This window comes from Vibrio panuliri, assembly GCF_009938205.1.
GTDB classification, from domain to species: Bacteria; Pseudomonadota; Gammaproteobacteria; order Enterobacterales; family Vibrionaceae; genus Vibrio; species Vibrio panuliri.
Map to the genome: position 1 here is coordinate 1,037,932 of NZ_AP019654.1, position 57,671 is coordinate 1,095,602.

Here is a 57,671-nt window from a genome sequence, read left to right on the forward strand (position 1 = left end):
TGGTACGGCAATGCGCCCATTGGCGGCTGCGCTTTGTCTTGGTGAAGGAGAGTTCGTCCTCACTGGTGAACCGCGCATGAAAGAGCGTCCAATTGGTCACTTGGTTGATGCGCTGCGTCAAGCCGGTGCTCAAATTGAGTACCTCGAGAATGACAACTACCCACCGCTGAAGATTCTAGGAACAGGGTTAAATGGAGGTACGGTAGAAATTGATGGCTCTATCTCCAGCCAATTTTTAACCGCGTTCTTGATGTCTGCCCCATTAGCAAAAGACGATGTGACAATCAAAATTGTGGGTGACTTAGTGTCTAAACCATATATCGATATCACTTTGCATATTATGGCGCAGTTTGGCGTTGAGGTAGAGAATCGTGATTATCAAGAATTTGTGATTCGAGCTGGTCAACAGTATGTATCTCCAGGCGATTTTCTTGTTGAGGGTGATGCGTCTTCTGCCTCGTACTTTTTAGCTGCTGCCGCAATTAAAGGAGGCGCTATCAAGGTCACAGGGATTGGCAAAAATAGTATCCAAGGTGATATTCAATTTGCTGATGCACTTGAAAAAATGGGCGCTGAAATCGAATGGGGTGATGATTACGTCATCTCTCGTGTGGGTGAGCTCAAAGCGGTTGATTTGGATTTTAACCATATCCCCGATGCTGCCATGACGATTGCGACTACCGCCTTGTTTGCTAAGGGTACGACTGCGATTCGCAATGTGTATAACTGGCGCGTTAAAGAGACGGACCGTTTGGCTGCGATGGCGACAGAGTTGCGTAAAGTGGGGGCTCAAGTTGAAGAGGGTCACGACTACATTATTGTGACACCGCCAGCTCAATTAACCCACGCTGCGATAGACACTTATGACGACCATCGTATGGCGATGTGTTTCTCTCTGGTTGCGTTGAGCGACACGCCAGTCACCATCAACGATCCGAAATGTACTTCAAAAACTTTCCCGGATTACTTTGAGAAGTTGGCATCGCTTAGCTGCTAAGCTCGAGAGAGTCGGGAATCTCAAAAATAATAAAGGCTGACATAGTGTCAGCCTTTTCTTTTAAGCGAAACAAAGCTTGGCTTTGCGTTCCCTTAGAAAGCAATTAGTTTTCTAAGGTAAATTCTTTTGAAAGCTGATGCGCTAAGTACTTAAACATGTTAAATACCGCGGTAGTTTTGCTAGTCGGTAGACCATTGTCGTCAAGGAAGTAGTTTCCTTTAAAAACCAGAACGTCGTCTTTTTCTTCTACACTATCAGCACGCATACCATCGATATAATCGTCATGCTCTTGAATGATTTGGTTGGCGATCAGGAGTAGGTCGAATGTGGAAATTACTTTTTTATCGCTCATTGAATTTACCTTACGCTTTGATTTAGGGCGAGATGGGGTGCGATTTTAAAGCGAAAAAAACGGAAATGCCAATGACTTGCCGCAATTAATCGACAACTCATATCGCTATCTTTTTGTAATAAAAGAAGGAAAATGTTTGTGACGGGCTACATAAATCTGTTTAATCCATTGGCGGAGATATTAGCCACGCGTTTAGTATGTGGCACTTCGAACATGGCACGTCCATGCACGATAGCTAAATTGTTCAACTCTATTTGGCTATCAAACCATTGCTCGATATAGTCTGCGCATTGAAGTAAAACGGTCTAAACCTTGTAGGGGCGAGATCGATGATTTGTCGAGCAGTCAAGATTGATTTTCAAAAAAGATATTGATCTTCTAGCAATCTCGCTCAATAGTAAAAAAAGAAGCAATGTTTTAGGTATGTTGTGCGATAAAATCGCATCAGTCATTAAAGGACACTAGAGTCAGTTATGGGTAAGTCACTCGTTATTGTGGAGTCGCCAGCCAAAGCGAAAACCATCAATAAATATCTCGGTAAGGACTTCATCGTAAAGTCTAGTGTGGGTCACGTGCGTGATCTACCAACGGCGGGTCAAAGCACCGGCCAGAAAGCGGCAGCGGTATCGACGAAAGGTTTAAGTGTCGAAGAGAAAGCGCGCATCAAACAAGAAAAAGATCGTAAATCGCTGATCAAAAAGATGGGTATTGACCCATACAACGGCTGGGAAGCAAATTATCAAGTGCTTCCGGGCAAAGAGAAAGTGGTTGCCGAACTACAGAAACTCGCGAAAGACGCAGACAGCGTTTATCTCGCAACCGACTTGGACCGCGAGGGAGAAGCCATCGCTTGGCACCTTCGTGAGATCATCGGTGGCGATGAAGAGCGATACAAACGTGTAGTGTTTAACGAAATTACTAAGAACGCGATTCAGCAAGCTTTCCAGAGTCCTGGCGAGCTAAGTATGGATGGCGTTAATGCGCAACAAGCACGCCGTTTCATGGACCGTGTTGTGGGCTTTATGGTCTCACCACTGTTGTGGAAAAAAGTGGCGCGTGGCTTGTCAGCGGGCCGTGTACAGTCGGTGGCAGTAAAACTACTGGTTGAACGTGAACGTGAAATTAAAGCGTTTGTTCCTGAAGAATTTTGGGATATTCACGCTGACACTAAGACACAAGATAAAACGGACTTCCGTCTGCAAGTGTCACAAAAAGATGGTGTAGCGTTTAAGCCTGTTAATCAAGCAGAAACCCAAGCGGCGATATCTGTTCTTGAGAATGCAGCGTACGAAGTATGTAAGCGTGAAGACCGCCCAACGTCGAGCAAACCGTCAGCACCATTTATCACCTCGACACTGCAGCAAGCTGCGAGTACGCGTCTTGGCTATGGTGTTAAAAAGACAATGATGTTAGCTCAGCGTTTGTATGAAGCGGGTTACATCACTTATATGCGTACCGACTCGACAAACTTGAGTGCGGAAGCGGTAGAGACAGTTCGTGGTTATATCACTAGCGAGTTTGGTGATGCCTACCTGCCAGCAAAAGCCAATGTTTACGGCAGCAAAGAAGGTGCTCAAGAGGCGCACGAAGCGATTCGTCCTTCTGACGTAACAGTGAAGGCAGATGACTTACAAGGTATGGAAGCTGATGCGCATAAGCTTTACGCGCTGATCTGGAATCAATTTGTCGCGTGTCAAATGACACCAGCGCAATATGACTCAACCACAGTCAGTGTGAAAGCGGCAGAGTTCACGCTTAAAGCGAAAGGTCGTATTCTCAAGTTTGATGGTTGGACTCGCGTTCAGCGTCCATTGGGCAAAAACGAAGACCAAATTCTGCCTGCGGTGCAAGTTGGCGATAAAATTGAACTACAACAGCTTGATCCTAAACAGCACTTCACTAAGCCGCCAGCGCGCTTTACCGAAGCTGCACTAGTAAAAGAGCTTGAGAAGCGTGGTATTGGTCGTCCATCGACTTACGCATCGATCATCTCAACGATTCAAGACCGCGGCTACGTAAAAGTTGAGCAGCGTCGTTTCTACGCTGAGAAGATGGGTGAGATCGTGACTGACCGTCTCGATGGCAGTTTCCATGAGTTGATGAACTACGAGTTCACTTCACGTATGGAAGAGAAGCTTGACCAAATCGCTGAAGGTGATGCGAACTGGAAATCTGTGCTGGATAACTTCTTTAACGACTTCTCAGGCGATTTAGAGAAAGCGGAGCAAGATGAAGATCAAGGTGGTATGAAACCAAATCATATCGTCTACACGGATATTGAGTGTCCTACCTGTTCTCGTCCTATGGGTATTCGTACCGCGTCAACGGGCGTGTTCCTTGGGTGTTCAGGTTACGCACTGCCGCCAAAAGAGCGTTGTAAGACCACGATTAACCTCGGTGACGAGGAAGGCATCATCAATGTTCTAGAGGAAGACGTAGAAACCGCAGCATTGCGTGCTAAGAAACGTTGTCCTATCTGTGAAACAGCGATGGATGCATACCTGATCGACGATAAGCGCAAACTGCACGTATGTGGTAACAACCCGAACTGTGAAGGTTATGTGGTTGAGTTTGGTGAATACAAAGTCAAAGGTTATGACGGCCCAGTTGTTGAATGTGACAAGTGTGGCAGTGACATGGTGCTGAAAAACGGTCGTTTTGGTAAGTACATGGATTGCACCAGCGAAACATGTAAGAACACGCGTAAGATCTTAAAGAATGGCGAAGTTGCGCCACCGAAAGAAGATCCTGTGCACTTGCCAGAGTTGCCTTGTGAAAACTCAGACGCTTACTTTGTATTGCGTGACGGTGCATCAGGTCTATTCTTAGCGGCGAGTACCTTCCCTAAATCGCGTGAAACACGTGCACCGTTAGTGGAAGAACTAAAACGCTTTAAAGACCGTATTTCGGCTAAGTTCCATTACTTAACCGAAGCGCCAGAGAAAGATCCAGACGGTCTACCATTGGTGGTACGTTTTAGCCGTAAGTCGAAAGAGAACTATGTTCGCTCTGAAATCGACGGCAAACCATCGGGCTATACTGCACTATATATCGATGGAAAATGGGAAATTACCGACAAGCGTAAAAAGAAATAGCGCTTGAAGTCGTGAACAAAAGCAGCGAGTGATCGCTGCTTTTTTTATGCCTAAATTTTGCTTCAGCAAACGGTCTGATAATCAAGAGGGGCGTTTGTTAAAAAGTCACAAAACTGACATGCAGATTTGGTACGGTTTTAATGTCGTTTTTACGAGGAAAGTCATGCTTCGGTAATATGATTGTTATCGGTTTGTATATGGGTTTGGCTTTAATGTGAGCTAGATCGGGTGCTTGTGACGTAACTTGTGAGGATTCGACAGTATGCAATATTTAAAATTGTAATCTGTATTAGATCCGATAATTTATAACCAATGGCTTGCACATAATAATGGACGTAGTCCAAATAACAACGCGCTATGCCTACCTAGGGAAAAAGGTGCCAGCAATTGGCACCAATTGATAAAAATATAATATGGAGAATAACCAATGGCTGGTGTTTTAGGTATGATCCTTGCTGGTGGAGAGGGCTCGAGACTGCGTCCACTTACTGAGTCTCGTAGTAAACCTTCTGTTCCTTTCGGGGGGAGTTATCGCCTAATTGATTTTGCGCTTAACAACTTTGTCAACGCTGACTTGATGCGTATTTACGTTCTCACTCAGTTTAAGTCGCAATCTTTGTTCCATCACCTTAAGAAAGGTTGGAACATCAACGGCATTACTGATCGTTTTATTGATCCTATTCCAGCACAAATGCGCACTGGCAAGCGCTGGTATGAGGGGACCGCTGATGCTATCTATCAAAACTTACGTTTTATGGAGTTAGCAGAGCCTGATCAAGTATGTATCTTTGGTTCAGACCATATCTATAAAATGGATATTAAGCAGATGCTTGATTTCCACAAAGAACATGAAGCCGCATTAACGGTTTCGGCACTTCGCATGCCACTTTCTCAAGCCTCACAATTTGGGGTGATTGAAGTGGACAGTGAAGGGCGCATGATTGGTTTTGAAGAAAAACCACTTAACCCTAAATCTATCCCAGGTGATCCAGAGCATGCTCTTGTTTCAATGGGTAACTACGTTTTTGAAGCTCAGACGCTATTTGCTGAGTTGATCGAAGATGCCGATAACCCAGAATCCTCACATGATTTTGGCAAAGACATCATTCCTAAAATGTTCCCTCGTGGTGATGTCTTTGTTTATGACTTTAGCCGTAATCAAATCACGGGTGAAAAAGAAGAGGTTTATTGGCGTGATGTAGGCACCATTGGTGCTTATTGGGAAGCGCACATGGACCTGTTGCGAAAAGACGCACCATTCTCACTGTATAACCGCAAGTGGCCATTACACACCTACTATCCACCGCTACCACCAGCAACTTTTACTGACTCTGATAATGGACGAGTGCAGATTATTGATAGCTTAGTGTGTAACGGCAGCCTAGTTCGCGGTTCGAGAATTGAAAAATCGGTGCTTGGTTTCCGCAGCAATATCGCATCAACCTGCGACATCAGTGAAAGCATCTTATTAGGAGATGTGAAAGTCGGAGAAGGTTGTGTGTTACGCCGAGTGATCATCGATAAAGATGTAGAAATTGCAGCGGGCACTCAGATTGGTGTGAACCTAAAAGAAGATCGCAAACTGTTCCACGTTTCGGAAGAAGGCATTGTGGTGATTCCAAAAGGAGCACGCGTTGGGTACTGATCGTTTATCCATTCTGTTTGTCGCATCAGAAGTTGAAGGATTGATCAAAAGTGGGGGCTTAGCGGATGTCGCTAAGGCCCTGCCTCAAGCTCTTGACTCGATGGGACAAGATGTCAGAGTAACCTTACCGGGTTATCGTAAAATTAAAGCCTTGCAAGATGCTGACATCGTATTGGAGACTCAATTAGAGCATTGGCCTCATACACCGTATCGAGTACGTCAACTTGCGGTAGGTGAGGTCAAAGTATACGCGATTGAGTGCGACCAATATTTTGCACGAGAGGAAATGTATTCGGAGTACAACCAAGCCTATGCTGACAATGGAGAGCGCTTTGCATTCTTCAGTGCAGCCTGTCTAGATATGTTGCCGAAGCTGAATTTTCAACCGGATATCATTCATGCCAATGACTGGCATACCGGGTTTGTTCCCTACCTGCTCAAGCATCGCTATGCCGAGCATCCATACTTTGCTCGCACTCGAAGTGTTATCTCCATTCACAACGCGGTGTTTAAAGGGGTGTTTAGTTACGAAGAGTTACCGAACCTCGCAGAGATGCAAGGGCACTACGCCCCCGATGCAGCGGTAAGTCCAACCCATATCACGATGCTCAAAGCGGGCGTGATGACTGCTGACAAGATCAATGCCGTGAGTCCTACCTATGCGGATGAACTCAAAACCGAGTTGGGTAGCCATGGTATGGCAAAAGAGTTTCGTGCCAGAGAGCATGACTTAGTCGGCATTCTTAATGGGTGCGATTACAGTGATTGGAACCCAGCAACTGATGGCTTTATACCGACCCAGTATCACGCAGAGCTCAGTAGCATGCAGGCAGGGAAACTGGCGTGTAAACGTGAGTTACAAAAGCGTGTTAAGCTGCCTGAGAGCGAGGCTGCCGTGTTTGGTATGGTTTGCCGTTTGACCAATCAGAAAGGTGTGCACTATTTGCTGCCAATCCTCGAGCGTTTTCTTAAGCTTGACGCTCAGCTGGTGATTGTTGGGACGGGGGATCCGATCTTGGCAACGCAGCTGGCGGAGATCGCGGCGCATCACAGTGACAAGTTCGCTTTCGTTGAAGCATACAGCAACGAGCTTGCCCACTTAGTCGAAGCCGGTTCGGATTTCTTCTTGATGCCGTCAGAGTTTGAGCCGTGTGGCTTAAACCAAATCTACAGTATGGCTTATGGTACCTTACCAATAGTGCGTGCGGTGGGGGGATTAAAAGACAGCGTGGTGGATTACGATTCCGATCCGGACAATGCGACTGGATTTGCGTTTATCCATCCAGAGCCGATTGAACTGCTGAGCGTGATGCAACGCGCTTTACTGTTTTATCTACAGCAACGTGATGAGATGACAAAAGTACAGCTCTTTGCGATGCAAAAACAGTTTTGTTGGAAGCGAGCAGCAGACGAGTATTTGGCTCTGTATCGCAGCGCACTTTCCTAACCTAAGCCGCGGCAATAAAGTTAACAGAACTCTGATAAAAGACATCATTTGATGTCTTTTTTTACACTTTTCTCGTCTCAACTTCATATAAAATGATATAAGCTCAATGGAGCTTCACATAACTTATGGTAGGCTTCTGCCCTCTTAGCACTATCAATTATAACTATTCGCATAAATGAGTAATGCCTTGCTGTTTCATAAAACCTATCTGCATCCAACAAGTAATGAATGGGTAGTCTTTATCCATGGTGCGGGCGGGAGTTCATCTATTTGGTTTAAGCAGATCAAAGCGTACAAGCAACATTTCAACCTAGTGCTGATTGATTTACGAGGCCACGGTAAGTCAAACCAGTTACTAAAAGAGATCATGACCAGTCGTTACACGTTTAAAGCAGTAACACTGGATATCCTGCAAGTGCTTGACCACCTCAAAATACAATCTGCCCATTTTGTCGGCTTGTCTCTCGGTACGATTATCGTGCATAACCTAGCAGAACTGGCGACCGACCGCGTGAAATCGATGGTGCTTGGTGGGGCTGTCACACGTCTTAATACGCGTTCACAATTCTTGGTTAAAGTGGGCAATATCTTTAAACATATTGTGCCTTACATGTGGTTGTACAGCTTGTTTGCGTACATAGTTATGCCACAACGAGCGCAAAAGCAGTCGCGGCATCTCTTTATCCGTGAGGCGAAAAAGCTCTGTCAGCAAGAGTTCAAAAGATGGTTTATATTGGCATCTGATGTGAACCCGCTAATGCGTTATTTTAATCAAAAAGAGTTGCCGATCCCGACTTTGTATTTGATGGGCGATCAGGACTACATGTTTATCAAGCCAGTGAAAGAGATCGTTGCTCTACAGCACCAAAGTCAGTTACTAGAGATAGCGGATTGTGGTCATGTGTGTAATATCGAAAAACCCGAAGAGTTTAATCAGCATTCGATCCGCTTTATTCAGCAACAGATCCGCTAATGGATCGCGACGCCACATTGCCAACACAGTGCAAATTGTCCTTCATTAAGCTCCCCACACTCAGTGCAGCGCCAAGCCTGTTGTGAGTGTGGTTGTTCAAACTGCTCAATCAGTTCAATCGCTATCTCTTTTTTAGCTAGGTCGAGTAACCAAACATGAGGGGCGCTCGCTTCTCCAAACGGCACTTCACCTTGCAATCCAAAAATGCCTTCTCCTCGCACTTCGCATTGTATGTTGTGGGAGCGTAAAAGCTCACACACAATGTGAGCTTGAGGTGGATTCACGGCACTGAATATTTTCATCAATAACCTCGATTATACTTGGCTGTGAGATTCTGGCTGGCGTCGAAGTTTAGCCATTACCCATTTGGCAATAATTGGGAATAAGCCGAGTAGGGCAAAAGAGACCAAAACAGATGGGGATACAATGCCCGACAAGCTGTCGATTTGAGCTAGTTGAGTACCAGCATTGAGATAAACGGCAGTGCCCGGCAACATACCTAATTGGCTAACCAGATAAAAACGTGCCGTCGTGATAGGAGTTAGCCCCATCAGTAGGTTAATCAAAAAGAACGGAAAGACCGGAATTAAGCGTAAGGAGAAGAGATAGAATGCCCCATCTTTTTCTACGCCTTGATTGATCGCAGAGAGTTTGTCGCCAAATTTGCTTTGTACCCAATCACGCAGTAAGAAGCGGCTGCTGAGGAAGGCGAGTGTTGCGCCCAGCGTGCTAGCAAATGATACCAGTAGTAAACTGGTCCAAAAACCAAACAGGGCGGCACCAAGTAGCGTGACGACGGCTGCTCCGGGAATCGAAAAGGCGGTTATCGCGACATAAGCGGAGAAGTAGATGATGGCGGCAAGTACGAAATTCTGCGCAATAAACTCACCAAGAGCCGCTTGCTGAGCTTTCGCATTTTCCAACGTGAGTTGATCACCAAATTGTGAAATTAACACCGCGATTAGGGCGATCAGTGCTATCCCTATCAATAATTTTTTGTTCATCTTCGCTCTCCTTTCCCTTTTTTGCGTCCGCTTATTCTTAGTTTAGCTGTTGGGGGAATCTTGTCTCTGTTGGTAGATAAGAACCTTAAAGTGAAGAAAAACTTTCATAAAAAAAGCCAGCGAAATTCGCTGGCTAGTGTTTATTGAAGTCGAGAGAGTAGCTCATCTCTGCGCTCTTGGGGTACCACTGACCAGTGTGTCCCTTTAATTGCGCCTTCAAGAGACCACAACAGCTCTAGGCTAACATCACTAGAGTGAGTTTCGCGAATCGCTTTATAAGCCTCTACAGAGCCCGCTTGCTGCAATTGCTCAACATTATCGATACCGGCTTTCTTCAGCATTCGCTCAGTCGCTAAGCGAAGGTTCGGTAAATCTTTAATGCGAGTTGGTTTTGTTTCAGCTTGCGCTGATTTCTCAACTTGAGCTTGTGCGTGTGCTTCACGTGCAATCTCAAGCGTTTTGGTGCTATTACTGTACAAATCTTCACTCAGAGCGAAGTATTTAGTGACAACAGGAAACCCACGTTTGTGGTACACGTACGGCTCGAATCCTTGTTGTTTAAACTGCTTGGCGAGAATGCTGTCTGCTCGAATATGAAGCTTATTATTTACAACTAACGCAAACATAGTTTCGTCTGCAAAAATCCCAAACCCACCAAACATAGAGCGAGATTTAATACGACCTAGCGGCTCAAAGAGCCTCATCGAGTCTTTAAGAATTGGTTTGTCCATTCAGTACTTTCTCGGTGTATGTGTATGTCAATACGCCACCAAATCAGGTCCGAAAGATTAGCAGTTATGCAGGAAATAGGAGAATAATCCGTTAACGCGCGCATTTCTACCATCGGCAACCCCGCTACCATACGTCTTATGCTGTGCATAAAAGTTTAGGCCGGAAGCTTTGCGTCCCATCTTTTCAGAATGGTTTGCCCTGTGCGTGACTTAATTTGCCTTGCTAAAGATTAAATACTTCTGTTTCAAAGTATCACCATACTATGAAAGAATTGTGATCTTAATGCAAGAATTAAGTTGGGTAGGAGTCACAATAGCCGACTAATCTCACATCGGCTATTGTTATAATAATCATTGAGTTAAGGTAATTTGGTTACCGTAGAGCGTTCAACGATTTCTGGATGCATTTCAAATACGCGTTTGTCATGCTCTTTGTCTTTAATGCGTTCAAGTAAGATTTCGAAGGCATTTTTACCAACACGACGTTTAGGTTGGTGAACCGTTGTCAGTGGTGGCGAGAAGTACTCAGCAAGCTCGATATTGTCATAACCAATCACAGACATATCTTCAGGAATACGGATACCTTTCTGTTGCAGACGACTCATTAGACCAAGGGCCATGGTGTCATTGAAACAGAAAATTGCTGTTGGGCGTTTATCCATCGCTGCGATTTTATCTGCCGCTAGCACAGCAGTATCACACTCGAAGTTACCTTCTAAGATCCAATCTTCATTTACTGCCAAGTTCGCTTCATTCATCGCGCGCTTGAAGCCTTGAATTCGTTCCTGACAGGCTGCTTTTTCAAAGTGACCGCTTAGACAAGCGATGTCTTTGTGACCATGATCGATTAGGTATTTGGTAGCAAGATAGCCACCTTCTTCCGAGTTATCGATGATCTTATCCGCTTGAGAACTCTCCGGACCCCAATCCATAACTACTTTTGGAATGTCTTTGTGGCGGTCCAGCATTTCACTCAGTTCTTCTGTTAGGTCAGAACACATCACCAAAATACCATCGACGCGTTTTTCAGCGAGCATGCGAATGTAATCGCGTTGCTTTTCGTAGATACCACCGGTATTACATAGGATAAGTGTGTAACCTTGGCGGTAGCAGTAGCTTTCTACACCATCGATGACTTCAGAAAAGAATAGGTTAGTTGATTGCGTCACCAACATACCAATTGTGCGGGTACTGTTGCACTTTAAGCTACGCGCAACAGCGCTTGGCGCGTAGTTTAGTTCAGTGACGGCTTCCATCACGCGCTCTTGAGTTGCTTCCGCAACAAAACGCGTTTTGTTAATAACGTGTGAGACTGTCGTGGTTGATACGCCGGCAAGGCGAGCAACATCTTTAATAGTGGCCATAAGGTATGATCCTTTCTATAGCTGCCACATGGCTATTCACATTTTTGAATAAAACTGGCAGAAAGTAATAGAAATACAAAAACCGCTTTTTTACAGCGGTTTGTACTTGTTTGGTCTTTTTATCGTTTGCGGCTTCGATTTTAGACCGCATCGCCGCCAGTAGCAAACGAAAAACCCGCTCTCATTTTATGAGAAGGGGTGTTATTCCTCTTCACCCACTAAATAGGCGCAATCCAATTCAAGGAATGCCACCAGCAGTGAGGCCACAGAAGAGTAAAAACCAAAAGCGTCGAGTGTTTGACTTTTCGCTGTGAACTTTGGCACCCAATTTAGAATGTGCTGACGAATAAACGCTTCTTGCTCGATCAACGCATCATTGAGGTGGCGCTCTTGCTCCAACTCATTTGAGCGAATAATCATATTGCCCAACAGATCAAGTTCAATTGCGATATGGTCAGCAGGCTCATTTAAGTCCTGATTTACCGCCACACCATGCTGAGTCAGTAGATCTTGCATTTGGTTTGCGGGTTCATCATGCAATAGGCCTGTCGTACCCACATACATAGAGGCGTACGGTAGTGCAGACTCTTTGTCTGATTTTAAGAACAAGTCACAAAAATCCGCTGCAAGCTCTAGTTGACCATCTTCGCGATCCATTTGTCTATTGAGCGCGTCCACCAATCGGTCAACCGCAGGTTTTAGGGTTGGGTTTTCACCTAGACCAGCAAGAAAGCCGCGGATTTCAGGGCTTTGATATTGTGCAAGCTCTGTTTCAGTCAGTTCTCTTGCGAACAGACTCGAAAACCACCAGTAAATCTCTGCACGTTTTTCATTAAACGCTTTTAATTCTTGCATCTAACAATGCTCCAAGTTTCAGTACTATTAATATTTTAGCGAACAAACATGAATAGCGATAACGTGTATTGTGAAAAAATGGGATAGAAAATGGAATATTGTTAACAGGTGGGCTAGGTTTGTCTTGAATCAATAAAAAATCATCTTTCTTGATTTTAATATAACAAATACTAGAAATGTTACGGTTTATGAATAGAATACTGTTGAAATTAATTCCCAATGTAAATTAAGTGGTTTAGATGAGCTATCACGTATTAGTAGTAGAAGACGACGCGGTCACTCGCAGCAAGCTAGTTGGCTACTTTCAAAATGAAGGTTACACGGTCAGCGAAGCTGAGAGCGGCGAGCAGATGCGCGACACACTACAAAATCATTCGATCGACTTAGTTATGTTAGACATCAATCTTCCTGGTGAAGATGGTCTGATGCTAACGCGCGAACTGCGTAGTCAATCGGACATTGGAATTATCCTGGTAACAGGACGCACGGATAGCATTGATAAAATCGTCGGTCTCGAAATGGGCGCAGATGATTACGTAACCAAACCGTTTGAACTTCGCGAACTGCTAGTGCGCGTGAAGAACCTGTTGTGGCGCATTTCTGCTGCTCGTAATGCAGGTAGCGTTGTTGATCAAAAGAACGACGCAAACATTGTTCGCTTTGGCGAGTGGATGTTTGACATTCAACGCCGTGCTTTAAGCCGTAACGGCGAACCGGTTAAGCTAACTAAAGCTGAGTACGAACTACTTGTGGCGCTGTCTTCTTACCCTAACCAAGTATTAAGCCGCGAACGCATTCTCAATATGATCAGCCACCGCGTAGATGCACCTAACGACCGTACCATCGATGTACTGATTCGTCGCATGCGCGCTAAGATGGAGTTTGATCCAAAGAACCCACAAATCTTTGTGACGGTTCATGGTGAAGGCTACATGTTTGCTGGTGATTAATTGACTGTATAAGTGTAAAAAAACCGAAGCTCAGCTTCGGTTTTTTTTTTGCGGCAAAGATTACCTACATCCCGCTACACTTTACTCTGTGAGGCTTCGATTGCGGTCTCTTCATAATCCGATGCCCAGTTGCGTAGCGTCTGCCAAATGCGTCCAAGAGTTTCGTGCCAGTATCGCTCGGTCTGCTCTAAGTAAATCGCTTTAGGCGTGTACTTACTCCAAAACTGATGGATTTCGGTTTGTGCTAAGTAGTTGGTCGGCGCAGGATAAGGGTTTAATCCAGCAGAGTGGAACTCATTGAGCGCCCGGCCCATATGGCTTGCAGACGTGACTAGTATCAACTCTTTCCGTTGTACAAAGGCTGCGGCTTGTCGAGCTTCTTCCCATGTGTCTTTTGCTGTCTCAAGCAGAATAATATCGGATTTTGACACCCCAAGAGCGAGAGCCACTTTTGCCATCATACGTGCATTGCTCACCTCAGTGCCGCCTGAATAGCCGGAGAGTATGAGCTTTGAACCCGGATAGATGCGCATAATGCGAATGCCTTCAGATAAACGCATCAAAGCGGTGCGGCTTAGTTCAGAGGTTGGGGGAATTTGGTCATCCACCACATGACCGCTACCCAGTACCATGACATAGTCAATCGACTTATCGACAGGTAAAAAGGCGGTATATTGGCGTTCTAGCGGCATCAATAAGCGAGAAGCGACAGGTTGGAAAGAGATCAGGAAGATGCCCACAAAGGAAAACAACACCACAAAGCAGCCTGTTTTCTGCTTGCGAGTAAACATAATTAACATTAAGCCCAAAAATCCGATGATCAGCATCGCTGGCAAAGGCATGAGCAAGGAAGAAACGATTTTTTTCAGCTCAAACATGATTAAATAGTCCGAAAAAACACCAGTTGATTATAAATTAAGATAATCCCTATTTATATCTGCCTTTCTTGTGACAGAATAGCAGTACCAAGGGGCTAATGGCCTTTTGAAATGATTTTTGCATTCGTTTGTCGCTTTTTTATACACGATAACCGCTGAGCGGGTAGTTTTTACTTAGTAAGCCAGCAACGTAATAGGAAGTGCAACAGACAATGCCCGAAGGGTTCGAACTCGGCGCCCCCGATTACAGAGTTTGACTCTGAAAGAGAGCTATTTGGGCTCAGAGTGACTAGGCTACAAACCTCTCGTCGCGACTAAAACGCTTTTTTGTTCGAACAGAATTTTCCACAAAAGGTCAGCAGACCTTTAACATGATAACCCAAGCCGCTGTGACTGAAGACCGCAATTTCGACGATATTGCCCACAAATTTGCAAAAAATATTTACGGTTCGGACAAAGGTGAGATTCGCCAAGTAATTGTTTGGCAAGATCTTGCACAAGCTTTGTCCATGCTCCAAAGTGACCAACAACGCCTGAACATACTGGATGCGGGCGGTGGTCTGGCACAAATGTCACAAAAAATAGCTAAACTCGGACACCAAGTAGCGCTATGTGACTTATCCTCTGAAATGCTTCAGCTAGCTAAGCAAGACATTGAGGCCAATGGCTTGCTTGAGAACTATCGTTTGATTCATTCTCCAGTGCAAGACATTGCGCAGCACATGCCAGCGCCTGTCGATTTAGTCATGTTTCACGCCGTGATGGAGTGGCTCGTTGACCCTAAATCTGCGCTTGAAACGGTGCTAGAGCAAGTTAAGCCGGGAGGCATTGCCTCGGTGATGTTCTATAACCATCACGGCTTGGTGTACAAGAATGTTGTTTGTGGCAACCTTCCACATGTGTTAGAAGGTATGCCGCATCGCAAGCGCTTTAAGCTTCAACCACAAAAAGGCCTAGTGCCACAAGACGTGTATCAGTGGATTGAAGAGGCAGGTTTTAACATTTGTGGTAAGTCAGGCATTCGTTGTTTCAGTGACTACATTGGCAACCGAATGAACATGGGCGATTACCAATTTGAAGATGTGCTGGCACTTGAAGAGAAACTATGTCGACAAGAGCCGTACCTCTCATTAGGCCGATACATACATGTATGGGCACAAAAGAAAGATAAACAGGAATAACAATGAGTGAGATGACTCTCAATGTTGCCGACCAACCTATCGATGAACTGGTAGGTTGGGTAAAGCAGCACGATTTCTCATTGAACCTAACCAGCGAAAGATTGGCTTTTCTAATCGCCATTGCAGTGTTAAGCAATGAAAGGTTTGATGAAGAATTGGGTGAAGGTGAACTCCATGATGCGTTTACTATCGTCACTCGATTATTTGAAGAGACCGGTGAGGCGTCGGCGTTCCGTGCCAACAACGCCATCAATGAAATGGTCAAGCAGCGCCTTATCAGCCGCTTTACCAGCGAAATCACCGATGGCGCAAGCATTTACCGTTTGTCACCGTTAGCAATTGGGATTACCGATTACTACGTACGTCACCGCGAGTTCTCGAAACTTAAGCTTTCGATTCAATTGTCGATGGTGGCCGATGAAATGGCGAAAGCGATAGAAGCGGCGCAAAAAGGCGGTACTGCGGGTCACTGGAAAAAGAACGTTTATGGCGTGTTGAAATACTCGGTGGGTGAGATTTTCGATCAAATCGACCTTAACCAACGCGTGATGGATGAGCAGCAACAATCGGTCAAACTGCAAATTGCTGAACTGTTGAACAAAGATTGGCGCGAAGCGATCAATAACTGTGAAGCGCTGCTCTCTGAAACATCAACAACACTGCGTGAATTGCAAGACACCTTGCAAGCGGCTGGTGATGAGTTGCAAACGCAGATCCTCGACATCCAAGAAATTGTCTATGGCGATGATGAGCTTGAGTTTATTGAAGAGACGCTGTTTGGCCTACAGATGAAACTGGACCGCATTACCAGTTGGGGTCAACAGGCGATCGACTTGTGGATCGGTTACGACCGCCACGTGCACAAGTTTATCCGTACCGCAATCGATATGGACAAAAACCGTGCCTTTAGCACTCGTCTGCGTCAATCACTCAAAGACTATTTCGACATGCCTTGGTACTTAACTTATGCCGATGCAGAGCGTTTGATCGACTTGCGTGACGAAGCCCTAGTGCTGCGTGACGATGAGGTTACCGGTCAAGTGCCGATGGAAGTGGAATACGAAGAATATCAACAAGTCAATGATGAGCTATCCGAAAGGATCGGTGAGATGCTTAAAGCTCATAAAGAGCAGGGCATGCCTATCGACCTTGGTGTGGTACTACGCGACTACTTGTCTGCCCACCCACGAACTCATCACTTTGATTTAGCGCGAATTGTCGTTGATCAAGCGGTAAGACTTGGCTACTCCGAGTCGGATTACCAAGCTGTTCAGCCAGACTGGCAAGCGATTAACGAATTTGGTGCAAAGGTACAAGCAAATGTCATCGACAGATACTAACGAATACATGTCAGAGAATCTGGCAAAAGCAATCTCAAATCCGCTCTTTCCTGCGCTTGATAGCATGTTACGAGCAGGTCGTCACGTATCAAGTGAAGATTTGGACAACCACGCACTGCTGGCGGATTTTGAAACTGAGTTAGCGCTGTTTTATCAGCGTTACAACACTGAACTGGTAAAAGCGCCGGAAGGCTTTTTCTATCTGCGCCCGCGCTCAACGTCGCTGATTAGCCGTAGCGTGCTATCTGAGCTTGATATGCTGGTGGGTAAGGTATTGTGTTTCCTATACCTTAGCCCTGAGCGTTTGGCTCACGAAGGTATTTTTACCAATCAAGAACTGTATGAAGAATTGATTCAACTGACCGATGAAACCAAGCTGATGAAGTTGGTGACTAACCGTGCTACGGGGTCAGATCTGGATAAAGAAAAACTATTTGAAAAAGTTCGTACCTCGCTACGCCGTTTGCGTCGCCTTGGCATGATCATCAATATCGGTGAGACCGGTAAGTTCCGCATCAGCGAAGCGGTATTTCGTTTTGGTGCCGATGTTCGTGTTGGCGATGACATGCGTGAAGCGCAACTGCGTTTGATCCGTGATGGTGAAGCGGTTGTGCATACCCAAGAGCCAAGCCAAGGCAGCTTGTTGACCGATGATGAGCAACAAGACACGGAACTTGACGTAGTCGCACACGAAGAAACAGAGGGCGAAGCATGATTCAACGCGGTAAATATCAATCGCTGACCATGATCAACTGGAACGGCTTCTTTGCTCGTACATTTGATATCGATGGTCTCGTCACCACACTATCTGGTGGTAACGGTGCGGGTAAGTCGACCACCATGGCGGCGTTTATCACAGCACTTATTCCTGACCAAACACTACTTCACTTCCGTAACACCACAGAGGCGGGCAGCAGCCAATCGTCTCGCGATAAAGGTCTTTACGGTAAATTGCAGCCAGGTGCGTGTTATGCAGCGCTAGATGTAGTGAACTCACGTAACCAACGTCTACTGTTCGCGGTTAAACTGCAGCAAGTGGCGGGTCGTGATAAGAAAGTCGACATCAAACCTTTCGTTATCCAAGGTTTACCAAGTGACGTTAAGCCATGTGATGTGCTGATTGAAAGCGTATCTGAGACGCAAGCGCGCGTACGTCAAATCAACGAAGTGAAAGAGAGCATCGCCAAGTACGAAGGCGTGCAATTCAAAGCATTTTCTTCAGTGGTAGATTACCACGCGCAAATGTTTGAGTTTGGCGTGATCCCTAAGAAGCTACGTAACTCTTCCGATCGCTCAAAGTTCTACCGCTTGATCGAAGCCTCGCTTTACGGTGGTATCTCTAGTGCGATTACGCGTTCACTGCGCGACTACCTACTGCCACAAAATGGCGGGGTAAAAAAAGCATTCCAAGATATGGAGTCGGCGCTGCGTGAAAACCGCATGACGCTAGAAGCAATCAAAACCACTCAGGCTGACCGTGATCTATTCAAACACCTGATCACTGAGTCAACCAACTATGTAGCGGCTGACTACATGCGTCACGCCAATGATCGCCGTAACAAGCTTGATCAAACGATGACTCTGCGTGGCGAACTGTTTGGTTCACGTCAAAGCCTGATTGAGCAAAATTCATTGCTAAACCGCGTTCACGAAGAACTTGAAATGCTGGTGGAAAGTGAAGCGGCACTTGAGCAAGACTACCAAGCGGCATCTGACCACTTGCAGTTGGTGCAAAATGCACTGCGCCAACAAGAGAAGATCGAACGTTACCAAGAAGATCTAGAGCAGCTAAGTGAGCGCCTAGAAGAGCAGTTGATGGTAGTGGAAGAAGCACAAGAGCGCGTTCTGATGGCTGAAGAGCAATCAACGGTTGCTGAAGAAGAAGTTGATAGTCTAAAAACGCAACTGGCTGATTACCAACAAGCGTTGGATATGCAGCAAACTCGTGCACTGCAATATCAACAAGCGGTTCAGGCACTGGAAAAAGCTAAGCAACTGCTAAGTAATGACGCTCTAACTGCAGAATCAGCGCAAGCTTTGGTTGCTGAATTAAAGCAGCGTGAAGCAGACAGCACCACCACACTACTTGCGCTTAAGCATAAGCTTGATATGTCGTCGGCAGCAGCGCAGCAATTTGAGACCGCGCTTCAACTGGTGACGAGCATTGTTGGTACGGTTGAACGCAGTCAAGCGGCTGAGCAAGCGAAAAGTGCGATTGCACAAGGCCGTGAAGCGAAGCAACTGAATGACAATGAGTCGCAGTGGCGCGCTCAATACCGTGACCTTGAGCGTAGCTTAAATCAGCAACGTCAAGCACGTGAACTCGTGCAAGAGTATCAAAAGCAGCACCATGTCGAATTGGCAGATGAGCTGAGCTTTGAACAAGAGCGCGAGCGTCATAGTGCGCAAATTGAATCACTTGAATATGCGCAAGAAGAATTGCGCGAACAGCGCAGTGAACAGCGCCGTTTAGAGCAAGATGCTGCGGCTGAAATCGCTAAGTTTGAAGCCATTGCACCAACTTGGATTGCCGCCAACGATGCACTAGAAAACTTGCGTGAGCAAAGTGGTGCAGAGCTGGTTGATAGCCAAGCGGTTATGAGCCAAATGCAGCTTGTGCTTGAGCAAGAGAAGCAACAGTCAATTGCCAAAGATAAGCTGGCTGAACGTCGTACGTTCCTAGATGGTGAAATCGAACGCCTAGCATCGCCTGGTGGTTCAAATGATTCACGCTTAAAAGGTTTGGCTGACACCCTAGGCGGTGTACTGCTATCTGAAATTTACGACGACATCACGATTGATGACGCGCCGTACTTCAGTGCGATGTACGGTCCGGCTCGTCACGCGATTGTGGTATCCGATCTGTCTGGCATCGAAGAGAAGCTGGTTGAGCTAGATGATTGTCCAGAAGATTTGTACATCATTGAAGGCGATATCGATGCCTTTGATGACAGCTCATTCAACGCAGAAGAGTTAGAAGGCGCAGTGTGCGTTCGTCTCAACGACCGTCAAATGCGTTACTCACGTTTGCCGGAGATTCCATTGTTTGGTCGCGCAGCGCGCGAGCAACGTTTGGAACTGCTGCGCTCTGAGCGCGAAGAAGTGGTGGAAGAGCACGCTAAAGCGGCATTCGATTCACAGAAACTGCAGCGTCTGTACCAAGCGTTCAATAACTTTGTAGCTAAGCACATTCAAGTGGCGTTTGAAGCGGACCCTGAGCAAGCTCTGCAAAAAGTGCGTGATAAGCGTAACCAATTTGTTCGTCAGCTTGCCGAGCTAGATGGCAAAGAGCAGCAGCAACGTGCCCAGCTACTGGGTAGCCGACAAGCCATTGCACTGCTTGATAAACTAGCGCCAACCATGCGCTTTATCGAAGATGAAACGCTAGAAGCACGTTTCGCTGAAATCGAAGAGAAGCTTACTCAAGTCTCTCAAGCGAAAGCGTTCCTAACGCAACATGCCAAAGCGCTAGAGTCACTAGAGAAAGTGGCGGGTGCGCTTGATGCTGACCCTGAGCAATTTGAAGCGCTAGAAGCGGAATACCAAGCGGCTGACCTACAGTTGCAAACGCTGAAAACCCAGATCTTTGCCTTGTCTGATTTGGTAGAGCGTCGCCACTATTTTGCTTACTCAGACTCAGTGGATTTATTGAGTAAGAGCAGTGAACTTAGTGAGCAGCTAAAAGCAAAATTGGTCCAAGCGGAACAGCTTCGTACTCGCAGCCGAGATGAGCTAAAACAGTCGCAAGACCAAATGAACCAATACAACCAAGTATTGGCATCATTAAAGAGCTCACACCAAGCGAAACTGGAAACGGTTCAAGAGTTTAAGCAAGAGCTGCAAGAGTACGGCGTAACCGCTGACGAGGGTGCAGCAGAGCGTGCGCAGCGTCGTCGTGACGAGCTAAATGAGCGTCTACATACATCTCGCAGCCGTAAGAGTGAGTACGAGCGTACGATCACTTCAACTGAGCTGGAAATGAAAGCGCTGGCTAAGCGCATGAAGAAAGTTCAGAAAGATTATGCAGAGCTACGTACTTTCGTCGTGGCAGCAAAAGCGGGTTGGTGCTCAGTATTGCGTCTTGCGCGTGAAAACGACGTTGAACGTCGTCTACACAAGCGTGAACTGGCTTACATGTCAGCGGCTGAACTGCGTTCAATGTCAGATAAATCATTGGGTGCATTGCGTCTTGCTGTGGCAGACAATGACGACCTACGTGATTCACTGCGTCTATCGGAAGATACCGCGCATCCAGAGCGTAAGGTTCTGTTCTACATTGCTGTTTACCAACACCTACGTGAGCGTATTCGCCAAGATATCATCCGTACCGATGATCCGGTTGAAGCGATCGAAGAGATGGAAGTGGAGCTAGCGCGTCTAACAGAAGAGCTAACGCAACGTGAAAACCGTCTCGCGATCAGCTCTGACTCGGTTGCAAGCATCATCAAGAAGACGATCCAGCGTGAGCAAAACCGTATTCGTATGCTAAACCAAGGCTTGTCGAACATCTCGTTCGGTCAAGTGAAAGGCGTGCGTCTAAACGTGAAGATCCGCGAAAGTCACGAAGTGCTACTTAACGGTCTAGCGGCGCAGCAAGAGCAACATAAAGACTTGTTTGAAACGACGCGCTACACCTTCTCTGAAGCCATGGCGAAGTTGTTCCAACGTGTGAACCCACACATCGATATGGGGCAACGTTCACCGCAAGTATTGGGTGAAGAGCTACTGGATTACCGTAACTACCTAGAGTTAAGCGTAGAAGTAAATCGTGGTTCTGATGGTTGGCTACAAGCGGAATCGGGCGCACTTTCAACGGGTGAGGCGATCGGTACTGGTCAGTCAATCCTATTGATGGTGGTGCAAAGCTGGGAAGAAGAATCCCGTCGTCTGCGCAGTAAAGACATTATCCCATGTCGCCTACTGTTCTTGGATGAGGCGGCTCGTCTCGATGGTAAATCAATCTCGACGCTGTTTGAACTGTGTGACCGTCTGGATATGCAGCTTCTCATCGCCGCACCAGAGAATATCAGCCCAGAGAAAGGTACCACTTACAAACTGGTTCGTAAGGTATTTAAAGACCACGAACATGTACACGTAGTGGGGCTGCGTGGCTTTGGTCAGACAGACCAAGCAAAAAGCGAAGTTCAAGAGTTGATGGAAGAACTCTAAGCTAGATTAAGAGTCATTAACTTCCGTTCTTGGGACTATGAAGACCGTGCCGCTATTTCAGCCGCACGGTTTTTTTTATCTTGTGTCATTGAATGTATTGGTTGCCGTCATATAAAGTGCAAGATGAATGCGAAATTGTTATTGATATTCTTAAGAATAATACATTTGTCAAAGGCAAGATATTTTAGAATCGGTCCACAAAATTTCTCGACGGGGACGATTGAGTAGAGTGGACAATAGTGCGGTATTAATAAAGGGGTGTCATGACACAGACTAAAATGCTGATTGTTGAAGACGACATAAAGCTTCAACAGATGCTTAAGGAATATTTTGTTGCGAAGCAGTTTGAGGTTGCAACACTTGACGATGGCAGCCAAGCGGTAGAAACCATAGTACAAACTCAACCGGATATTGTGCTACTAGACTTGATGCTTCCTGTCATGGATGGACTGACAATTTGCCGACAGATACGCAGTTTGTATCGCGGTAAGCTACTTATGCTAACCGCGAGTGATGACGACTTTGACCATGTCGCAGGGCTTGAAACTGGCGCTGATGATTATGTCACCAAACCAATTAAACCAAGGGTGTTGCTCGCGAGAGTGAGAACGCTGCTTCGTCGCAACGCAGAGCCTATGAGTTCTGAAGAAGATGAGCACCAACTGGTCTTCGGAGAGCTTTGCTTAAACCGACGGTACAAAAAATGCGAGTTGTCATCGAGTTTAGTGCCATTGACTGACAGTGAGTTTGATTTGTTGTGGCTATTAGCGAGTGATCCAGACACGCCTCTGTCTCGTGACTATTTAACCCAAACCATTCGTGGCATTGAATATGATGGCATCGACCGTACTATTGATAATAAAGTCGTGCGTCTGCGCAAACTGTTAGGAACTGACAAGTCAGGGCAGGAGAGAGTACAAACCATTCGCGGACAAGGCTATTTGTTTGTTTCAACGGCTTGGGCCTAGCCAACGCTAGGTTGCTCTCAAATCGTTGATTAACATTAACCACGCTTGAGAAAAGAACGATGCGACGGATTTATATTGAGTCTATTTTGGGGGTTTGTCTGTGCTTCCTTGCCAGTTTAGCGCTATATGAGGTGATTGTTTTTAAGTTCAACACCGATGATGAAATTGTATTGGCGCAATATGAAGCGGAAGCGTTTCAACATGTCATTGATGGTATCGCTGTTAGTCAAGGGGTCGAGTCGGCAGAAAAAGCGCTTGCCCACTACGCGCAAGGCTCTAAAAACGTGCTGACAATTTATCAAGAGCAGGACGAGAAACCGCAGTTTGTAAAAGACTACCGACAAGATTTCCCATTAAAACAAGCATTTCTTGACTATGACGAACTGTGGCTAACACTGACCGGTGGCAACAACTGGTATCGTATTAGCCCGGATATAGATCAGCAGGTCTATCAACACATTGACTTAGAAGACAGCTTGATTTGGTTGTTCTTTGTGTGCGGATTTGTACTCTACAGTTTTTGCCACCTTTTCATCATCTTCCGTCGAGTGAAACAACTCGAGCAAGCCACGATACATTTCTCAAAGGGCGACTTTTCTTACCGTGTTGACACCTCAAATGGGGCGACGTTGGGGCGCTTAAATCACGCGTTTAATCATATGGCAGATAAAGTTTCTCAATTGATTGACGCCAACCGCTCACTCACCAATGCCATTGCCCATGAAATGAGAACCCCAATATTCCGGATTCAATGGCAAGCAGACCTGCTACGAGAGACACCAATGAGCGACCAGCAGCGGTCAAAGCTGGATAGTATCGTTGAAGATACTGAAGAAATGGAAATGATGGTCGATGAGTTGCTCTACTATGCGCGACTGGACAGTGGTCGCTGTCAGTTAACACTTGAAACGATTGCTGTTGAACCGTTTATTACGGACTTAATCGCTCGCTGGCAGAGCGAAACAAAACTTCAACTCGGTGTGAAATGGCGTTGTGCGGATGCCGAGCAATCGAGCATTGCGCTGATCGCAGACCGTCGATTATTCAAACGTGCGCTTGAAAACTTGGTTCGAAATGCCTTTAAGTATGCATCAAGTCAAATCGTCATTGAGTTGGTAGAAAATGAGCGCCAGCAACTAGGAATAGCTGTGCATGACGATGGACCCGGCGTGCCGTTTGAGCAACGTGAACATCTGTTTGAACCCTTCTACGTAGGAAATAAAGCGCGTAACAAAACTCAGAGTGGTCATGGTCTTGGCTTGTCAATTGTGGATAAAATCTGCATCCAACATGATGCCCATGTGGAGGTCGAGGATAGCCCGTTATTAGGTGGGGCTATGTTTACTATGGCCTTTAATTTTGTCACTGAATAGCTGACAAACTCATACAGTAAAACTGCAACGATATGGTGATAATAGCCAGCAAGTGTTGAGAATTAGGGGATAGACTGTGTTCAAAACTGTGATGACTGTGACGTTGAGTTGCTTACTAGTTGCCTGTGCGGGAATGAACCCAAATGTGGGTGAAACGACCACCGATAGAGCGTGGAATGTCGGTGATTTTTCGACCGCTTATACCACAGCCAAACCGTATGCAGAACAGGGACAACCGTGGGCACAACTCAGGTTAGGTATCTTTTATGCCAATGGCTGGGGCGTTGAAAAAGATGCTTCTCAAGCCGTTGCATGGTACCAAAAAGCATCAGTGCAAATGGCTGAGGGGGATTGGGCCGAAGGAAAAACGGTCGGAGCGACCGGTAAAACGGGCTACTTCAATCAAAATAGCGATGCTTTGATTGCTAAGTTCAACTTAGCTGAGATGTACTTTCGCGGTGAAGGTGTCGCAAAAGATCTAGACAAGTCCTTATCGTTGGTTGAAGAAGTGATCGCTCAGTCTAATGGCAAACCAGTGTTTTTCTGTTGCGAGTTCTCCGAGCCAAGATATTTTAATCCCCCCCAGTTTGAAGCGTTAAAAGCCAAGATATTGGCTCAGAAGTCAGCACTTCAATAATACTTAGTCATTTCAAGGTGCTTGGTTCAGCGAGAGTTGTTTTGTTTGCACACAAAACAACGCGCCTGTTGTGTGCAAGTCACTGAGTATATAAGCACCTCTTCATTTACTGATATTAAATAAGCAATTTTATACGTGTTATATCATTGCTGGAAAAGTGTGGCTGTTATTTGGTGTGTTAGATTGATTGGCGGTATTGCTGATTAAATTTTTAATGTTTTTTGCTAATTATAATTTAATTTTTTGGATGAATTTAAATGCGTAAGGTTTTGTTTTCTATTTTGGTGAGTTTGATTTTATTTGGTTGTGGTTCTCTACGATTCACAACCGTAAAATTAGTGGAAGCTGATCAGTTTACTTTGTGCGATATGGCTTATAACTCGCAAGAAGCTTCAACGCAAAGAGATGCGCGACTTGAACTAGAAATGCGAGGCAGAGACTGGCAGGCATCAACCTGCCAATACAATGCTATGAATGAAAAGAATCGCCGTGAGCAGAGCAACGCTCCTGTACCTATGATGATACATGATCCGGTTTGGGATGAGCGAGCAAAAGCATACGAAAAAAATAAAAGTGGCACGGTGTCAATTAATAGTCCCCAAAAAGCTAACGATGAAATCGAAATAGATAGCGACAAAATTAAGCAATGGCTAGGGCTGTAATTATGAAAAAAATTATTTTAATTAGTGCAAGTTTACTGGTGTTAATAGCTTGCGCAAGCAATGACTACACGATGAAATATAAATCGGAATGTTCATTTGATATGGAGGGAGACCAGCCGCTTACTTTTTATGTGAACGGTAATATTGCCACATTAAGTGGTGTTGTTTGTGATGGTTCACCGGATGCGTTTACCAACATGATGGATGAAAACCCTAATATTACCGACTTACTATTTAAGAGTATTGATGGTTCTGCTGATGACGAGGCGAATATTGAACTCGCATACATGGTACGTGAAGCTAAGCTTAACTCGCAAATTCGTCACAATGGACACATTGCCTCCGGGGGAACAGATTTATTTTTAGCGGGGGTGAAACGTTCCGTAGAAGAGGGGGCGAAAATAGGCGTACATAGCTGGGCTGGAAGTGATGGTATGCAAGGCGATGAGCTGCCAAGAAACCACAGTGAGCATCAGCGCTACCTAAACTATTACCGTGCAATGGGGATTGATACCGAGTTCTACTGGTACACATTGCGTGTCGCACCAGCCTCAGGGATGCACTATATGAGCATGTCTGAACTGCGTCAGTATGGATTTATAACCCACTAACTGCGTTTATAGTGGTTGGTTTTTGCTTACCACTATCGAGAGCATAGCTCTTATTCTGCATAAGGAATCATCGTTGTGAGAGTTTTACTGTTTTTGTGTCTTCTGGCTTCCAACTCTTGGGCTAGCGTAGAGAGTGTTAGTAATGGCAGTTTGACATTGAACCTTCATTTCCAAGAATTTGGACGTTTCGATAAGCAACGATATATCGATGCAGCAAACCAATGGTTGAGTATTGTTAAATCGGTAGAGGGAAAGCCCCATCATTCGATAGACGTAGATATCTATGTCACTAGTGATATCAACCATGATGGTGAGGCGGGTGTGTTGGAAACAGAAGTTGTTGGCGGAGTAGAGATCCCGATTCATGGAGAGATGGTATTGCATTCACGTACGCACAATAGTGAGTTCGATTATGAGAATGCTTACACCACGGTTGTTCACGAGTTAGGACATGTGTTGGGTGTCGGTCAAACAACAGAAAAGTACATTCAGCGAGTTGATGCACTTAATGGCCCTGCTTTTTGCAAAGAAAACAGTAAGGCGCTTGCGTGGTATAACAAACTCTACCAAAGGAATTATCCTTGCTTGCGCTTTGCGGAGTCGGGGCACCTCTATGACTTCGTGCTTGCTGATGATCCTGAGCGTGACAACGACCGCCAAGGGAGAGAAATTCCCCCGATGACTAACGAGGTGATGGCGAACGGCTTAGAAATCGGCATTATCACCACCGCATTGTTGGATGATATTGGATACGTGGTGGAGTATTAACGATGAAACGCTTGATTCCGATACTTATTTTTAGCGGTTCGGTTCATTCGATAGAGATGCTCTGTGAGAACAACTACCAGCTTCAGTTTGATATCCCTGAGTTGCCTGCTGAGCCAAGCAGTGGCTTTCATGGCACCATTTCGGTGGGTGGCAGAGTGGCACAGGAGCTGATTTTTACCACCAATGAACTCGGCAGCACGTATCGTTTTAAGGCACTGCCTAGCGCAGCAGTCGTTGAGCAGTTAAAGCAAGGCGGAACAGGCGTAATTGAGTTTGAAGAGACATTGAATTACTTCAGCTGGAAAACTTATCGAACCCAGTTTCCAATTGAATGCAGCGACATAAAACGTAGTCAATAACGTGTTTGTGCGTGCCTAATATCCGTTAAATTACCAAGGAGAGCTTCGTGAAGACGCTAATCATAGTCAGTATTCTCTGTACACTGGCGGGTTGCGCGGGTAACCGCAATGAGCCGAGGGATATTCCAGACCCAGATACGACGTCGGCAACTGACGATCTCGGTGGGGTGATTGGATGTGCGATTGTTATCGCTACAGACTCACCAAGAGGGGATTGCTAGCAAATCTGGTATTTCCTGCTTTGAGTAATACCCCCATTTAAGCTCGCAATGGGGGTATTAGTCACTAATCTTCTTTTTCTGCGACATATTCTAGAATGTCGCCTGGTTGGCATTGTAAGTGATTGCAAATGCTTTCTAATGTTGAGAGTTTGACGGCTTTTGCTCGACCATTCTTTAATACCGACAGGTTTTGCTCTGTGATACCGATACGTGCTGCCAGCTCGTTAGAGCGCATCTTACGTTTCGCGAGCATCACATCTAAATTGATAATAATTGGCATAGGTATTCCTGCTAAATGGTTAGTGCTTGCTCTTCGTGTAACCCTTTAGCTTCACTCATTACTTTGGCAATAAGGCGAATAATAACAGCAGTTACTAGCAACATTAAATCCCCATCAGAGACATCAAAGAAAAAGCTCATTTCTTCGGCTTGAAAAGTTAGAGCTGGTCCCATTAGAAGCCCGTCAAAAATACTAGCTAGAACGAATAATATAAGTAGGTTAGCTGTCTGTTTGAAGCATTTAACGTTTTCCAGAGTGAAGATCATTCCATCGCGATATAGGCGAAATAGCTGAATTAATTGCCACAGCATTAGCGAGGCGATAAGCACCGTTATGTTTGATACGGCAAAGCCCAAAATAGCAGACGTTGTAGTTAGAGGTAGTGGAATGTCATGGTTGAATTGCGCGACGAAATTTCCGGAGCCATCTGAAAAAGCGGTGTTAAACCAAAGAAAAGCGTTAAAGATAGGGTTGATTATCAACGCCACCCATAAGCAAATGAGTAAGCGTTGACTAAGTGTACGTATTCCATCGAGGTTGTTCATTGTTGATCTCCAGATTTGCAGTTATCTATCGTTGATGGTCAGATATTATGCGAGAGTTAAATGTAGATCAATAATTATTTATCGTAAAACGATAAATAATTGCCGTTTATTATTATGAAGTAATGGGTCAGTGATAGGTTCTCTTGACAAACACCATAGCGATGCCACCGAGGATAATGCTACTTATCAGACCATCGCGGAAGGTTAGTGACTCATTGAGTAGTAGTGATCCTAACGCCAAGGCAATCGCTGGCACAGAGAGCTGGCTAACGGCGGCTTGCAGCAAGCTTATCTTTGACATCACGTGATACCACAGCAGATATCCCAATGCTGAAGTGACTGCGCCCGATAGGACGGCAAGTATGACTCCGGTAAAATCGGAAGTAGTAAACTCAGTCAGAGGCAGTAAAAGTAAGCCAATAAAAGCAGCGGCAATAAACCCCCATGTTGTACCGATTGTTGCTGTTGGGGCTCGTTTACCAAGCGCGGTAAAAATCGCCCAAGCAATACCGGCGCCAACCATCATCAGGGCAGAAAGTAGGTCTGGTTGGCTTGCCGAGGGCAGCATTAAGCAAACAAATCCTGCCAGCGAGATGGCCATGCCTAATACCTCAAAGCGATTAAAGCTATGTTCTTGGTACCAATGCAGCAGCAATAAAGACAATTGCACTGCCCCAAACAAAAGTAGCGCACCGCTGCCAGCGGTCAGCTCAAGATAAGCAAACGAGAACAGCGCCGCGTAAATAAATAAGCTGAGTCCGGCATAGAGGGAGAAACGCAACGATACGGACTCGGAGCCAAACTGCCAGTGGTTTTTCCAAACCATGATAAGTGCCAACGTGATAGCCCCAGACCATAAACGCAACAAGGTGAAACTGGCGGGGTCAATCAACCCCTCTGCTAAAGCTAGCCGACACAAAATTGAATTTGCAGCAAAGGCAAGCATGGTTAGTGCAATGGTGGGCAAGTGAGACATTCGCTGTCCAAATCGTCTGTATGGGTATGCTGGAGTGTAGCAGTAATCGTCGATGCTAATTAGTTGATAGGATGATTACTTATTCTCAATTTGGTCGAGTGATAATCCCAAACGAGTGTTCGAGTTGCTAGAGAATAAAATGCCGAGTAATAGAAATACCAGATAACAAAAAAGCTGTCCGAGGACAGCTTTTGATAACGCGATAAGTGTTTAGTCGAAATGAGTGGCAAACTGTTTGGCTGAGTAGGCGACACGTTCTTCAGGTGTCGGGTAACGAGCCGGTGTGCCAAGGCTTTCGATATGGCGAAGTCGCGGTAACAAGCCCGCACCATTGGCGATTTGAATCGCCAAGCCTGGTCGAGCATTAAGCTCAAGTACCATTGGGCCTTCTTCTTTATCCAGCACCATATCGGTGCCCATGTAACCTAGCCCTGTCATTTCCCAAGCACTAGACGCGAGCACCAGCAGCTTTTCCCAGTGGGGGACTTGCAGTGTCATTAAGTCTTTGCCGGTATCGGGATGATGACTTATCGGGCGGTCAAACTGCACCGCACGGATCGCGCGACCCGTCGCGATATCTAAGCCGACCCCAACCGCACCTTGGTGTAAGTTTGCTTTACCATCGGATGCAGCGGTAGAACAACGCATCATTGCCATCACAGGGTAACCTTTAAACACGATGATACGCACATCGGGCACACCTTCATAACTGAAGCCGTCGAAACAGTTATCAAACTTTATCAGGTTCTCAACTACCGCGACGTCGTTTTTACCACCAAGCGAGAACAGACCTGCTAACGCATTACTGATGTGGCGTTCAACATCTTCTTTATTGATGCTCGAACCGGATGGTTTGGTGTAACTGCCATCTTTGTGCGATGTGATGACTAAAATACCTTTACCACCACTGCCTTGAGCGGGTTTGATAACAAACCCTGGCCAATCTTTCACCATTTCGTGAATCTTAGGCACATCGGCTTGGTTGCTGATCACACCGATCAGTTTAGGTACCGTGGCCCCCGCAGCTTCTGCGATAATCTTAGTTTTGAGCTTATCATCAACCAACGGGTACTTAGAGCGATCATTGTATCGACCAATGTAACTGTGGTTACGTTGGTTCATGCCCATAATGCCTTTGTGCTTTAGCTTAAAAGGCGAGGTGTAGCGTTCTCTAAGTCGAGATAGAAACATGGCTTACTCCCCATCAACTAATGGCTTAAAGCGACGCAACTCTGTCAAACGGTAACCAGTGTATGTACCAAGCAGCAAGATACAAGCCAGTACAACGAGCTGCAAACCAATAAAGTTAAAGGTTAGGTGCTGAACGTAAGAGTTCGTCATTGCGAGATAAACCAGTACCGACGTCATCAATGAGCCACCGCCTTGCATCACAACTTCTTTCGGGCCTTCCTCTTCCCATAGAATCGACATGCGTTCGATAGTCCAAGACAAGATGATCATTGGGAAGAAAGTAATCGACAGACCTTCGGTCAAACCAATCTTAAACGCCACTACCGTGAAGACCGAAATGATCATGATCACTGTGATGATCACCGCAGAGATACGGGCGACTAACAGCAAGTTGAGTCGGGACAGATAACTTCGTATGACAAGACCCGTACCGACAATCAGCAGGAAGCCTACGATACCAGTCAACAGCTGAGTCTGGACAAACGCAACCGCGATCAGCACTGGCATAAATGTACCGGATGTTTTTAAACCGATGATGACGCGTAAGAACACCACGATAAGCGCACCAATCGGGATCAGCATAATCGTCTTAAACATCGCTTGCTCTTCAAGCGGTAAACTATGAATAGACAAGTTAAGCAGGGCGTCAGCTTCGACTTTATCTCGGGTCGCCTGTTGAGGTGATACTTCTTGTGCAATCATAGAGAAGTGCACTTGACTGTTTTCACCACCCACTAAATCGAGTAGCGAGATGTTCGATTCATCCCACACAAGGATATTTGGAGAAATCGCTTGGTCAGCGGTTTTAGGGTTAAATAACTGCCAGTTGCTGCCATCCCAAACTTGGTTCATTGGTTCGATAGTTTGGCGACGACGGCCATCTTCTAACTCAACCACGCCAGCAATCTTACTTGGGATTTTGTTGTAGGCGAGGATCTTATCTACCGCCTCAACGCGTGACATGTTATTGAGGATCAATGCTGCGTTTTGGCTATCACCATCGTTCAGTTGCTTAATTAGCTCACGAGTAAAAGTGATGTCATCAGCAGAGCGTTTGTTGGCACGCTCAGTTAACGCAATGACTGCCGCTTCGGTAGGGCCATCAAAAGTTGGTGCGCTTATTTCAGGATTAGGCGGAATAGGTGACACCTTGGCTTGAGGGTCAACTAAAAACTGGACTTTATAGTAGATGGTTTGCGCACCAGAGGCATGGCGAATAGACCATTCAGCACGACGACCTTGCTCATTGTTGGCATAGGCGACACCATAGCCAGCAGATGAAGAGTTTTCACTAATCTTAGTAAACCCAGTTTGAGTATCAGGCACCGCCAGCGATGCTTTGACCGACTTACCATCCGCATCAAACTGCACTCGTGCTTCGATGTCCCAAACTTGTCGAGTTTCACCGGGTGTCCACGGCACACCGTAGCTTTGGTGGCGGAAAATACTAAGGGCAGCACCTACACCTATTAGTAGGGCAACAAAGATATATAAAGGAACCTTGGAAGTCATAATAAGCCTTATTGGTTTTATTCTGCTTCAGACTGAACGTATTTCTTACTCACGTCTACAACGGCGATGTCCTGAATAAATTCACGACCTAAGAGTACAGGATGACTCATTTGCGAGCGGTCTGCCAACGTAAACTGTGCTTTTTCATGGATTTTGCCAACTTTAACCCAAAGTTCAACCACTGCACGTCGCTCTACTTCTGAATTCGTCGATTGGCGAATTTTCACGAACTTGACGATAGGCGCTTCGATCCAATTGTTGTCATCTGATGGTGTATTTTCATCAGAAAGATGGAAGCGAACCCACTTCTTACCATTGCGCTCAAATTCTTCAATATCGACCGCGTTAAGAGAAGAGGTCGCAGCCCCCGTATCAACACGTGCATCAAAGGTTTGTTTGATTGAGTCAATAGTTACTCGCTCGATTGCACCGAGTACAACGCCATGTGTCGGGGTAGGTGGGGTTGGAGTTGCAACTGGCGCCACGTAGTTTTGCTGTTGCGCTGAGATTTTCGCCAGCGTAATAGTCTGCATATCAATGGTTTTGTCTTGCAGACGTTGGATTTCTTTCTCAAGGCTTTGAATATATTCTGCCTGTTGTTCTACTTGGCTACCGAGCGTCGTGATCTGAGCGTTCAGATTGGTTTCCACCGCTTGGATGGCTGACAGTGTCTGCTGATGGTTTTGAGTGCTATTTGTTAGGGTGCAGCCAGATAGCAAAGTAAGAGCTACCAAAGGTGTTAATCGGATGAACATTAAAATGCCTACGTTTCTTATTTGTTTTCTATCGTTTGAATTCTTGCGCGCAGAACCAAGCGATAATGGTATGAGTTAATTAACGTTTTTAATTTTAGACCAAGGTATACAAAACCTCATAGCAGAACTTCAAAAAGTTGTGGCAAGTGCAGAAGGAATAACCTAAGTCTTTCTCCTCAAATGATAAAAAGCGGAGTAAAAGTATTGATTGACCCATCAATAGTCCACTTAAGGCTTTTTGAGGCATAAAAAAACGAGGATGCCAAAAACATCCTCGCTAGGTTACTGATATGAAAATCAAATTGAGTTAAATCCATGTCAATAATTGATATTACTGAGTTGGATTTATTTGAATGACTTATGGTTTAGTTGCAACCAATACAGCTCGACGTGGCGCTGGGTGACCTTCAACCGTTTTACTTGGATCATTGGCATCTAAGTAGTCAGGCAGTGAGTTGTGCGTCATCCAATCGGTGGTGCGTTGCTCATCGGTTGAGGTGATGTTTTCATCCACAATGCGAACATCAACAAAGCCGACTTGCTCTAACCATACTTTCAAAGCCTTGGCCGATGGGAAGAAGTAGACGTTACGCATTTGTGCGTAGCGATCCACAGGCACTAATACAGAAGTCTCATCACCTTCGATGACTAGAGTTTCAAGCACAAGTTCACCACCAGACACTAACTGATCTTTAAGTTGGATCAGGTGATCCAGTGGTGAGCGGCGATGGTAAAGCACACCCATGCTAAATACGGTGTCGAAGGCTTCCAGTTTTGGCAGTTGTTCAATGCCTAACGGCAGTAAGTGAGCGCGTTGATCGTCGCCCATCATTTTACGAATCGCTTCAAACTGAATTAGGAATAGGTGCGATGGGTCGATACCGACAGTAAGACGAGCGCCCTCGCCAAGCATGCGCCACATGTGGTAGCCGTTGCCGCAACCCACATCCAACACGCTACGGTTTTTCAGTGGCGAGATATGTGGAAGAACGCGATCCCATTTCCAATCACTGCGCCACTCGGTGTCAATGTGGATACCGTGTACGTGGTAAGGACCTTTGCGCCATGGGTGGAACGTACGCAGCAAGTTCTCAAGCTTTTTCAACTCACCGGTGTGCATTGGCTCGTTGTTCGAGATAGTCACTGACTCTTTGATATCGATGTTATCTGGCGTGCCAGCCGGAATTTTATTGAGCGCACGTAGCCAGCGATCAAAGTCACCGTGCTCTGCGTTTTGCCAGTCGGTCAGTTGCTGTGGCAATACATTTAGCCATGGCTGCAGACGCGTATCTTGGGCGATAAGTTGGTAGAAATTGGCAAAATTAAACATAGTTCGTGAATCGCTGAATAGTGTGAATCAAATAAAGTTTGTCATTCCCTACGGTGAGGGACGAACGTGATAGGGAATCTTGTTTCACCGTATCATTGTGGGGTGAGATCCCCAACTCGCTCGTTCCTCGCTCTTGAGGATGACGATTTTTACTATCCTCGCTCTTGAGGATAACAATATTAAGTCATACTGCCGCTTTTGAGAGCCGCAATATTTAGTTATACCACTGCTCTTGAGCGCCGCAATATTAAGTCATACCGCCGCTCTTAAGAGCCGCTATATTAAATCATGTCGCTCGCTATTTAATCGCGAACATTGAACCAAAGTTAAAGCACTGGAACCATACATCGAAGCTGCTAAACCCAATTTTGGCAAAGCGCTCTTTGTGCTCTCGTTTTGAGTCTGGACGCATTACGTTTTCAATTGCACTGCGTTTTTGGCTGATTTCTAACTCGCTGTAGCCGTTAGCGCGCTTAAAGTCGTGGTGCAGATCAATCAGCAGTTCATTAGCAATCGCATCTTCAAATACGTACTTTTCAGACAGAATCAAAATGCCACCAGGTCGAAGCCCCGCATAGATCTTTTCTAATAGTGTGTAGCGATCCGCTGGTGATAAAAATTGCAACGTAAAGTTCAATACCACCACAGATGCATCGACAATCTCGATGTTACGAATGTCAGCTTCAACAACGTCAACTGGTGTGTCACTGCGGTAAGCATTAACGTGAAGCTTACAGCGTTCCACCATCGCAGAGGAGTTATCGACAGCGATAATTTTGCAGCCTTCTTGTTGGATATGGCGACGCATCGACAGTGTCGCCGCTCCTAGAGAGCAACCAAGGTCATAGACATTGCTGTGGGGTTTGACAAAGCGTTCTGCCAACATGCCTATGGCGGAGATAATGTTGCTATAGCCCGGGACAGAGCGTTGAATCATATCGGGAAAGACTTCCGCGACACGTTCATCAAACGTGAAGTCACCAATTTTGTCGATTGGCGCCGAAAAAATGGTATCAGGGTTGCTCTTTGGGTTCATCGTTCTATCTCTTGCTACTTACAGCCAGCACTAAAAGGGCGCGTATTTTATGAAAATTTCGCGCCCATGTCATGTGTTGCGTCAAGCCAATCAATAACGCCAGTTAAAACATACTGATTTGCGACTGCCCATCTATCGCAGGGAAAAGGGCGAGTGGCGAGAGTGCTACCTTGTCTGCTAGCGCTTTATAGAGTTGGAGTGCTAACTCTGGAGCCAAGGCATTATCAGGGGTGTGAATCATTAAATAAGGCTGTTTTCCTTGGTTTATCCACTCAGGCAGCTTAGTTAACCAAGGTTTAAAAAAAGAGAGGTTCGCATCGAGCTCTGGATGGCCGATAAAACGGATCATAGGGTGGTTAGCCGTTGAGATTGCGTGTACGGGGACGCGTGGTTTTTTCTGCTGGGCATCAATGATCACTTCATTGTTTGGCTCAGCGGCAAACACCGGTCGACTGTCCATAATAATGCGATCAATTCCCGCTTCGATAAGCCAATGGTTGAAGCGTTTTTCATCCTCATTTTTGGCAAAGTAACCAAGATGACGTACCTCAATGCCTAGTGGAAAATTTGGTGGAAACAGAGCGCAAAATTTTTGCAGTGTCGGCAGGTCAGCGGGTGTAAACGCTGCGGGCAATTGAATCGTCCATTGACCGATTCGTTCATGTAATGGGGCCATCACATGCATAAATTCCTTTAACTGGGCTTGGCAACCTTTGAGCATTTGCTGATGGGTAATGGCCTTGGGTAGTTTAAAAGTAAAGCGAAAGTTATCATGACTAGCCGCATACCAGTTACGTACTGTGATGAGATTCGGTGTGGCGTAAAAGGTCGTATTGCCTTCCACGGTATGAAAGACACTGGCGTATTTTTCCAACCTCTCAGCGGGCTTAGTGCCACTGCCGTAGAAGCTTTGTTGCCACTGATTATGTGACCACATGGTTAAACCAAGTCGAAGGGGTAGGTCAGTCATCTTGATTCTGTTTAATTTCCTTGTTTCGCCGCGACAATCAAATTGCTAAAAATTCCTAGTTAAAGCGGGTTTAACAATCCTCGCTCAAGCTTATATCTTACGCTATAATCGCTGCCAATTTTTACTATTGATGGGCTTTTACCCTTTTGCTGGTTTAAAAAGCATCAATAGAGAGTAAATCGCAATAAATTGTATGCTGAATGGTCGATTTTGTGCGGCTTTCAGCGTATAAATGGAACTTTGGTCTGCTAATATTTTTCCTCTTAGCAGACAGTATTATCAATATTTAGAGAGATTGGGAATTTCATTATGCGTACCCATTACTGTGGTCACCTGAACAAGTCCCTTGCAGGACAAACTGTAGAACTATGCGGCTGGGTTAATCGCCGTCGTGATTTAGGCGGTCTTATTTTTATCGATATGCGAGATCGTGAAGGCGTTGTTCAGGTAGTTGTCGATCCAGATATGGCGGATGCTTACAAAGTAGCAGAGCAACTACGTAATGAATTCTGTATCAAACTAACTGGTGAAGTTCGCGCACGTCCTGACAGCCAAGTAAATGCTGGCATGGCGACTGGTGAAGTTGAGATTCTGGCTACAGGTCTTGAAATCATTAACCGCAGCGACGTTCTACCTCTAGACTTCAACCAAAAGAACTCTGAAGAACAACGTCTAAAATACCGTTACCTAGATCTTCGTCGCCCAGAAATGAGTGATCGCATCAAACTACGTGCTAAAGCATCAAGCTTTGTACGTCGCTTCCTAGATGACAACGGTTTCCTAGATATTGAAACGCCAGTACTGACTAAAGCAACACCAGAAGGTGCTCGTGACTACCTAGTACCAAGCCGTGTACACAAAGGCAGCTTCTACGCACTACCTCAATCACCACAGCTATTTAAACAGCTGCTAATGATGTCTGGTTTTGACCGTTACTACCAAATCGTTAAGTGTTTCCGTGACGAAGATCTACGTGCTGACCGTCAACCAGAGTTCACTCAGATCGATATTGAAACGTCATTTATGACGGCTGAGCAAGTACGTGAAGTGACTGAAAACATGGTTCGCGATATGTGGCAAGAGCTACTAAACGTAGACCTAGGTCAGTTCCCTGTAATGCCATTTAGCGAAGCGATCCGTCGTTTTGGTTCTGATAAGCCAGACCTACGTAACCCACTAGAGCTAGTAGATGTTGCAGATCTTGTGAAAGATGTCGACTTCAAAGTGTTCTCTGGCCCAGCTAACGATGAGAAAGGTCGCGTTGCGGTTATCCGTGTACCAGGTGGTGCTGAGCTAACTCGTAAGCAAATCGACGGCTACGCAGAGTTTGTCGGTATCTACGGCGCGAAAGGTCTAGCATGGATGAAGGTTAACGACCGTGCAGCTGGCATGGAAGGTATCCAATCTCCAGTGGCTAAATTCCTAAGCGAAGAAGTGATCAACGGCATTCTAGATCGCACTCAAGCTGAATCTGGCGACATCATCCTATTCGGCGCAGATCGTGCAAACATCGTTGCTGAAGCACTGGGTGCTCTACGTCTTAAACTAGGTAAAGATCTAGGTCTGACTAACGAGAACTCTTGGGCGCCACTATGGGTTGTTGACTTCCCAATGTTTGAAGAAGACGACGAAGGCAACCTACATGCGATGCACCACCCATTCACTTCGCCTCTAGGCTTAACGGCTGAAGAACTAAAAGCGAACCCTGCATCTGCAAACTCTAACGCTTACGACATGGTTCTAAACGGCTACGAAGTGGGCGGTGGTTCTGTACGTATTCACAACGCTGAAATGCAAGCGGCAGTATTTGATATCCTAGGCATTGATGCAGACGAGCAAAAACTGAAGTTTGGCTTCCTGCTAGAAGCTCTGAAGTTTGGTACACCGCCACACGCAGGCCTTGCGTTCGGTCTAGACCGTCTAGTGATGCTGCTATGTGGTACTGAAAACATCCGTGATGTTATCGCATTCCCTAAAACTACCGCGGCGGCGTGTCTACTTACAGACGCTCCAAGCGTTGCAAACCCAGCAGCACTTGAAGAGCTAGCAATTGCTGTAACGGTTGCAAAAGAGAAAGCTGCAGAGTAACTAACGTTGCTAATCAAATAGCTAAAAGCCACTTCTTGAAGTGGCTTTTTTCGTTTAAGTGCACAGCGCCTTTAATACTAGGCTTGAGAATGTTGTTTAATAAAGTCGTGTGGGTAGAGAAACAGTGTCCGTTGCTTGAGGTAGTCAAACCATTGCAAACCGTCTGAGCGCTGCAACATATCGATGATCGAGTCATCCTCAATAAAGACATGTCCCATTTCCCACTCTTGGTACATTCGTTGTGTGAGCTCGGATTCCAATAAGGTGGTGACGTTACTGTGTCTTGTATCGGATGCGATCACTTTATATAGCTCATCAATCACGTGATTCTCCCCTTCAATATATTGAATAAAGCCTCCAGAATGGGAGATAAGAAATCCGGTGATATTAAGTTTGGCGTTTTTTTCTATTGCGGCTTTGAGTAGCGTGTTGATATCTATACTGCCAAGCGTGGCGTGACTGCGGTATAAAATAAACTTCATCGACGTTTCCTTTTGTTTTTATACATCAAAGAGTCGGCAATCTTGATGGTCTTGAACAGGTCGAAATCTTTGTTGTATGTCCAACCGACACTGTATTGGATGTCATTTCCCAACTGTCTACTGACTCGTTCCGTGAGTTGGTGAGGTTCAATATGGTTATTGAGTAGAATGACGACAAACTCATCGCCACCGTAGCGAAAAACAAAATCACTCACACGGACAGACTCAATCAGCACTTTTGAAAACGCTTGCAATGTCTGGTTGCCGACTTCGTGCCCGTGGCGATCATTCAACTGTTTAAAGTTATCTAAGTCAAAGAAAAACAACAGGAAACTCTCTTGAGAAAGGCGTTTGTCAAGCGACTTCAAATAGTCAAAAGAGAGTGCCCCAGTTAAACTGTCTTTGATGCTGAAATCTTTCATGATGCCAGTGTTAAACTCAATCAACTCGATATACCTTAATCCCATCTTTTGATAGGTTTGGCCATCAAGCGTTAAGTTAAAAGCAAATCGTGCGGTGTGGTGTAAGATATCGATTTTTTTATCGATAGTGCGGTTAGTAATATGGTTTTGATTGAGGAGTTTTTGCTCGCAACTTACGTCGCTCATTAGATAACAGAGCACATCAAAAGCGTAACAGATGTCGTTGAGTTCAAGATCGGGTAATTGCTCAGCCAAATAAAGCCTGATCCTTGAGGCTTGTCTGACTAAATCACTCTCTATGGTACCGCCAAATTTGGAGTACGTCTTCTCCACCTATTTTCCCCACATGACTAGCATCAATAATGCAACATTTTGAGTATAGTGTGGCTAATGAGCGAATGGGATAGCCGGAATAAAATATCAACGGATAGTTTATTTAATAGGGGTTATCGCATTGAAAAATGTGTCTTTTGTCTCATTTTAGTGCAAGTGAATGCAGTGTTTACCCGAGTTACGTCAAGGTGTTTGGTTCAGCGAGAATGTCTTGGTCTACAGACAAGGCGACAAGCGCGTATAACGATGGCAGATAGTCTGTTTTAGCCAGAGGGCGCCAATGCCTCCCTCCAGCCGAAGTGTTTTCTCTAAGCTTTTTTAAGGCAGTTTTATCTCTTTCCACTCTCCCGGCTGTAAATCGCCAAGTGCAATATCGCCAATTGAAAAACGAATTAAGCGCAGAGTAGGAAAGCCGATGTGAGCCGTCATTCGACGCACTTGGCGGTTACGGCCTTCAATAATGGTAATGGCTAACCAAGTTGTAGGGATGTTTGCGCGAAAACGCACTGGAGGATTGCGCTCCCACACTTGCGGTTCAGGCATGATGTCGACTTTTGCTGGCAGTGTCATGCCATCTTTCAGTTCGACACCTTGACGCAGTTTGTCTAAGTCAGCCTCTGTTGGGGCGCCGTCCACTTGAACCCAGTAGGTTTTTGGAGACTTAGATTGCGGCTGAGTCAGTTTGGCTTGCAAGATGCCATCATTCGTGAGCACTAACAAGCCTTCGCTATCGCGATCAAGACGACCAGCAGCGTAGACATCTTTAACAGAAATAAAGTCTGCGAGGGTTTTACGGCCGTCACCATCGGTGAACTGGGTGAGGGTGTCAAACGGCTTGTTAAAGACAATCACCTTCCGATCTTCAGGCTTCACTCTTGGCTTGTTTGAAGTGCTTTTCTTGCGTCTAGAAGAAGAGCTCTGGTTGGGCTTACCGAACTTGTCTGATTGTTTGAAACGTTTTGTCGTACGTTGAGTGGATTTATTTGAAGACGGACGACTTGAACGTGCCTGCATGTTAACTACCCTGCAATTTTGTAAATAAAATGTATTGTTCGGTTTAAAGGTTTTACGGTTTAAGCTATTATTTGCGCGCCAAATTCTGGATTGGCGCACACAATGTTGTACACGATAATAGACTATTATCTTGGTTTTGTTTAATTATAACTATGCAAGCTCCAGAAACGTTTGCTTGGATATAGATCTCATGGACTCTGCTCGTACGCTTGCAGAGATAAAAAAGAGACAGACAAATCGCGACAAGTGAGGGGATGAAGCATTAGCTTGTAAGCGACCACAAACCCAGAGCCATTCATCCGACAGGCTTTGGTTGAACAATAGGGAAATTTCATGCCTACAGAAAAACCGACAATTATCTATACCATCACTGATGAAGCACCAGCTCTAGCGACTTACTCTCTATTGCCAATTATCCAGTCATTTACAGCTTCTTCAGGTATTGACGTTGATACTCGTGATATCTCTCTTGCTGGGCGAATTATTGCTAACTTCCCAGAGCATTTGACTGAAGAACAGCGCATCGGTGATGCTCTTGCTGAGCTAGGTGAGCTCGCAACAACACCCGATGCAAATATTATCAAACTACCGAACATTTCAGCTTCCGTGCCTCAGTTGCACGCAGCAATTAAAGAACTTCAAGCGAAAGGCTACAACTTACCAAACTACCCTGAAGAGCCACGTACTTACGAAGAAGAAGCCATTAAAGCTACTTACGATAAAATCAAAGGTAGTGCGGTTAACCCAGTACTTCGTGAAGGTAACTCTGACCGTCGTGCGCCACTTTCAGTGAAGAACTACGCTAAGAAAAATCCACATTCTATGGGCGCATGGTCAAAAGACTCCTTGTCCCATGTTGCCAGTATGAGTGACAAAGATTTCTTCGGTAGCGAGAAATCAACCACCATCAATGGCGCGACAAAAGTTTCGATTGAGTTTGTTGGTCAAGACGGCACAGCGAAGCAGTTGAAAGCGCCTTTTGCGCTGCAAGATAAAGAAATTATCGACAGTTCAGTGATGAACAAGCAAGCTTTGATTGCCTTCTTTGAAGAGCAAATTGAAGAAGCGAAAACGCAAGACGTGCTGCTTTCTCTACATATGAAGGCCACCATGATGAAAGTGTCGGATCCGGTGATTTTTGGTCATGCGGTGAAGGTGTACTACAAAGAGGTGTTTGCCAAATACGGCCAGCTGTTTGACGAGCTTGGCGTTGATGTGAACAATGGCGTTGGTGACGTTTATGCCAAGATCGCTACCTTGCCGGAAGCACAAAAAGCAGAAATTGAAGCGGCACTGTTGGCGGTTTATGAAAAGCAACCACCACTGGCGATGGTGGATTCTGACCGCGGCATTACTAACCTTCATGTCCCAAGCGATATCATCGTCGATGCCTCAATGCCAGCCATGCTAAGAGCATCTGGTCAAATGTGGGGACCTGATGGTAAGCAGAAAGACACTAAAGCTCTGATCCCAGATCGCTGCTATGCAGGAATCTACCAAGCGGTCATCGACTTCTGTAAAGAAAATGGTGCGTTTGACCCAACTACTATGGGCAGTGTGCCAAACGTTGGTCTAATGGCACAAAAAGCGGAAGAATACGGCTCTCATGATAAGACGTTTATTCTAGATGCAGCGGGTACCGTTAGTGTGGTCGACGCAAATGGCAATACGTTGCTTGAACAAGCAGTAGAGGAAGGTGATATCTTCCGTATGTGCCAGGTTAAAGATGCGCCAATCCAAGATTGGGTGAAGCTTGCAGTGACGCGTTCTCGTGCCACTGGTGCGCCAGCGGTGTTCTGGTTAGACGAAGCGCGAGCGCACGACGCTGAACTAATCAAGAAAGTGAATGCTTACCTGCCAGAGCATGATACTGACGGTCTAGAAATCAAGATCTTGGCACCTGTCGAAGCTTGCCAATACTCGTTAGTTCGTATCAAAGAAGGTTTGGATACGATTTCAGTCACGGGTAACGTTCTACGTGACTACCTAACCGATCTATTCCCAATTCTTGAGTTGGGCACATCGGCGAAAATGCTCTCAATTGTGCCACTTATGAATGGTGGTGGTCTGTTTGAGACAGGCGCTGGTGGCTCTGCTCCTAAGCACGTGCAACAAGTGGAAAAAGAAAACCACCTACGCTGGGACTCGCTAGGTGAGTTCTTGGCGCTTGCGGCATCTTTAGAACACTTGAGCACCGTGACAGGTAATGCGAAAGCGCAAGTGTTGGCGGATGCTCTGGATAAAGCGACAGGGGAGTTATTGGATAACAACAAGTCTCCTTCACGTAAAGTGGGTGAGCTTGATAACCGTGGTAGTCACTACTATCTCGCGACATACTGGGCTCAAGCGCTGGCAACACAAACTGCCGATGCAGATCTTGCTGCACAGTTTGCTCCGATTGCTGAGGCGTTAGCGAGTAATGAAGATAAGATCGTGACTGAACTCAATGATGCTCAAGGTGTGAAAGGCGATTTGGGTGGCTACTATGCGCCTGAGTTTGCTAAGGCGTCATCGTTGATGCGTCCTAGTGCAACCTTAAATGCGATCATCAATGGTTAGTGGTTGAATAGGCTCGGCTGTCGCTGAGCCTAATAATGCATAAATTCTAAGTAAAAAACCCGCCTGTTGGCGGGTTTCATTGTTCTACATCGGCAGCGTTTATTTTGCTGGCAGTGCTTCCAGCGGCGTTACTACACTAGCGTGATATCCTTTAGGACCTTCTTCTACTTCGAACACTACTTGTTGGCCAGCTTTCAGAGTACGATAACCGTCCATCTGGATAGTCGAATAATGTGCGAACACATCACTGTCTTCCCCTTCCGGACAAATAAAACCAAATCCTTTGGCGTTGTTAAACCATTTTACTGTACCTGTAGCCATGCTATACATCCCTCATGCATATAGTTGTTAGTTACCTGATTGGCTGCACTCCTGTACGCCAATTCGCTAAGTGAATATCCATTCAAGCGCTGCCGAAATTTCAATCACTTATTTTCCAGAGTAGTCAATGCGCGAGCACAGTCAATAGTAAAAAGGTATTACTTGCTAAATATTTGAATACAAACTTGCTTCATCTTTTACATTATAATAACCGCGTTTACTGTGGTAGCATCAAAAAGTGAGAAGATTGATAGGCTTTTGTTGTTAATTTAATCAGTTTCGGTTTTACGTTCGTAAGATGTGTAAAAAGAAAGAAATGTTTTATTTGCAGCGATACAATTGCTAGATTAGTCTCTAAGTATGGGCGTTTTTAACTGCTTGTGCTTTTTGCTCTTATTAAGAGATTTATCCATCTTTTCCGTACAGCGAAGTGTTAAAATAACAGCGAAACTATCTAAACAATACGTATCATGAGCAAACATTTTGAATGGGTAACTCCAGACTCAGATCTACTGGAGTTAGAGAAAACAGCGGTTAAACCGCCGTCGATGTACAACGTTGTGTTAAACAACGACGACTACACGCCAATGGATTTTGTGATTGAAATTCTTGAGCGCTTCTTTTCAATGGATATAGACAAAGCAACACAAGTGATGCTTCAGGTTCACTATGAAGGTAAAGCTGTTTGTGGCACCTTTACCGCAGAAGTAGCAGAAACGAAAGTAGCCCAAGTTACAATGTATTCAAAGGAAAATGAGCACCCACTACTGTGCACAATGGAACAAGCTTAAAGCTTGGCCGAACAATTACAATTAGGTTGTTCTTTTAGGAGGTCCTTATGCTGAATAAAGAGTTAGAGTCGAGTCTCAACGGCGCATTTGCTCGCGCACGAGATAAAAGACATGAGTTTATGACTGTCGAGCACCTCCTGCTAGCGTTACTAGAGAACGACGCTGCTCGAGACGCGCTTGCAGCCTGTCAAGCTGATATTGATGCCTTACGCAACGAGCTTGACGTATTTATCGATCAAACCACCCCTTTAATTCCTGAAAACGACGAAACTCGTGAAACCCAGCCGACATTGAGCTTCCAGCGTGTATTACAACGCGCCGTATTCCATGTTCAATCGTCTGGACGCAGCGAAGTGACTGGCGCTAACGTGCTTGTGGCTATTTTCAGTGAGCAAGAGTCTCACGCGGCGTACCTTTTGAAGAAAAACGATGTTAGCCGCTTAGATATTGTTAACTTTATTTCTCACGGCATTACCAAAGCTTCTGGATCAAACGATGAATCTTCCTCTGATTCATTCAGCAACGAAGCGCCTGCGGAAGAGGCAAACGGTGAAGAACGTCTCGAGAGTTTTGCCACTAACCTTAACCAAGTTGCGAAGAAAGGTCAGATTGATCCATTGATCGGACGTGACAAAGAGCTTGAAAGAACAATTCAAGTGCTTTGTCGCCGCCGTAAAAATAACCCGCTGTTAGTGGGTGAAGCTGGGGTAGGTAAAACTGCAATTGCGGAAGGTTTAGCATGGCGCATTGTTGAAGGACAAGTGCCAGAGATCATTAAAGACAGCGTGATCTACTCATTAGATATCGGTTCGCTGCTGGCGGGTACTAAGTATCGCGGTGATTTTGAAAAGCGTTTCAAAACTATTTTGAAGCAGCTTGAAAAAGAAGATGACGCGATTCTATTTATTGATGAAATTCATACCATCATTGGTGCGGGCGCGGCGTCGGGTGGTCAGGTAGATGCCGCGAACTTAATTAAACCGCTACTAAGTAGTGGTAAGTTACGCTGTATCGGTTCGACGACTTACCAAGAGTACAGCAACATTTTTGAGAAAGAGCGTGCATTGTCACGTCGTTTCCAGAAAATTGATGTAGTTGAACCTTCGATTGACGATACGACTAAGATCCTAATCGGTCTTAAGCCTAAATACGAAGCCCACCACGAAGTGCGTTACACCAACAAAGCGCTGCGTGCTGCGGTAGAGCTATCAGCCAAGTATATCAATGAGCGTCATCTGCCAGATAAAGCGATTGATGTGATTGATGAAGCAGGGGCGAGAAGTCGCCTTGCACCAGCAAGTCGCCGTAAGAAAACGGTCGGTGTTGCAGATATCGAAGCGATGGTCGCGAAGATGGCGCGTATTCCAGAAAAATCGGTTTCTTCGTCTGATAAAGAAGTACTGCAAACGCTTGATCAGAAGATGAAGATGCTGGTGTTTGGACAAGATGGCGCGATCGATGTACTCACGGAAGCGATCAAACTGACGCGTGCAGGCTTAGGTGCAGAAAACAAACCAGTGGGTTCGTTCTTGTTTGCAGGTCCTACGGGTGTCGGTAAAACGGAAGTTACAGTACAACTTTCTAAACTGCTAGGCATTGAACTGCTGCGTTTCGATATGTCGGAATACGGTGAACGTCACTCTGTGAGCCGCTTGATTGGTGCGCCTCCAGGTTATGTTGGTTATGACCAAGGTGGCTTGTTGACTGACGCGGTGATCAAACATCCTCACTCAGTGGTATTGCTGGATGAGATTGAGAAAGCGCACCCAGATATCTTTAACTTGCTGCTGCAAGTTATGGATAACGGTACGCTAACTGATAACAACGGACGCAAAGCCGATTTCCGTAACGTTATTCTGGTTCTGACCACCAACGCAGGTGTGCAGGAAACAGAAAAACGTTCAATTGGCTTGGTTCAACAAGACCATGCGCCTGATGCGATGGCGGAAATCAAGAAGGTATTCACTCCAGAGTTCCGTAACCGTCTCGACAACATCATGTGGTTCAATAGCCTAGATGAGCAAGTGATTGCTCAAGTTGTTGATAAGTTCATTGTTGAGCTACAAGCCCAGTTGGATGCACGTGGTGTATCTCTGGAAGTGGCCGATGAAGCTCGCCAATGGTTGGCGGTGAAAGGTTACGACAAAGCGATGGGTGCACGTCCAATGGGACGAGTTATCCAAGAGCAGTTGAAGAAACCGCTGGCTAACGAGCTTCTGTTTGGCTCATTAGTCGATGGTGGCACGGTACGTGTTACCTTGAAAGGTGACGAGCTTAAGTTCCAATTTGATAAAGAAGCGGAACCTGTGCACTAATCACTGAGATGAAACTAAAAAGCCAGAGCAAAATGCTCTGGCTTTTTTTATCCCGTGCCAACTTAGTTAAGATGTGCTTTGACAGCCTGATAGGCCAACTCTACGGCTTCAGGGATTGGCTGCTCCACTTGAAACCCTTTTGCTGGGTAGTTCTTAATACGCTCAAAATCGCCTAACATGGCCTCAACAACGGTAAACAACTCGATATCTTCGCTGAAGTAGTCAGCAAACGTCTGTTTCGTCGAGCTAACGGCGACATAGTCGACAGTATGCGGCCACTGTTTTAAGAATGTCGCGTAGGCTCGTCTTTCCATGTAGGGCTTTTGCACCAGAATAAAGCGGCGAAAATCCAAATTGAGCTTGTTACATAGTTCAGCACTAAACTGAACGTTTTCACCACTATTCGTAGATTGGTTTTCGATAATAATATCGCGACTCGGTACACCCATATCTCGCGCGATGGCGGCAAATGTGTCGGCTTCGCTTTGCTCAAATACGCCTTCGGTCAGTCGTCCTAAGCCGCCTGAAAACAGGAGCTTGTCGGCCAAACCTTGCTGATATAAAGCCACGGCATGTTCCGCAACACGGACGTCATTGCTACCTAATACCAGAATACAATCGGCTTGCTCAATCTGATGGTCAAGTTGCATATAGTGCCACAGTGTTTCAATGTGCTGATAGAGTTTCACATTTGCCTCTCTAGATGATTTCAAGCGTATGCTGAAAATGAAATTTGTAACCCAGTTCGCTTAGTTTGTCAGCGCGAATATGCTTGTCTGCATCATGCACAAGCGGGGGGAGCGTGAGCGCTTGACCACTGCGTTCAACAGCAGTGCGGTAAAACTCCGCCTTGCTGGTGGTGTTGGGTGTGGTGGCATTGACCACTTGGTTATCGATATGAAAAGCAGCATAGCTGACACTACCAATCGCATCTGTGAGGTGAAGCATGTTGGCAGGGGCCTGATCGCTCACTTGTTTTAAATGGGTGACAAAACGGGAAGGGTGGCGATTTGGACCGACTAATCCGCTACAACGGACGATAGCAAACTCGATACCACTATCAATCAGCGCTTGTTCAGCTTGCAACATAATGAGCGCATTGGTCGAGAACTGATCGCTACTTTGAGCTTGCGCCAGCGTCGCCATCTCTTCCGACATACTCTCAGCTCGATTTGGATACACGGTGGTTGAACTGACCATCACCACTTTCTCAACTTTGAGCGTTTTTGCCGCATCAACCAGATGTTGCCAAAATTGAGCGTACTCATCGCCATTACCACGACGAAACCCTGGGGGAAAGCAACCAATAAGCATTTGCGGCTGGAAAGAGGCAAAGGCGGAGGCGGCTGATGAAGCGCCCTGAGCAAGGTCGACGACAATAGCCGGTATATCGGATGTCGATGCTTGTTTGGCACCTTCCAATGAGGTTTTGGTCACGACAACGCTATGACCTAAGTTGGCAAGATATTGACTAAGGGGTAGACCTAGCCATCCGCCGCCGACGATTCCGATTCGTTTCATGTAGCGCTCCTATTGTTACTCGCTTGCATCGCGTAACTCTCTCAGCCTTTGACGAAAGTAGTTATGTGCAGGGCAGCTATTGACACTTTGATGCTGAATAACATCAATATTGGCTTGCCACGCCAAATTTTCAAATTGAGAGCGTAAGCGAATGAGTTTGTCGCTTGCAATATCACTTTGTGCAAGATGTTTGGGCAGCATGCCCCACCCAAAGCCGCTAGCGACAAGCTCCATCAACATAAAGTAACTATCAGCAAACCACACATCTGGGCTAAAGGCTTGTTGAAAACTACTCATCTCACTGGTTTTTGAGCGTATCACGACTTGCCGATGTAATCGAAGCATATCTAGGTGAGGTATGGTTTCGGTGGCAAGTGGATGGTCTTTGCTGACATAAACATCAAACTCGACACCACCAAGACCTTCAAAATCGACGTTGTCATCTAAAGAGGCCTCACTAAACATGATCCCCATCGTAGCGCGTTGATCAATCACTAGCTGACGAATATCAATACTCGATGCCGCTAAGCACTCAAAACGTAGAGTCGGGTAGCGCTTAATCACATCTTTCAGCGCTTGTGACAACTGAGTTAACGGGATGCCCTCATCAATGGCGAGAGTAATGTCTTGATGAGAAGTTTGCTCTAGCTGTTTGGCGCAGTGAAATAGCCTACGATGCTGGATCAATGAGGCTTTGGCATAGGGCAGCAGTCTTTGCCCATCCGCCGTGAGGATAGGATAGCGACCAGCTCGATCGAAGAGCTCGACACCACAATCGATCTCGAGGTTCATAATGTGCTGACTAATCGCGGATTGCACTTTGTTTAAGTGACGTGCAGCGGCAGAAAACGAACCCTGCTCAACGGTGGTCACAAAAGCTTCTAACTGGTCAATGCTAAACATATCACTTTTTAAGATGGTACCTAACTTTTTGCCATCATAAATACAGATGATAATAAGTGCAAATTGCAGAACATTGAGAGAAACACAATGCAAACTAAAGAGCGCATTTTCCATGCCATCACATTTGAAGCGATTGCCTTGGCGATTATTGTCCCATCAGCCGCCCTGCTAACTGGTAATGCAACTGGGGAATTAGCGATTGTCGGAATTGGTATGAGCCTGTTTACCGTGGTTTGGAACTACTTCTATAACATTCTGTTTGACCGTTGGTTTGGCAGTGATAGAAGCAACCGTTCATTGGCAAAGCGAGTGGGTCATACTTTTGGATTTGAAGGTGGGTTAATCTTCTTTACCGTACCAACTATTGCATGGTTCTTACAGATTAGTCTGTGGGGAGCTGTGTTAATAGAAGCTGGATTTTTGATCTTCTTCTTTTTCTACGCGACGGGATTCAACTGGGCTTATGACCGCGTTCAGCCATACAAGTGGTTGTTTAATCGCAAAGCGAATGCGATGGTATAGCGAGAGAGATAACAAAAGAGCACCGTTAGGTGCTCTTTTGCGTTTGGATTAGTGACGACTGCTGAGAACGCGCAGAATTTTATCTGCGTGCTCGGCAACTTGAATACCTTCATCAGTTAAGTAACCACCATCAGGTAGTGTACATAGCCCCTTCTCATATAGACGTGCCACAGCTTGTTGCATTTCCTCTGATGCGTCGCTGTGAACTTTAATGCCAGTAGCTGCGCTACTAAGATCGAATTGCAGTAGCAAATTTAAATCAGAAAGATGTTCTGGCAAATATTTCATGGTTTGTTCCTTATAGTTAGTACCCGTTCAAATTACTTCGAATGCTGTGATGAAACAACGTAATCAAGCGAGATTTGTTAGGCAGCCCATAAAAGTAGAATTTTGCATAACAAACCACTTTATTATGAAAAATTAGCCTAAAGCGAAGAAAATGCCAACATTATACATTATGGTTTTATCTAAATGGTTGTAAATATTAAATAATTTTAAGGTATTGCATTTTTGGTTTGGCGAATTTAGCCGTCACATTTTGCGTAAAACTATGTGTAATTAGTCGCGTTACAAACATTTTTAGTTAACGACAAAAATAGGGCTTGAATAATGCCAAATTTAGGAGGATTATCCGCGACCACCTACTACTCGCATCAAATTGTTAACCGATCATGAACTTGAATCAATTTGACTCTCTGTTACCACCGCAAATGGCTGAGCGGGCCGCTGAAATTGGCCTAGGCAAAGCAACCAAAGATCCGACTAAATCATTACTGCTAGCGATTTCGGCAGGCATCCATATTGGCATCGCGTTTATTTTCTATACCACTGTAACTACCGGCACGTCAGAAATGGCGTGGGGCTTAAGTCGCTTGATTGGTGGTATCGCATTTAGCTTAGGCTTGATTCTCGTTGTGGTTACTGGCGGCGAGCTATTCACCAGTTCGGTATTGACGCTGGTCGCGCGCGCGAGTGGCAAAATTTCTTGGGGTATGCTGTTTAAAAACTGGTTGGTTGTCTATATTGGTAACCTAATTGGTGCTCTGCTACTTGTTGCGTGTATGTTGGTGACCAAACAATATATGTTTGGTCATGGTGAAGTTGGGCTCAATGCCATGGCGATCTCACAACACAAATTACACCACAGTTTTTTCCAAGCGGTTGCGCTCGGCATAATGTGTAACGTTCTAGTCTGTATCGCGGTATGGATGACCTTTAGTGGACGGACACTGACCGACAAAATCATGGTGATGATCTTGCCAGTGGCAATGTTTGTTTCGGCGGGCTTTGAGCACTGTATTGCTAACATGTTTCAAGTACCAATGGCTATTGGCATCAAAACCTTTGCACCGGCAGAGTTTTGGCAAATGACAGGGGCAAATATCGCTGACTACGCCGATCTTAATTTGATGGGCTTTATCACCAACAACTTAATTCCAGTCACACTCGGTAACATCATCGGTGGTGGTGTGTTCGTTGGTATGTGGTATTGGCTTATTTACCTACGTGACGATATCCATTAATCGTCTCTATTAAGTATAAGGCTCGCAATGCGAGCCTTTTTTACATCCAAGGGTTATCGTCTTGGGTTTCAACTTCTGTTGGAGTCATCACTAACCAGTCACTTTGATCTTCATGTTCAAATGGCAGCGGAGTAGGGTACGTCTGGCTAGATTCAAATGTTCCATAGTGCATATCTGAGTTCCTTTGTCTCTGTGAGCTGGGATGAAGATGTTCGCCTGTTGTTTGGTGAAGTTTAGGCCGAGAAAATTGCAAACAAGTGACAAGGCATCGGCGGTGGGGAAGATCTTTTAAATAACTGCCTACAACCTTATCCACAGATTCTGTGGATAAGATCAGAGATACCCAGTGAGTAATTGATAGTATTGATTATTTTTTGCTCAATGCAATCATAACCCGTCCATTCTGATGGATGCAGTTACGCACCGTCAGGCTTAGGGTTATTGCAATAGAGATCGAGAGCATGACAAAGATCGCGACCATGATCATTAATTGATATTTGATGGCGATAATCGGGCTCGCGCCTCCTAAAATTTGCCCTGTCATCATGCCCGGTAGTGTCACTAACCCGGTGGTACTCATTGAAGCAAGTGATGGGGCAAGCGACTTTTGCAACGCTTCACGCACAAAGGGGAGGGTTGCATAACGTGGCGAGGCCCCCAAAGAGAGGGCGCCTTCGTATTCCGCCTTACGCTGCTCAAGGCAGGTAAACATATTTTGCAGTGCCACAATATTGCCACTGAGACAGTTGCCCAGCAGCATACCCGCCAGCGGGATAAGATACTGCGCATTATAGAAAGGGGTGGGTTGGATAATCGCCAAGCAGATCACCAACAGCAATGGTAGCAAACCGACAACCAGACCTAATGTCACAGGCAGCATTAGCTTATTTTTGGGTAACCTTGCTTTTCCTACGACGGCGCTAGCACCAATTAAAATCATCGCAATAAGCCAGAGGAGGTTTAGAGTCAAGCTATTGATTTTAAAAAGGTATTCTAAGTAAATTCCGACTAGGGCCAACTGAGCTGTCATGCGGGATACGCTGACAAATAGCTCTTTACCTATCTGCAATTGGTAGTAACGACTTAATGCAAATGGAATCAGTAAAGTGGCAAAAAAAAGCCCCAACACTACCCAATCTATATCGACGACTGCTGACATATCACCTCTCCATGAATCGGTGAGATTGTAGCTTAAATCGGCTTGTTTTTAGACCCTGATTTTTGTTTGCGCGAGTTTCTCGTCAAGACTTAATTTGTTACCTATTATTAACAATTACATAACCAACAGACTGGCTAGAGGCGGGGGATGGAGCAAAATTGGGCGGTTTTTAGCGTGATATTTGTCGCATCTCGTCGGGTGGTTTTGTCAGAAATGCTGTTAACAATTAATCATAAATGCATGCATTTTTACACATGACTTGTTAATCAAACACATCTCTGGTTGAGCTCAAAAAAGTAGTAATTAAAAGGGCTTGTAGAGGAGTAATTGATTGAACCCTATAAAGAGTATGGTCTAAAATTTTTAATAGAAACAGTCGGACAGTCAGCTCTAATTGATGAGTTGATAAATAACACTAAGTACACGATAGGCAAATGTATGAGTGATGTTAACAAAATTGAGAGTGGTGAAAAACGCTCACTGGAGTGGAAATCTTTCCTCTTCATTGCAGTTGTTCTCTTCCCAATTCTAAGTGTGGCGTTCGTAGGCGGCTACGGATTTATTGTTTGGGCACTGCAAGTGTTCTTCTTTGGTCCTCCTGGCGCACACGGCATGTAAGCCGTTGAGCTCATGTACACACTTTTGAAAAGATTTTAAGAGAGCAAGCAATGAAATCATTAATCATTAAACTGTGGCGCACAATGTCGCGTCCAGCGGTTCATATCAGCCTTGGTGTTCTAACCATGGGTGGTTTTATCGCTGGTGTTATCTTCTGGGGTGGTTTTAACACTGCACTAGAAGCGACCAACACAGAAAAATTCTGTATCAGCTGTCACACCATGCGTGACAACGTATACGTAGAACTACAAGAAACCGTTCACTGGAAAAACCACTCTGGTGTTCGCGCAACTTGTCCTGACTGTCACGTTCCTCACAACTGGACAGACAAAATCGCTCGTAAGATGCAGGCATCTAAAGAAGTATTTGCACAAGTATTTGGCAACTACGACGAACCAGGTGTTTTTGAAGAGCGCCGTATCGAACTCGCCAAACACGAGTGGGATCGATTCTCGGCTAACAAGTCGCTAGAGTGTAAGAACTGTCATAACTACAACTCTATGGACTTTGAGCAAATGTCTCCAACTGCTCGCATCCAGATGAAACAAGCGGCTGAGAAAGATCAAAGCTGTGTAGATTGCCACAAAGGTATCGCGCACAAACTTCCAGCGGGTATGGATAGCATCGGCGGTATCGTTGGTGACCTAGAAGCACTTGCTTCAAACACTAACTACGATGTTGGTCAAACGCTAGTGAGTGTTCGTCACCTACCTATCTACTTCGATGACAAAGGCGAGAAAGAAGCGGGTCTTCTAAACCCTGCGTCTGAAGTAAAAGTTATTGCTGACAACGGTGAGTACGCTGAAGTTGAAATTGACGGCTGGCGTAAAGCGAAGGGCTTTGGTCGCGTAATCCAAGCTGACTTCGGTAAGAACATCGCAGTGGCATCTCTTCTTAAAGAAGCATCTACAGACAGCAATGTTGTAACTGCTGGTGAGAAGAAAGTTGACGAACTAACTGGTCTTCCTTGGGAGAAAGTGGCAGCGAAAGTATGGATCAAGAAAGAATCTATGCTGAACGACATCACGCCAGTTTGGGAAAAATCAGCGGAAGCATACAAAACTAACTGTTCAGTATGTCACACTCAACCTGCTGAAGCGCACTTCGATGCGAACACTTGGCCAGGCATGTTTGACGGTATGCTTGCATTCGTTAACCTAGACACAGACAGCGAAGCATTGATTCTGAAGTATCTACAAATGCACTCTTCAGATTTCGCTGAAGGTCACCACTAATAAGCGTCGGATGGAGTAATTTTTAATGGCTATTACACGAAGAAGTTTTCTTAAAGGCGTAGCAACGACAAGTGCAGCGACTGTAATTGGTCCTAGCTTATTAGCGTCTGCTTCGGCTAGTGCAGCTGAGACTACGGGTACTTGGAAAGTAACCGGTTCTCACTGGGGCGCGTTCCGCGCCCACATCTACGCGGGTAAAGTTCAAGAGATCAAACCGCTAGAGCTAGATAAGAACCCTACTGAGATGCTTAACGGTATCAAAGGTATTATCTACAGCCCATCACGTGTACGTTACCCAATGGTGCGTCTAGACTGGCTGAAAAAACACAAGTACAGCGCAGAGACTCGCGGTAACAACCGTTTCATCCGTGTTACTTGGGATGAAGCACTAGATTTGTTCTACCGTGAACTAGAGCGCGTACAAAAAGACTACGGTCCATGGGCTCTACACGCAGGTCAAACTGGTTGGAACCAAACGGGTGCATTCAACAACTGTACAGCGCACATGCAACGTGCAGTCGGTATGCATGGTAACTTCATCACTAAAGTAGGTGACTACTCGACTGGTGCTGGTCAAACCATCATGCCTTACGTACTAGGTTCAACAGAAGTTTACGCTCAAGGTACATCTTGGTCAGAGATCCTAGAGAACTCAGACAACATCGTACTATGGGCAAACGACCCAGTGAAAAACCTACAAGTAGGTTGGAACTGTGAAACTCACGAGTCGTTCAAGTACCTAGCACAGCTAAAAGAAAAAGTAGCGAAGGGCGAAATCAATGTTCTTTCTGTTGACCCAGTGAAGAACAAGACTCAGCGTTACCTAGAGAACGATCACCTGTACATCAACCCGATGACAGACGTAGCGTTCATGCTGGCTGTCGCTCACACGCTTTACAACGAAAACCTATACGACAAGAAGTTCATTGAAACTTACTGTCTAGGTTTCGAAGACTTTATCGGTTACGTTCAAGGCGAAACCAAAGATAAAGTGGTTAAGACTCCTGAGTGGGCGGAAGAGATCTGTGGCGTTAAAGCTGACAAGATCCGCGAATTCGCGCGCATGCTAGTAAACGGTCGTACACAAATCCTGATGGGTTGGTGTATCCAACGTCAAGAGCACGGTGAGCAACCATACTGGGCAGCAGCAGTTGTTGCAGCAATGGTTGGTCAAATCGGTCTACCTGGCGGCGGTATCTCTTACGGTCACCACTACTCAAGTATCGGTGTACCTTCAACTGGTTTTGCTGGCCCTGGCGGTTTCCCTCGTAACCTTGACCAAGGTATGAAACCAAAATGGGACAACAACGACTTTAACGGTTACAGCCGCACAATTCCTGTTGCGCGTTGGATCGACTGTCTACTAGAACCAGGTAAAGAGATCCGTTACAACGGCGGCAAAGTTAAGCTACCAGACTTCAAGATGATGGTGATCTCGGGTTGTAACCCATGGCACCACCACCAAGATCGTAACCGCATGAAGAAAGCATTCAAGAAGCTTCAGACTGTGGTAACAGTTGAGTTTGCTTGGACTGCAACTTGTCGTTTCTCTGATATCGTACTGCCTGCATGTACACAGTGGGAACGTAACGACATCGACGTATACGGTTCATACTCGAACAAAGGTCTAGTGGCGATGCATCGTCTAGTGGATCCACTGTTCCAATCTAAGCCTGACTTCCAAATCATGAGTGAACTAACTCAACGCTTTGGTCGTCGCGACGAGTACACTCGTGGCATGAGCGAAATGGAATGGATCGAGAGCCTATATAACGACTGTAAAGCAGCGAACAAAGGTAAGTTCGAAATGCCAGAATTCGCAGAGTTCTGGAAAGAGAGCGTACTAGACTTCGGTGAAGGTAAACCTTGGGTTCGTCACGCGGACTTCCGCCAAGACCCTGAGATCAACCCACTAGGTACACCGTCTGGCTTTATCGAGATCACTTCTCGTAAAATCGGCCGTTACGGTTACGAACACTGTCAAGAGCACCCAATGTGGTTCGAAAAGACAGAACGTTCACACGGTGGTCCTGGTTCTGATAAACACCCGTTCTGGCTACAATCTTGCCACCCAGACAAGCGTCTGCACTCACAAATGTGTGAGTCAGAAGAGTTCCGTGCAACTTACGCTGTTCAAGGTCGCGAGCCTGTATACATCAACCCTCTTGATGCAAAAGAAAAAGGCATCAAAGATGGTGATCTAGTACGCGTGTTTAACGACCGTGGTCAGCTAATGGCTGGTGCTGTACTAACTGACAGCTACCCACGTGGTGTTATCCGTATCGAAGAAGGTGCATGGTATGGTCCTCTTAACGAGAAAGAGGGCGCAATCTGTACTTACGGCGATCCAAACACACTAACGCTAGATATCGGCTCTTCTGAGCTAGCTCAAGCAACGTCTGCAAACACTTGTATCGTTGACTTCGAGAAGTTCAAAGGCAAAGTACCGCCAGTGACTTCATTCGGTGGTCCAATCGAAGTGGCTTAATTGCCGGTTTGATTTGCACATTGTTAAAAACCAGCCTTCGGGCTGGTTTTTTTTGATCCAAACCTTTGTTATTACTGGTTAACGATGTTGATCATTCATCTAGTACCAAAATAGTATTCAAAGAAAAACGTGATATCTGCACGCATGCGGTGAAGGCTGCTCATAGACTTGCACCAAAGCCAGTGGTGTAATGCTTCGATGCGCGATAGAAAAGGAATTTAGATGCAGCGTCGAGTTACGTTACCTTGCCATGCCGAAATCACCATAGCCAATCACCACTTGTTGATGGAGATGAATGGTAACGAGATCCGCTTTGCTTATGGTGGCTTGTCGAACGATCCGCTTGGTGACGGTTTTCCTCTATTTAGCTACGACTATCATATTGAACCGAATGCCCAGTTGTATGGTGATGGTTTTCAGATGAGTAGCCAAGTGATTGGCACACTCAATCATCTGCGAGTGTTGGGCAATTATCCAGATAACGGTTCATTGATGCGCATCTATCCAAGTAGTGCCACGCAGCGCTTTTACAACTACCTGATCATTGGTGACTCGCTGGGTTATACGTTACTAGGCTTTACCTCTTGCCACCGATTTAGTGGTTACTTTGAGGTGGTCGAGCAAAATGGGCGTCACCAAATTCGAGCCTATCTCAATGGCGAGAACAGCCTGCCGAGAGACTGGACAACGTTTCAATTAGAGTCGGTCGTGATTCTCAAATCGGTTGAACTTAACGCGCTTTATGATCAGTTCATCGGTTATATTCACCAGCATCATGCTCCTAGAGCATCGGTTCAGCAGGGCTCACCGGTTGGGTGGAGTTCGTTTCAATCCCAAACGGCAAGCACCGATGCGCACACCATTTTGACCAACCTTAAGCAATTGCATCAACAAGCGTTAGGTTTAGAGTATGTGTTGATAGAGCAGGGTTACCAAGTCGCACTTGGCGATTGGATCGGTTCAGCGGAGAGTTTTGGTGCTGAGCTTATGTCCATCGTCGATGACATTCGCTCAATCGGGCGCAAGCCAGCAATCTGGATTGCCCCCTTTGTTGCCAGCCCTAACTCAGCGGTTTTTAAGCATCACCCGGATTGGTTTGTACACAATCAGAACGGCAAGCCAATGCGGGCAGACGAGGTGACGTATTCTGGGCTAGACGGAAAACCCTGTTACCTACTCGATACCACCAATGTTGATGTGCA

At 45.6% G+C, this 57,671-nt stretch carries 54 protein-coding genes and 1 riboswitch (2 of these 55 only partly in view); of the genes, 28 read left to right on the plus strand and 26 right to left on the minus strand.

Annotated elements, in window-relative coordinates; genetic code table 11:
- Window positions 1-997, plus strand: the 3' portion of a protein-coding gene (gene aroA / locus GZK95_RS04755; RefSeq protein ID WP_075714063.1) for a 3-phosphoshikimate 1-carboxyvinyltransferase. Its footprint begins 284 nt before the window's first position; 997 of the gene's 1,281 nt are visible here — the last part of the coding sequence; the start codon falls outside the window, past its left edge; the stop codon is at window positions 995-997.
- A 103-nt stretch (window positions 998-1,100) separates the two neighbouring features.
- On the opposite strand, the gene GZK95_RS04760 is transcribed toward aroA, so the two are convergent.
- Window positions 1,101-1,349: a YciN family protein gene (locus tag GZK95_RS04760; RefSeq protein ID WP_075709122.1), complete on the minus strand. Its 249-nt coding sequence runs from the start codon at window positions 1,347-1,349 to the stop codon at window positions 1,101-1,103.
- Between the two features lie 473 nt (window positions 1,350-1,822).
- Between GZK95_RS04760 and topA the strand changes: the two genes are divergently transcribed.
- The 4 genes from topA to GZK95_RS04780 all read left to right on the plus strand — a co-directional run bounded on the left by topA (window position 1,823) and on the right by GZK95_RS04780 (window position 8,509).
- Window positions 1,823-4,444 (plus strand): type I DNA topoisomerase, encoded by a 2,622-nt coding sequence (gene topA, locus GZK95_RS04765; protein ID WP_075709123.1) that lies wholly within the window; start codon window positions 1,823-1,825, stop codon window positions 4,442-4,444.
- A gap of 427 nt (window positions 4,445-4,871) precedes the next feature.
- Window positions 4,872-6,089 (plus strand): glucose-1-phosphate adenylyltransferase, encoded by a 1,218-nt coding sequence (gene glgC / locus GZK95_RS04770; protein ID WP_075709124.1) that lies wholly within the window; start codon window positions 4,872-4,874, stop codon window positions 6,087-6,089.
- Window positions 6,079-7,536, plus strand: coding sequence for a glycogen synthase GlgA (gene glgA, locus GZK95_RS04775; protein ID WP_075714061.1), 1,458 nt, complete (start codon window positions 6,079-6,081; stop codon window positions 7,534-7,536). The genes glgC and glgA overlap by 11 nt, the downstream gene beginning before the upstream one ends.
- Window positions 7,537-7,711: 175 nt before the next feature.
- A complete protein-coding gene (locus tag GZK95_RS04780) occupies window positions 7,712-8,509 on the plus strand; it encodes an alpha/beta fold hydrolase (RefSeq protein ID WP_075709126.1) in 798 nt (265 codons plus the stop codon).
- On the opposite strand, the gene GZK95_RS04785 is transcribed toward GZK95_RS04780, so the two are convergent.
- The 5 genes from GZK95_RS04785 to torD all read right to left on the minus strand — a co-directional run bounded on the left by GZK95_RS04785 (window position 8,506) and on the right by torD (window position 12,463).
- Window positions 8,506-8,811 (minus strand): DUF7577 domain-containing protein, encoded by a 306-nt coding sequence (locus GZK95_RS04785; RefSeq protein WP_075709127.1) that lies wholly within the window; start codon window positions 8,809-8,811, stop codon window positions 8,506-8,508. The genes GZK95_RS04780 and GZK95_RS04785 overlap by 4 nt on opposite strands.
- A 12-nt stretch (window positions 8,812-8,823) precedes the next feature.
- A complete protein-coding gene (locus GZK95_RS04790) occupies window positions 8,824-9,513 on the minus strand; it encodes a TVP38/TMEM64 family protein (protein WP_075714060.1) in 690 nt (229 codons plus the stop codon).
- A gap of 140 nt (window positions 9,514-9,653) precedes the next feature.
- Window positions 9,654-10,244 (minus strand): TfoX/Sxy family DNA transformation protein, encoded by a 591-nt coding sequence (locus tag GZK95_RS04795; RefSeq protein WP_075709129.1) that lies wholly within the window; start codon window positions 10,242-10,244, stop codon window positions 9,654-9,656.
- Window positions 10,245-10,355: 111 nt separating this feature from the next.
- A riboswitch (cyclic di-GMP riboswitch) is annotated at window positions 10,356-10,453 on the minus strand.
- Between the two features lie 150 nt (window positions 10,454-10,603).
- On the minus strand, window positions 10,604-11,608 hold the full coding sequence (purR, locus tag GZK95_RS04800) for an HTH-type transcriptional repressor PurR (protein WP_075709130.1): 1,005 nt from the start codon (window positions 11,606-11,608) through the stop codon (window positions 10,604-10,606).
- Window positions 11,609-11,809: 201 nt separating this feature from the next.
- Window positions 11,810-12,463, minus strand: coding sequence for a molecular chaperone TorD (gene torD, locus GZK95_RS04805; protein WP_075714058.1), 654 nt, complete (start codon window positions 12,461-12,463; stop codon window positions 11,810-11,812).
- Between the two features lie 239 nt (window positions 12,464-12,702).
- On the opposite strand from torD, the gene torR reads away from it, so the two are divergent.
- Window positions 12,703-13,413 (plus strand): two-component system response regulator TorR, encoded by a 711-nt coding sequence (gene torR / locus GZK95_RS04810; RefSeq protein WP_075709132.1) that lies wholly within the window; start codon window positions 12,703-12,705, stop codon window positions 13,411-13,413.
- Window positions 13,414-13,487: 74 nt separating this feature from the next.
- Here the strand turns inward: torR and elyC are convergent, their stop codons facing one another.
- Window positions 13,488-14,291, minus strand: coding sequence for an envelope biogenesis factor ElyC (gene elyC / locus GZK95_RS04815; protein ID WP_075714056.1), 804 nt, complete (start codon window positions 14,289-14,291; stop codon window positions 13,488-13,490).
- Between the two features lie 389 nt (window positions 14,292-14,680).
- Between elyC and cmoM the strand changes: the two genes are divergently transcribed.
- From cmoM to GZK95_RS22070, 12 genes are all read left to right on the plus strand, one after another.
- Window positions 14,681-15,472 carry a tRNA uridine 5-oxyacetic acid(34) methyltransferase CmoM gene (gene cmoM, locus GZK95_RS04820; protein WP_139312663.1) on the plus strand — a complete coding sequence of 264 codons (792 nt, stop codon included), beginning with the start codon at window positions 14,681-14,683 and terminating at the stop codon, window positions 15,470-15,472.
- Window positions 15,473-15,474: 2 nt separating this feature from the next.
- Complete coding sequence (gene mukF / locus GZK95_RS04825) at window positions 15,475-16,812, plus strand: chromosome partition protein MukF (protein ID WP_075709135.1); 1,338 nt, start codon at window positions 15,475-15,477, stop codon at window positions 16,810-16,812.
- A complete protein-coding gene (gene mukE / locus GZK95_RS04830) occupies window positions 16,793-17,527 on the plus strand; it encodes a chromosome partition protein MukE (RefSeq protein WP_075709136.1) in 735 nt (244 codons plus the stop codon). The genes mukF and mukE overlap by 20 nt, the downstream gene beginning before the upstream one ends.
- A complete protein-coding gene (gene mukB, locus GZK95_RS04835) occupies window positions 17,524-21,981 on the plus strand; it encodes a chromosome partition protein MukB (protein ID WP_075714054.1) in 4,458 nt (1,485 codons plus the stop codon). Before mukE ends, mukB begins: the two co-directional genes overlap by 4 nt.
- 263 nt (window positions 21,982-22,244) lie before the next feature.
- Window positions 22,245-22,949 carry a response regulator transcription factor gene (locus GZK95_RS04840; RefSeq protein ID WP_075714052.1) on the plus strand — a complete coding sequence of 235 codons (705 nt, stop codon included), beginning with the start codon at window positions 22,245-22,247 and terminating at the stop codon, window positions 22,947-22,949.
- A gap of 59 nt (window positions 22,950-23,008) precedes the next feature.
- The gene (locus GZK95_RS04845) at window positions 23,009-24,322 is read left to right on the plus strand and encodes a HAMP domain-containing histidine kinase (protein WP_075714050.1); all 1,314 of its coding nucleotides are present in this window, start codon (window positions 23,009-23,011) and stop codon (window positions 24,320-24,322) included.
- Between the two features lie 76 nt (window positions 24,323-24,398).
- The gene (locus tag GZK95_RS04850) at window positions 24,399-24,959 is read left to right on the plus strand and encodes a tetratricopeptide repeat protein (protein WP_075714048.1); all 561 of its coding nucleotides are present in this window, start codon (window positions 24,399-24,401) and stop codon (window positions 24,957-24,959) included.
- A gap of 257 nt (window positions 24,960-25,216) precedes the next feature.
- Window positions 25,217-25,621, plus strand: coding sequence for a hypothetical protein (locus GZK95_RS04855; protein WP_075714046.1), 405 nt, complete (start codon window positions 25,217-25,219; stop codon window positions 25,619-25,621).
- Window positions 25,622-25,692: 71 nt separating this feature from the next.
- A complete protein-coding gene (locus GZK95_RS04860; protein ID WP_225623996.1) occupies window positions 25,693-26,232 on the plus strand; it encodes a COG3904 family protein in 540 nt (179 codons plus the stop codon).
- A gap of 75 nt (window positions 26,233-26,307) precedes the next feature.
- Window positions 26,308-27,000, plus strand: coding sequence for a hypothetical protein (locus GZK95_RS04865; protein WP_075714044.1), 693 nt, complete (start codon window positions 26,308-26,310; stop codon window positions 26,998-27,000).
- Between the two features lie 2 nt (window positions 27,001-27,002).
- Window positions 27,003-27,359: a hypothetical protein gene (locus GZK95_RS04870; protein ID WP_075714042.1), complete on the plus strand. Its 357-nt coding sequence runs from the start codon at window positions 27,003-27,005 to the stop codon at window positions 27,357-27,359.
- Window positions 27,360-27,406: 47 nt separating this feature from the next.
- Window positions 27,407-27,580, plus strand: coding sequence for a hypothetical protein (locus GZK95_RS22070; RefSeq protein WP_225623995.1), 174 nt, complete (start codon window positions 27,407-27,409; stop codon window positions 27,578-27,580).
- Between the two features lie 64 nt (window positions 27,581-27,644).
- Here GZK95_RS22070 and GZK95_RS04875 read toward each other — a convergent pair whose 3' ends face one another.
- From GZK95_RS04875 to GZK95_RS04915, 9 genes are all read right to left on the minus strand, one after another.
- Window positions 27,645-27,860 carry a helix-turn-helix domain-containing protein gene (locus tag GZK95_RS04875; protein ID WP_075709145.1) on the minus strand — a complete coding sequence of 72 codons (216 nt, stop codon included), beginning with the start codon at window positions 27,858-27,860 and terminating at the stop codon, window positions 27,645-27,647.
- Between the two features lie 11 nt (window positions 27,861-27,871).
- A complete protein-coding gene (locus GZK95_RS04880) occupies window positions 27,872-28,405 on the minus strand; it encodes a DUF2975 domain-containing protein (protein WP_075714040.1) in 534 nt (177 codons plus the stop codon).
- A gap of 127 nt (window positions 28,406-28,532) precedes the next feature.
- Window positions 28,533-29,381 (minus strand): DMT family transporter, encoded by an 849-nt coding sequence (locus GZK95_RS04885; RefSeq protein WP_151148864.1) that lies wholly within the window; start codon window positions 29,379-29,381, stop codon window positions 28,533-28,535.
- Between the two features lie 210 nt (window positions 29,382-29,591).
- Window positions 29,592-30,572 (minus strand): alpha-L-glutamate ligase-like protein, encoded by a 981-nt coding sequence (locus GZK95_RS04890; protein WP_075716274.1) that lies wholly within the window; start codon window positions 30,570-30,572, stop codon window positions 29,592-29,594.
- 3 nt (window positions 30,573-30,575) lie between these two features.
- Entirely contained in the window at window positions 30,576-32,084 is a 1,509-nt protein-coding gene (locus GZK95_RS04895) for an inactive transglutaminase family protein (RefSeq protein WP_075716275.1), read from the minus strand.
- Window positions 32,085-32,101: 17 nt separating this feature from the next.
- Window positions 32,102-32,839 carry an ATP-dependent zinc protease family protein gene (locus tag GZK95_RS04900; RefSeq protein ID WP_075709150.1) on the minus strand — a complete coding sequence of 246 codons (738 nt, stop codon included), beginning with the start codon at window positions 32,837-32,839 and terminating at the stop codon, window positions 32,102-32,104.
- 358 nt (window positions 32,840-33,197) lie between these two features.
- Complete coding sequence (cmoB, locus tag GZK95_RS04905) at window positions 33,198-34,169, minus strand: tRNA 5-methoxyuridine(34)/uridine 5-oxyacetic acid(34) synthase CmoB (protein WP_075716276.1); 972 nt, start codon at window positions 34,167-34,169, stop codon at window positions 33,198-33,200.
- A 298-nt stretch (window positions 34,170-34,467) separates the two neighbouring features.
- Complete coding sequence (gene cmoA / locus GZK95_RS04910; protein WP_075716277.1) at window positions 34,468-35,205, minus strand: carboxy-S-adenosyl-L-methionine synthase CmoA; 738 nt, start codon at window positions 35,203-35,205, stop codon at window positions 34,468-34,470.
- Between the two features lie 103 nt (window positions 35,206-35,308).
- On the minus strand, window positions 35,309-36,175 hold the full coding sequence (locus tag GZK95_RS04915; RefSeq protein ID WP_075716278.1) for a DUF72 domain-containing protein: 867 nt from the start codon (window positions 36,173-36,175) through the stop codon (window positions 35,309-35,311).
- A 309-nt stretch (window positions 36,176-36,484) separates the two neighbouring features.
- Here GZK95_RS04915 and aspS point away from each other — a divergent pair, with 309 nt between their 5' ends.
- Window positions 36,485-38,263 carry an aspartate--tRNA ligase gene (gene aspS / locus GZK95_RS04920; protein WP_075716279.1) on the plus strand — a complete coding sequence of 593 codons (1,779 nt, stop codon included), beginning with the start codon at window positions 36,485-36,487 and terminating at the stop codon, window positions 38,261-38,263.
- 77 nt (window positions 38,264-38,340) lie between these two features.
- On the opposite strand, the gene GZK95_RS04925 is transcribed toward aspS, so the two are convergent.
- From GZK95_RS04925 to GZK95_RS04935, 3 genes are all read right to left on the minus strand, one after another.
- Entirely contained in the window at window positions 38,341-38,745 is a 405-nt protein-coding gene (locus tag GZK95_RS04925; RefSeq protein WP_075716280.1) for a BLUF domain-containing protein, read from the minus strand.
- Window positions 38,742-39,500 (minus strand): GGDEF domain-containing protein, encoded by a 759-nt coding sequence (locus GZK95_RS04930; RefSeq protein WP_139312653.1) that lies wholly within the window; start codon window positions 39,498-39,500, stop codon window positions 38,742-38,744. Before GZK95_RS04930 ends, GZK95_RS04925 begins: the two co-directional genes overlap by 4 nt.
- A 318-nt stretch (window positions 39,501-39,818) precedes the next feature.
- On the minus strand, window positions 39,819-40,514 hold the full coding sequence (locus tag GZK95_RS04935; RefSeq protein ID WP_075716281.1) for a pseudouridine synthase: 696 nt from the start codon (window positions 40,512-40,514) through the stop codon (window positions 39,819-39,821).
- A 333-nt stretch (window positions 40,515-40,847) separates the two neighbouring features.
- Here GZK95_RS04935 and GZK95_RS04940 point away from each other — a divergent pair, with 333 nt between their 5' ends.
- Window positions 40,848-43,073 carry an NADP-dependent isocitrate dehydrogenase gene (locus GZK95_RS04940; RefSeq protein ID WP_075716282.1) on the plus strand — a complete coding sequence of 742 codons (2,226 nt, stop codon included), beginning with the start codon at window positions 40,848-40,850 and terminating at the stop codon, window positions 43,071-43,073.
- Between the two features lie 99 nt (window positions 43,074-43,172).
- Here GZK95_RS04940 and cspD read toward each other — a convergent pair whose 3' ends face one another.
- Window positions 43,173-43,394: a cold shock domain-containing protein CspD gene (cspD, locus tag GZK95_RS04945; protein ID WP_075709159.1), complete on the minus strand. Its 222-nt coding sequence runs from the start codon at window positions 43,392-43,394 to the stop codon at window positions 43,173-43,175.
- A gap of 470 nt (window positions 43,395-43,864) precedes the next feature.
- Between cspD and clpS the strand changes: the two genes are divergently transcribed.
- Complete coding sequence (gene clpS / locus GZK95_RS04950; protein ID WP_075709160.1) at window positions 43,865-44,185, plus strand: ATP-dependent Clp protease adapter ClpS; 321 nt, start codon at window positions 43,865-43,867, stop codon at window positions 44,183-44,185.
- A 47-nt stretch (window positions 44,186-44,232) separates the two neighbouring features.
- A complete protein-coding gene (gene clpA, locus GZK95_RS04955) occupies window positions 44,233-46,500 on the plus strand; it encodes an ATP-dependent Clp protease ATP-binding subunit ClpA (RefSeq protein WP_075709161.1) in 2,268 nt (755 codons plus the stop codon).
- Window positions 46,501-46,562: 62 nt separating this feature from the next.
- Here the strand turns inward: clpA and GZK95_RS04960 are convergent, their stop codons facing one another.
- From GZK95_RS04960 to GZK95_RS04970, 3 genes are read right to left on the minus strand one after another with little or no spacing between them, the layout of a single operon-like run.
- Entirely contained in the window at window positions 46,563-47,150 is a 588-nt protein-coding gene (locus GZK95_RS04960; protein ID WP_075716284.1) for a YdcF family protein, read from the minus strand.
- A gap of 49 nt (window positions 47,151-47,199) precedes the next feature.
- Complete coding sequence (locus GZK95_RS04965; RefSeq protein WP_075716283.1) at window positions 47,200-48,021, minus strand: NAD-dependent epimerase/dehydratase family protein; 822 nt, start codon at window positions 48,019-48,021, stop codon at window positions 47,200-47,202.
- A 15-nt stretch (window positions 48,022-48,036) separates the two neighbouring features.
- Entirely contained in the window at window positions 48,037-48,924 is an 888-nt protein-coding gene (locus GZK95_RS04970; protein ID WP_075716285.1) for a LysR family transcriptional regulator, read from the minus strand.
- Window positions 48,925-49,011: 87 nt separating this feature from the next.
- On the opposite strand from GZK95_RS04970, the gene GZK95_RS04975 reads away from it, so the two are divergent.
- Window positions 49,012-49,446 (plus strand): PACE efflux transporter, encoded by a 435-nt coding sequence (locus tag GZK95_RS04975; RefSeq protein WP_075709163.1) that lies wholly within the window; start codon window positions 49,012-49,014, stop codon window positions 49,444-49,446.
- A 48-nt stretch (window positions 49,447-49,494) separates the two neighbouring features.
- Here the strand turns inward: GZK95_RS04975 and GZK95_RS04980 are convergent, their stop codons facing one another.
- The gene (locus GZK95_RS04980; protein ID WP_075709164.1) at window positions 49,495-49,734 is read right to left on the minus strand and encodes a TIGR02647 family protein; all 240 of its coding nucleotides are present in this window, start codon (window positions 49,732-49,734) and stop codon (window positions 49,495-49,497) included.
- 383 nt (window positions 49,735-50,117) lie between these two features.
- On the opposite strand from GZK95_RS04980, the gene focA reads away from it, so the two are divergent.
- Window positions 50,118-50,969 carry a formate transporter FocA gene (focA, locus tag GZK95_RS04985; RefSeq protein WP_075715400.1) on the plus strand — a complete coding sequence of 284 codons (852 nt, stop codon included), beginning with the start codon at window positions 50,118-50,120 and terminating at the stop codon, window positions 50,967-50,969.
- A 40-nt stretch (window positions 50,970-51,009) separates the two neighbouring features.
- Here focA and GZK95_RS22380 read toward each other — a convergent pair whose 3' ends face one another.
- Both GZK95_RS22380 and GZK95_RS04990 read right to left on the minus strand, forming a co-directional pair.
- Window positions 51,010-51,141, minus strand: a complete 132-nt coding sequence (locus GZK95_RS22380; protein ID WP_263862227.1) for a hypothetical protein — start codon at window positions 51,139-51,141, stop codon at window positions 51,010-51,012.
- A 195-nt stretch (window positions 51,142-51,336) separates the two neighbouring features.
- Window positions 51,337-52,128 carry an ABC transporter permease gene (locus GZK95_RS04990; RefSeq protein WP_075715401.1) on the minus strand — a complete coding sequence of 264 codons (792 nt, stop codon included), beginning with the start codon at window positions 52,126-52,128 and terminating at the stop codon, window positions 51,337-51,339.
- Between the two features lie 438 nt (window positions 52,129-52,566).
- On the opposite strand from GZK95_RS04990, the gene torE reads away from it, so the two are divergent.
- The 4 genes from torE to GZK95_RS05010 form a co-directional block, all read left to right on the plus strand.
- Window positions 52,567-52,746 carry a trimethylamine N-oxide reductase system protein TorE gene (torE, locus tag GZK95_RS04995; protein ID WP_005450728.1) on the plus strand — a complete coding sequence of 60 codons (180 nt, stop codon included), beginning with the start codon at window positions 52,567-52,569 and terminating at the stop codon, window positions 52,744-52,746.
- Between the two features lie 50 nt (window positions 52,747-52,796).
- Window positions 52,797-53,981 carry a pentaheme c-type cytochrome TorC gene (gene torC, locus GZK95_RS05000; protein ID WP_075709168.1) on the plus strand — a complete coding sequence of 395 codons (1,185 nt, stop codon included), beginning with the start codon at window positions 52,797-52,799 and terminating at the stop codon, window positions 53,979-53,981.
- Between the two features lie 25 nt (window positions 53,982-54,006).
- A complete protein-coding gene (gene torA / locus GZK95_RS05005; RefSeq protein WP_075709169.1) occupies window positions 54,007-56,469 on the plus strand; it encodes a trimethylamine-N-oxide reductase TorA in 2,463 nt (820 codons plus the stop codon).
- Between the two features lie 222 nt (window positions 56,470-56,691).
- Window positions 56,692-57,671, plus strand: the 5' portion of a protein-coding gene (locus GZK95_RS05010) for a glycoside hydrolase family 36 protein (protein WP_075715402.1). The gene runs 760 nt beyond the window's last position; 980 of the gene's 1,740 nt are visible here — the first part of the coding sequence; its start codon is at window positions 56,692-56,694; its stop codon lies off the right edge, out of view.

What these genes read in the sequence shown, in the direction of transcription:
- GZK95_RS04940 (WP_075716282.1), top strand. Translation starts at nt 40,848, where the DNA reads ATGCCTACAGAAAAACCGACAATTATCTATACCATCACTGATGAAGCA.
- torR (WP_075709132.1), top strand. Translation starts at nt 12,703, where the DNA reads ATGAGCTATCACGTATTAGTAGTAGAAGACGACGCGGTCACTCGCAGC.
- GZK95_RS04990 (WP_075715401.1), bottom strand. Translation starts at nt 52,128, where the DNA reads ATGTCAGCAGTCGTCGATATAGATTGGGTAGTGTTGGGGCTTTTTTTT.
- GZK95_RS04935 (WP_075716281.1), bottom strand. Translation starts at nt 40,514, where the DNA reads ATGCAGGCACGTTCAAGTCGTCCGTCTTCAAATAAATCCACTCAACGT.
- torA (WP_075709169.1), top strand. Translation starts at nt 54,007, where the DNA reads ATGGCTATTACACGAAGAAGTTTTCTTAAAGGCGTAGCAACGACAAGT.
- topA (WP_075709123.1), top strand. Translation starts at nt 1,823, where the DNA reads ATGGGTAAGTCACTCGTTATTGTGGAGTCGCCAGCCAAAGCGAAAACC.
- GZK95_RS04885 (WP_151148864.1), bottom strand. Translation starts at nt 29,381, where the DNA reads ATGTCTCACTTGCCCACCATTGCACTAACCATGCTTGCCTTTGCTGCA.
- clpA (WP_075709161.1), top strand. Translation starts at nt 44,233, where the DNA reads ATGCTGAATAAAGAGTTAGAGTCGAGTCTCAACGGCGCATTTGCTCGC.
- GZK95_RS04785 (WP_075709127.1), bottom strand. Translation starts at nt 8,811, where the DNA reads ATGAAAATATTCAGTGCCGTGAATCCACCTCAAGCTCACATTGTGTGT.
- GZK95_RS04840 (WP_075714052.1), top strand. Translation starts at nt 22,245, where the DNA reads ATGACACAGACTAAAATGCTGATTGTTGAAGACGACATAAAGCTTCAA.
- GZK95_RS04880 (WP_075714040.1), bottom strand. Translation starts at nt 28,405, where the DNA reads ATGAACAACCTCGATGGAATACGTACACTTAGTCAACGCTTACTCATT.
- GZK95_RS04760 (WP_075709122.1), bottom strand. Translation starts at nt 1,349, where the DNA reads ATGAGCGATAAAAAAGTAATTTCCACATTCGACCTACTCCTGATCGCC.
- GZK95_RS04795 (WP_075709129.1), bottom strand. Translation starts at nt 10,244, where the DNA reads ATGGACAAACCAATTCTTAAAGACTCGATGAGGCTCTTTGAGCCGCTA.
- GZK95_RS04965 (WP_075716283.1), bottom strand. Translation starts at nt 48,021, where the DNA reads ATGAAACGAATCGGAATCGTCGGCGGCGGATGGCTAGGTCTACCCCTT.
- cspD (WP_075709159.1), bottom strand. Translation starts at nt 43,394, where the DNA reads ATGGCTACAGGTACAGTAAAATGGTTTAACAACGCCAAAGGATTTGGT.
- torC (WP_075709168.1), top strand. Translation starts at nt 52,797, where the DNA reads ATGAAATCATTAATCATTAAACTGTGGCGCACAATGTCGCGTCCAGCG.
- GZK95_RS04845 (WP_075714050.1), top strand. Translation starts at nt 23,009, where the DNA reads ATGCGACGGATTTATATTGAGTCTATTTTGGGGGTTTGTCTGTGCTTC.
- GZK95_RS04790 (WP_075714060.1), bottom strand. Translation starts at nt 9,513, where the DNA reads ATGAACAAAAAATTATTGATAGGGATAGCACTGATCGCCCTAATCGCG.
- GZK95_RS04900 (WP_075709150.1), bottom strand. Translation starts at nt 32,839, where the DNA reads ATGTTCATCCGATTAACACCTTTGGTAGCTCTTACTTTGCTATCTGGC.
- GZK95_RS04925 (WP_075716280.1), bottom strand. Translation starts at nt 38,745, where the DNA reads ATGAAGTTTATTTTATACCGCAGTCACGCCACGCTTGGCAGTATAGAT.
- torD (WP_075714058.1), bottom strand. Translation starts at nt 12,463, where the DNA reads ATGCAAGAATTAAAAGCGTTTAATGAAAAACGTGCAGAGATTTACTGG.
- torE (WP_005450728.1), top strand. Translation starts at nt 52,567, where the DNA reads ATGAGTGATGTTAACAAAATTGAGAGTGGTGAAAAACGCTCACTGGAG.
- mukF (WP_075709135.1), top strand. Translation starts at nt 15,475, where the DNA reads ATGAGTGAGATGACTCTCAATGTTGCCGACCAACCTATCGATGAACTG.
- mukB (WP_075714054.1), top strand. Translation starts at nt 17,524, where the DNA reads ATGATTCAACGCGGTAAATATCAATCGCTGACCATGATCAACTGGAAC.
- mukE (WP_075709136.1), top strand. Translation starts at nt 16,793, where the DNA reads ATGTCATCGACAGATACTAACGAATACATGTCAGAGAATCTGGCAAAA.
- GZK95_RS04980 (WP_075709164.1), bottom strand. Translation starts at nt 49,734, where the DNA reads ATGAAATATTTGCCAGAACATCTTTCTGATTTAAATTTGCTACTGCAA.
- GZK95_RS04915 (WP_075716278.1), bottom strand. Translation starts at nt 36,175, where the DNA reads ATGACTGACCTACCCCTTCGACTTGGTTTAACCATGTGGTCACATAAT.
- GZK95_RS22380 (WP_263862227.1), bottom strand. Translation starts at nt 51,141, where the DNA reads ATGCACTATGGAACATTTGAATCTAGCCAGACGTACCCTACTCCGCTG.
- GZK95_RS04875 (WP_075709145.1), bottom strand. Translation starts at nt 27,860, where the DNA reads ATGCCAATTATTATCAATTTAGATGTGATGCTCGCGAAACGTAAGATG.
- focA (WP_075715400.1), top strand. Translation starts at nt 50,118, where the DNA reads ATGAACTTGAATCAATTTGACTCTCTGTTACCACCGCAAATGGCTGAG.
- GZK95_RS04975 (WP_075709163.1), top strand. Translation starts at nt 49,012, where the DNA reads ATGCAAACTAAAGAGCGCATTTTCCATGCCATCACATTTGAAGCGATT.
- elyC (WP_075714056.1), bottom strand. Translation starts at nt 14,291, where the DNA reads ATGTTTGAGCTGAAAAAAATCGTTTCTTCCTTGCTCATGCCTTTGCCA.
- GZK95_RS04860 (WP_225623996.1), top strand. Translation starts at nt 25,693, where the DNA reads ATGAAATATAAATCGGAATGTTCATTTGATATGGAGGGAGACCAGCCG.
- GZK95_RS04970 (WP_075716285.1), bottom strand. Translation starts at nt 48,924, where the DNA reads ATGTTTAGCATTGACCAGTTAGAAGCTTTTGTGACCACCGTTGAGCAG.
- GZK95_RS04890 (WP_075716274.1), bottom strand. Translation starts at nt 30,572, where the DNA reads ATGTTTCTATCTCGACTTAGAGAACGCTACACCTCGCCTTTTAAGCTA.
- purR (WP_075709130.1), bottom strand. Translation starts at nt 11,608, where the DNA reads ATGGCCACTATTAAAGATGTTGCTCGCCTTGCCGGCGTATCAACCACG.
- GZK95_RS04855 (WP_075714046.1), top strand. Translation starts at nt 25,217, where the DNA reads ATGCGTAAGGTTTTGTTTTCTATTTTGGTGAGTTTGATTTTATTTGGT.
- glgC (WP_075709124.1), top strand. Translation starts at nt 4,872, where the DNA reads ATGGCTGGTGTTTTAGGTATGATCCTTGCTGGTGGAGAGGGCTCGAGA.
- GZK95_RS04870 (WP_075714042.1), top strand. Translation starts at nt 27,003, where the DNA reads ATGAAACGCTTGATTCCGATACTTATTTTTAGCGGTTCGGTTCATTCG.
- cmoA (WP_075716277.1), bottom strand. Translation starts at nt 35,205, where the DNA reads ATGAACCCAAAGAGCAACCCTGATACCATTTTTTCGGCGCCAATCGAC.
- GZK95_RS04780 (WP_075709126.1), top strand. Translation starts at nt 7,712, where the DNA reads ATGAGTAATGCCTTGCTGTTTCATAAAACCTATCTGCATCCAACAAGT.
- GZK95_RS04960 (WP_075716284.1), bottom strand. Translation starts at nt 47,150, where the DNA reads ATGCAACTTGACCATCAGATTGAGCAAGCCGATTGTATTCTGGTATTA.
- aspS (WP_075716279.1), top strand. Translation starts at nt 36,485, where the DNA reads ATGCGTACCCATTACTGTGGTCACCTGAACAAGTCCCTTGCAGGACAA.
- clpS (WP_075709160.1), top strand. Translation starts at nt 43,865, where the DNA reads ATGAGCAAACATTTTGAATGGGTAACTCCAGACTCAGATCTACTGGAG.
- cmoB (WP_075716276.1), bottom strand. Translation starts at nt 34,169, where the DNA reads ATGTTTAATTTTGCCAATTTCTACCAACTTATCGCCCAAGATACGCGT.
- GZK95_RS04895 (WP_075716275.1), bottom strand. Translation starts at nt 32,084, where the DNA reads ATGACTTCCAAGGTTCCTTTATATATCTTTGTTGCCCTACTAATAGGT.